The 45,035-nt window shown below is 68.8% G+C and carries 28 protein-coding genes; 2 read left to right on the top strand and 26 right to left on the bottom strand.

From position 1 onward, the window contains the following. The coding region (locus AACH06_RS28440) for a hypothetical protein (protein WP_341429198.1) at positions 1 to 638 on the top strand (638 nt) is incomplete at its 5' end. 6 nt (positions 639 to 644) lie between these two features. On the opposite strand, the gene AACH06_RS28435 is transcribed toward AACH06_RS28440, so the two are convergent. From AACH06_RS28435 to AACH06_RS28310, 26 genes are all read right to left on the bottom strand, one after another. Next, complete coding sequence (locus AACH06_RS28435; RefSeq protein ID WP_341429197.1) at positions 645 to 1,970, bottom strand: hypothetical protein; 1,326 nt, start codon at positions 1,968 to 1,970, stop codon at positions 645 to 647. Continuing rightward, a complete protein-coding gene (locus tag AACH06_RS28430; RefSeq protein ID WP_341429196.1) occupies positions 1,967 to 3,253 on the bottom strand; it encodes an MFS transporter in 1,287 nt (428 codons plus the stop codon). Before AACH06_RS28430 ends, AACH06_RS28435 begins: the two co-directional genes overlap by 4 nt. Continuing rightward, positions 3,250 to 4,329 carry an ATP-grasp domain-containing protein gene (locus AACH06_RS28425; protein ID WP_341429194.1) on the bottom strand — a complete coding sequence of 360 codons (1,080 nt, stop codon included), beginning with the start codon at positions 4,327 to 4,329 and terminating at the stop codon, positions 3,250 to 3,252. The genes AACH06_RS28430 and AACH06_RS28425 overlap by 4 nt, the downstream gene beginning before the upstream one ends. Next, positions 4,330 to 5,580, bottom strand: coding sequence for an ATP-grasp domain-containing protein (locus AACH06_RS28420; protein ID WP_341429193.1), 1,251 nt, complete (start codon positions 5,578 to 5,580; stop codon positions 4,330 to 4,332). Positions 5,581 to 5,585: 5 nt separating this feature from the next. After that, a complete protein-coding gene (locus tag AACH06_RS28415; RefSeq protein ID WP_341429192.1) occupies positions 5,586 to 6,470 on the bottom strand; it encodes an amino acid kinase family protein in 885 nt (294 codons plus the stop codon). A gap of 14 nt (positions 6,471 to 6,484) precedes the next feature. Further along, positions 6,485 to 7,606 carry a threonine aldolase family protein gene (locus AACH06_RS28410; RefSeq protein WP_341429191.1) on the bottom strand — a complete coding sequence of 374 codons (1,122 nt, stop codon included), beginning with the start codon at positions 7,604 to 7,606 and terminating at the stop codon, positions 6,485 to 6,487. Positions 7,607 to 7,683: 77 nt separating this feature from the next. Then, the gene (locus AACH06_RS28405) at positions 7,684 to 9,051 is read right to left on the bottom strand and encodes a 3-dehydroquinate synthase II domain-containing protein (RefSeq protein ID WP_341429190.1); all 1,368 of its coding nucleotides are present in this window, start codon (positions 9,049 to 9,051) and stop codon (positions 7,684 to 7,686) included. Between the two features lie 36 nt (positions 9,052 to 9,087). Further along, positions 9,088 to 9,540, bottom strand: a complete 453-nt coding sequence (locus AACH06_RS28400; RefSeq protein ID WP_341429189.1) for a cupin domain-containing protein — start codon at positions 9,538 to 9,540, stop codon at positions 9,088 to 9,090. Further along, positions 9,531 to 10,199, bottom strand: a complete 669-nt coding sequence (locus AACH06_RS28395; protein ID WP_341429188.1) for an iron-containing redox enzyme family protein — start codon at positions 10,197 to 10,199, stop codon at positions 9,531 to 9,533. The genes AACH06_RS28400 and AACH06_RS28395 overlap by 10 nt, the downstream gene beginning before the upstream one ends. Positions 10,200 to 10,216: 17 nt before the next feature. After that, positions 10,217 to 11,059, bottom strand: a complete 843-nt coding sequence (fabD, locus tag AACH06_RS28390; protein ID WP_341429187.1) for an ACP S-malonyltransferase — start codon at positions 11,057 to 11,059, stop codon at positions 10,217 to 10,219. After that, positions 11,053 to 11,910 (bottom strand): thioesterase II family protein, encoded by an 858-nt coding sequence (locus tag AACH06_RS28385; RefSeq protein ID WP_341429186.1) that lies wholly within the window; start codon positions 11,908 to 11,910, stop codon positions 11,053 to 11,055. Before AACH06_RS28385 ends, fabD begins: the two co-directional genes overlap by 7 nt. 1 nt (position 11,911) lies before the next feature. Further along, positions 11,912 to 12,685 carry a 4'-phosphopantetheinyl transferase family protein gene (locus tag AACH06_RS28380; protein WP_341429185.1) on the bottom strand — a complete coding sequence of 258 codons (774 nt, stop codon included), beginning with the start codon at positions 12,683 to 12,685 and terminating at the stop codon, positions 11,912 to 11,914. A 41-nt stretch (positions 12,686 to 12,726) separates the two neighbouring features. Next, the gene (locus AACH06_RS28375) at positions 12,727 to 13,356 is read right to left on the bottom strand and encodes a DUF6434 domain-containing protein (RefSeq protein ID WP_341429184.1); all 630 of its coding nucleotides are present in this window, start codon (positions 13,354 to 13,356) and stop codon (positions 12,727 to 12,729) included. 47 nt (positions 13,357 to 13,403) lie between these two features. Next, positions 13,404 to 13,841, bottom strand: coding sequence for a GyrI-like domain-containing protein (locus AACH06_RS28370; protein ID WP_341429183.1), 438 nt, complete (start codon positions 13,839 to 13,841; stop codon positions 13,404 to 13,406). A gap of 53 nt (positions 13,842 to 13,894) precedes the next feature. Further along, complete coding sequence (locus tag AACH06_RS28365) at positions 13,895 to 15,244, bottom strand: MATE family efflux transporter (protein ID WP_341429182.1); 1,350 nt, start codon at positions 15,242 to 15,244, stop codon at positions 13,895 to 13,897. Between the two features lie 19 nt (positions 15,245 to 15,263). After that, positions 15,264 to 16,832 carry a 4-hydroxyphenylacetate 3-hydroxylase family protein gene (locus AACH06_RS28360; RefSeq protein ID WP_341429181.1) on the bottom strand — a complete coding sequence of 523 codons (1,569 nt, stop codon included), beginning with the start codon at positions 16,830 to 16,832 and terminating at the stop codon, positions 15,264 to 15,266. A gap of 14 nt (positions 16,833 to 16,846) precedes the next feature. Then, the gene (locus AACH06_RS28355) at positions 16,847 to 23,083 is read right to left on the bottom strand and encodes an alpha/beta fold hydrolase (protein WP_341429179.1); all 6,237 of its coding nucleotides are present in this window, start codon (positions 23,081 to 23,083) and stop codon (positions 16,847 to 16,849) included. A 30-nt stretch (positions 23,084 to 23,113) separates the two neighbouring features. Next, positions 23,114 to 32,287 (bottom strand): amino acid adenylation domain-containing protein, encoded by a 9,174-nt coding sequence (locus tag AACH06_RS28350; protein WP_341429178.1) that lies wholly within the window; start codon positions 32,285 to 32,287, stop codon positions 23,114 to 23,116. Continuing rightward, positions 32,277 to 36,524, bottom strand: coding sequence for a beta-ketoacyl synthase N-terminal-like domain-containing protein (locus tag AACH06_RS28345; RefSeq protein ID WP_341429177.1), 4,248 nt, complete (start codon positions 36,522 to 36,524; stop codon positions 32,277 to 32,279). The genes AACH06_RS28350 and AACH06_RS28345 overlap by 11 nt, the downstream gene beginning before the upstream one ends. Positions 36,525 to 36,533: 9 nt before the next feature. Beyond that, complete coding sequence (locus AACH06_RS28340; RefSeq protein ID WP_341429176.1) at positions 36,534 to 36,998, bottom strand: OsmC family protein; 465 nt, start codon at positions 36,996 to 36,998, stop codon at positions 36,534 to 36,536. A gap of 33 nt (positions 36,999 to 37,031) precedes the next feature. Next, a complete protein-coding gene (locus AACH06_RS28335) occupies positions 37,032 to 38,684 on the bottom strand; it encodes a class I adenylate-forming enzyme family protein (RefSeq protein ID WP_341429175.1) in 1,653 nt (550 codons plus the stop codon). A gap of 25 nt (positions 38,685 to 38,709) precedes the next feature. Next, complete coding sequence (locus AACH06_RS28330; RefSeq protein ID WP_341429174.1) at positions 38,710 to 39,516, bottom strand: class I fructose-bisphosphate aldolase; 807 nt, start codon at positions 39,514 to 39,516, stop codon at positions 38,710 to 38,712. Beyond that, positions 39,513 to 40,076, bottom strand: a complete 564-nt coding sequence (locus AACH06_RS28325) for an acyl-homoserine-lactone synthase (protein ID WP_341429173.1) — start codon at positions 40,074 to 40,076, stop codon at positions 39,513 to 39,515. The genes AACH06_RS28330 and AACH06_RS28325 overlap by 4 nt, the downstream gene beginning before the upstream one ends. An 89-nt stretch (positions 40,077 to 40,165) precedes the next feature. Then, positions 40,166 to 40,549 (bottom strand): DUF4902 domain-containing protein, encoded by a 384-nt coding sequence (locus tag AACH06_RS28320; RefSeq protein ID WP_341429172.1) that lies wholly within the window; start codon positions 40,547 to 40,549, stop codon positions 40,166 to 40,168. Between the two features lie 59 nt (positions 40,550 to 40,608). Continuing rightward, positions 40,609 to 41,322: an autoinducer binding domain-containing protein gene (locus tag AACH06_RS28315; protein ID WP_341429171.1), complete on the bottom strand. Its 714-nt coding sequence runs from the start codon at positions 41,320 to 41,322 to the stop codon at positions 40,609 to 40,611. A gap of 504 nt (positions 41,323 to 41,826) precedes the next feature. Next, positions 41,827 to 41,973, bottom strand: a complete 147-nt coding sequence (locus AACH06_RS28310; protein ID WP_341429170.1) for a hypothetical protein — start codon at positions 41,971 to 41,973, stop codon at positions 41,827 to 41,829. Between the two features lie 77 nt (positions 41,974 to 42,050). Between AACH06_RS28310 and AACH06_RS28305 the strand changes: the two genes are divergently transcribed. Then, complete coding sequence (locus AACH06_RS28305) at positions 42,051 to 44,615, top strand: WG repeat-containing protein (RefSeq protein ID WP_341429169.1); 2,565 nt, start codon at positions 42,051 to 42,053, stop codon at positions 44,613 to 44,615. Positions 44,616 to 45,035: the final 420 nt, after the last annotated feature.

Below are 45,035 nucleotides of genomic sequence, written 5' to 3'. Positions count from 1 at the left end.
CTGCAGAGGCTGCCTACGCAACGGGCCTGCAACATCGGCGAACTGCTGCCGCACCACTGGGTGCCAGCTATCTGACCGAACGCTCCGCCTCGGTCAATATGTGTTCCCCGGCTGCTTACCGTGCGCTGGAGGTGAGGCACGACATCCTGAAGTGCGATGTCAGCCCCGCCTATTCCAACCTCAACGTGGGCGACTGGACGCGCGGGGCCGATCTGAACTACACGCGCTCGTCCGATTTCATGGCCGGCCACATCCTGGCCTTTGCTCGCTACGACTCGGCCAACAACGCGCAATGGAACAAGGTCTACGACGAGATCTCAAGGGCGGTCAATGACCAGTTCGTCCAAGGCCGTGAGCAGGCCGGCCTGGTGCCCGACTTCAAGCTGCGATCCAGCGCACGCGATTCGCCAGTGACCGGTAGGAAGCTCGAGACCAAAAGCGACGGCGACTTCGCTTACCAGCTTCGCCCCGCTCTCCTAGCGAGCGGGGCTCATTTGACTGCGCCGAAGGGACATCTTCGCCTTTCTCAACGAATTGGGACGGCAGCCGAGGCGACTCGCACTTCAACGCCAATGCGCCTCCCCAACACGAAACAGCGACGGCAAACTCCCGCCTGCTGTGCAAGAGATACTCGATAGAGTCCATTACCAGACTGACAGTCCGCACCCTTCCTCGGCGCCGTTGGCGACATTGATCACGGGCGTGTCGCCCCCTTGCACTGTCTGCCGCACCGCCAACCCGGCGTAAACGCCGCCAAACACCATCGGCCCCAGGCAGGCCACATAGCGGCGACGGCCCCCCGGCATTGCCACGTCGTGCCGCCAGTCTGATCTGACCACCGCCTGGCAGACGTATAGCTGGCAGGAGGCGTTAGCCTCGCGCAACCTCCGCTCCCACTCCTCCGGTGAGACGCTGGATCCGAATACCACCCCATTCCCGCCATACTCGTCCCCAGGTTTCAGTACCAAATCCACGCGGCGGTCCAACGCGTGCTCTACCGATTCCTGTGTCACACGAAAAGTCAAGGGCACAACCCGCTTCAGAAGACTCTGTTCAGCCTCCGTGTAGCGGTGGGCAAAGGCGGGAGAAGTGAGCAACTCCAGATTGGCCTTGTGGTCGAAGAGCGCAGTCACGGGCGCGCCTATGAAATCAACCAACCCATCCTCCTCTGCGGCCACCAAGGCCTGCACCAAAGAATAGGGCACGAAGCGCTTGAGCTCATTCCACGTGAACATCGTGTAAACAGTGTGGATGCGCTGTCCATAGACGAACACGCCGTCGGCCTTCACCGTGATCTCCGTCAAAAGGCCACTGATCACATTGAATCCGGCCCGCGCCGCGAGATTCACGAAGGCTTGGCGACTGGCATCGCGGTCGTCAGGATTCGCCAATGCCTCAAACATGATCGGTGCTTCAGTGACGCGCGCGAGTGGGCACTGCGCCATCAGCGCGTTCAGCCAAAGCTCTGAAGTCGCCGGGGTGTCGAAGCAAGCGCCCTGCTTCGCCAAATGGCGCGCAAAGCCGGTGTTGGCGAACTCGTCGACGTACGGCTCGCACGTGGCCATGCCGCCAATCGGCGTTGAAATATTGATCTCCGTGACGCGCGGCCCAGAATCTGTCGGCAGGAAGTCCGGTCGCGCAAACTCGGTGGCACGCGCCATAAGACGCGGCCGACACAGTGGCGCGAGGAACTCGACATCGGCCTGCGGCATCGCCAGGAAGCGCATCCACGCACGGTGGTCACCGCCGAAGATGCGCTCGGGGATCGAGCCGACGATCTTCACCAGCTCGACCGCGGCCTCGGCCAGCTCGTCGACGGCGCGCTTGTCGAACAGCGGCGGCGGGAACAGGATCGTCCGCTTGAGCCGGTACAGGCGCCGCTGGAACACGTCGCGCTCGGACAGCACGTCGCTGCCGCGCTCGCGCAGGTAGTCTTCCCAGGAATGAAGGTAGTTCGGGTGAAGCTTCATGACAACGATGGAGCAGATGGGTTGAGGTAGGCGGGGGAGACGAAGACCTTCTTCTTCAGCAGCAGGTAGCCGATCAGCGCCACCACGGCCATCACCACACCGCAGCAGGTGATCACGCCGGCTGGCGGCATCAGCGACAACAGCCACGGCGCACTGCCCATCATCAGCAGCATCCCGGCGTACTCGGCGACGAGCTTGACGCGATAGAGCTTGGTGACGGCGTGCCAGTCGTGCCCCGACTGCAGCATCTTCAGGAAGGCCAAGTCGGCCGGCGGTGTGCCCAGAGCGATCACCGCAGCGAACAGGCAGATGGCCGGCAACGCGCCCCCGGCCGTGGCCAGCAGGAAGTAGCCGACGGCCGCCACCGCGCGGCCCGCCACCACCAGATGCATCGGGCGACGGATCGACGCGCGCGAGGTCACGATGTTGCCGGCGATGTTGCCCAGCCCGTAGCACAGAGTGGCCACCGCAAAACCGCCCAGCCCCCCCAGGCGCGGCCCCGATGCCGGCGCCGAAGACAACACGAGGGCGGCCGAGAAGACGAAGCCCAGGTACCACGCCCCGGCGTTGAACATCTGCGAGACGAAGCAATACACCAGCGCCGGCGACCGGCCCGCAAGCCGAAAGCCGGAGAACAGGCCGCTCCAGTACGACACCCGCTCGGCGGCGGCCGGCCGGCTGACCGGCCCGGTCTGGCGATCCAGGTGCCACTGCAACAGGGCAGCGCCAGCAAAGCAGACCAGCGTCAGCATCAGGGCCAGCGTCTCGCCGCCGGTCCACGCCATCAGCGCCGCCACGCCGGGGCCGGCGATGCGCGACAGGCGTGCGGTGTTATCCACCAACGCATTGGCGCGCTGCATCGCCGCATCGTCCAGGCCAAGCGTGCTCAGGCCGCCGATCAGCGCGGCATCCAGGTGCGGCCGAGACGCCGACATGCACAGGCTGGCGAGCAGCAGCAACGGCAACATCCAGTGGCCGACGATGCAGGCGAGCGCCAGGCCGGCGGCCACCCAGCGGACCGCGTTCAGGCCCGCCGTGCAGCGGAATGGCCGCACCCGCTCGAACAGCCCGGCACCGAACACGCCGGACACCACCGCACACACCAGCATGATGACCAAGTAGTAGGCACTGTTCGCACCGAGCAGCTTCACCAAGTGCCAAACCACCGTGAGGTTGAAGAACTCGACGCCCAGGGCACCAGCCAGTTCGCTGGCCAGAAGCACGGCGAGGCGCCCGCCGATCGGCGGGCGGCCCGGTTTCTCGCCGGCCTCGGCCAGGATCACAGCGTCACTTCCATGTCGCAGGAGCGCTCGGCATTCGCTGCCGCGGAGGCTACGCGCTCGGTGCGGCGGGGTCGCAGCCGGCCCTTGGCCTCCAGCGCAGCGAACAGCAGCTCGATCGCCTCGGACGACTGATCTCGGCCGGTGGCCCGGAACGAATAGTTGAGCCCGCCAGGGTTCGCCAGGTTCAGCTCGAGCACGTAGGGGTAGGCCAGGTCGATGCCGGCGAAGTAGACGCCCTGGTCCATCAGGCTCTGGCCCAGCGCACGGCAGAAGTGGTCTTCTTCCGGCGTCAGCTGCAGGCCTTCGAAGGCGTTGCCCAGCGTCACGTTGCCGCGGTGGTCCAGCTCGTGGTGGAAACGGCGGAAACCGCAGAACGGCACGCCGCCCGACAGCATCACGCGCTTCTCGTTGTCGACTACGTTGGGCACGTAACGTTGCATCGTCACGTACTTGCGCGACAGGCCGATCGTCGGCCGGCCGTACATCTCGTAGCGGCAGATCTCGTTGCCGGTGGTCGACTGCAGCAGCGCGCGCGAATTCTTGGTCTTCAGGCTGACGATGTAGACGTCCGAGCCGCAGCCTTCGTTGCTGGGCTTGAGCACCCATGACTCGTTCTCGTCCGCCGACACCACCTCGTTCAAGGCATCAAAGCTGTTCGACACGTACGAGGTCGGCAGGTGCTCGCGGTCGACCGCCGCCGGCAACGTGATCTTGCTGTTCAGGAACAGCAGTGCGCTCGCATCGTTGACGAAAGGCACGCGCTGGTTCAACACCCACAGCAGCTGGAAGGCATCGAGCAGCAGCGTCGGGTGCGGGTTGGTGAGCACCCAGACGATGTCGAAGTCTTCCGCACTCGCGGTCTGCAGCTTCAGGTCGGGGAACGGCACGCCGTCGCGGTATTCGCGGTCCAGCGCGAACAGGTCGCAGATCACCGTGCTGTCTCGGATGCCCAGCGTCTCGATGTCGCCGACCGAGACTTGGTGGCCGGCATGCAGCAGCGCATTGGGGACGATAGAGTGGTTGTCCAGTCGGTACTCGTTGAGCCGCGAAATCAGGACCAGGACACGGTAGGACATTCAAGCCTCCTCTGTTTGGGGTGTTGAGTTGAATAGCTCGTCGAGCGCATCGAGCGATGACTGGATCGCTTGGCCCGGTGCGGTGCCGAGCAAAACGTAGCCGAGCCGGTCGTAGTTGGACCGGGCCGGCGCCTTGTGGGGATCGGCAGCCACCTTCAGCTTGTGCTGCACGACGCTCGGCAAGCCAGGCAGCAGCTCGTCGATCCGGCGCGCCTGCGCCTTCGACTGCAGCTCGGACGACAGCACGAAGCGAATCGCCGCCGAGCCGTGGCGCGGCGGCTGGTCCGGCGCGGGGCGGGCTTCGCGCAGGTGGTAGGCCAGGTAGTGCTCCACCATGTCGATGCCGGTGGTCCACAGCACGAGCTTGGTGATGAAACCGCCGGCCAGTCGCGGGTTGACCTCGATCAATGTCGGCTCACCGTCGCGCACCCGCAGCTCGATGTGCGCAGCGGCACAGCGAAGGTCCAGCGCCTTCAGCCACATCAGCACCCGCGCCTCGATCTTCTCGGCCAGCTCGTTCGGCAACTCGGCCGGGAACACATGCCCCGCCTCGACGAAGAAGGGCGGCGGCGCCAGGATCTTGCGCGTGATGCCGACGACGCTCCACTCCTCGCACCGGCGGTCCCACAGCAGCTCGCAGCTGTACTCGTCGCCGTCGACATACTCCTCGACCAGCATCGCCCGCACGGGCCGGTAGCGCCGCAGGTTCACCTGGTGCTGGCCGAACTGCGCCAGCGCCTGCTCGACGTCTGCCGGCCCGCGGCACAGGCGCACGGCCACGCTGCCGCTTTCGTCGATCGGCTTGACCACCAGCGGGTACTCCAGCGCCTGCAGGTCGGTCGACTGCAACTCGGCCTCGGTCATCACCTGCGACCGCACCGCACCGGGCAAGCCGGCCAGCCGCTGGCGCATCAGGTCTTTGTAGCGGGCGGCCATCAGCGAGTTCACGTCGGCATGCGGCAGGCCCAGCGCCATCGCGCACAGCGCGGCCACCGGCAGGTGGTAGTCGTCGAACGACACGATCGCGTCGACCGCCATGCCGCCGAGCGCGCGCAGCACCGCCACCGGGTCGTAGGTGTCGCAATCGACCACCTCGTGCGCCAGCTCGAGCGGGTTGTCGACCAGCTCGGCATAGAACGGCCGGTCCATCGTGACGAACACCAAGTGGCAGCCCCAGGCCCGGGCCTTCTGCATCGCCTCGAAGGTGGTGCCGGTCGCGTTGGCTTCGAGAAAAACAACGGTTGAACTCATGGCCTTCAGGCCTCCATCACATCGCGCACGGGTTCGCCCGTGCGGCGGGTTGCTCTTGGGTCGTGGCCGGCTTGGCCGGCAAACGCTTCGATCACGGTGCACCGGCCGGTCAGCGCGTTGCCCGAGATCGGCGCGGGCCTGACGCCCGAGGCGATCACCGAGCTGCAGCCCTGGCTGGCCGCCAGGCGAGCCGCCTCGATCTTGCTGCGCATGCCGCCGGTGCCCTTGCCTCCGGCTTCGGCCCCGCCCGCGTGCACGGTGTGCAGCGCCGCCGCGCCCAGGTGGCGCAGCAGCTGCGCGTCGGGCTTCGCCGGGTCGCGGTCGAAGACGCCATCGACGTCGGTCAAGAACACCAGCAGTTGCGCCGACCAGACCTCGGCCACCCACGCCGCGAGCTGGTCGTTGTCGGCAAAGCAGGCGCCCTCGATCCGGTGGCAGTCGTCCTCGTTGAGGATCGGCACCACGCCGCCGATGCACAGGTCGTCCAGCAAGGCGGCCAGGCGCGGCGCCGCGGCCGGATCGACCCGGTCGTCGTGCCGCACGAGGACCTGCGCGGCGCGCAGGCCTGCGGCCTCGAAGCGGTGCTGCAGCCGCGCGGTCAGGCGCATCTGGCCGACACTGGCGCAGGCGCGCCGCTCCTTCGGCGAGCGGTGGCCCACCGGGGGCCACGCCGCGCGGCCCAGCGCCACCGCGCCGGAGGCGACGACCACCACCTGCTTGCCGCGCGCATGCAGCCAGGCGATGTCGGCGGTGATCGGGCCCCAGTGGTCGGTGTCGTCGGATGAGACCGACGACCCCACCTTCACCACGATGCGCCGCGCCCGGTGGACCAGTCGCCCGGGTGTGCCCACGTCGTCGGGCGCGCCGTTGACCATCATCGGTTCATGCATGTTGTGCCCCTCGTTCACGGCGTCGACACGCCGGCCCAGTTGGCCGCGGCACCTTCGGCGGCCGCCGCGCCGGCAACACCGCCACGCGCCGCGATCCGCTCGATCAGGCTGGCGATGCGCGTCGTCGCGTTCAGGGTCTGCTTGCGCGTCGTGTTTAGGCAGAACACCGCACGGATCACCTGCCCGCGCCAGGCCAGCAACTTGACGCCCAGCCAGTCGGCCATCGACACGAAACGCCCCGGCTCGATGCCCAGGCGGCTGATGTCGAACAGCGCGATGTTGGTTTCCGGCACCACCACGTCGACACAACCGGTGTCCATCAGCCCGAGCGCGAAGTGGCGCGCGTTCTCGTGGTCATCCGCCAGCAACGGCAGGTGATGGCGAAGCGCGTACAGCGCCGCGGCCGCCACCACGCCCGACTGGTGCAGCCCGCCGCCATACCACTTGCGCCAGCGGCGCGCCTGGGTGATCACATCGCGCGAGCCGACCAATGCCGAGCCCATCGGCGCCCCCAGCCCCTTGGCGAAGCACACCGACAGGGCCGTCGCCGTCTGGCCGTATTGCGCCAGGCTCACACCGCTGGCGACCGAGGCGTTCCACACCCGGGCACCGTCCATGTAGGTGGCCAGCCCCTGCTGCGCCGTCCAGTCGCGCACCTGCTGCAGCGTGGCCAGCGGCACGACCCGCCCGCCGCGGCCGTTGACCGTGTTCTCGTGCCACACCAGCTTGGGCACGGCGTAGCTGTGGCTCCAGCGCGCGCGCGTTTCGATGGAGGACTGGATCGTCGCGACATCGAGCACGCCGTCTTGCGTCTGCACCGGGTTCAGCGAGACGCCGCTGAAATCGGCCGTCTGCGCCGCCTCGAAAAAATTGATGTGGTGGCTGGCGTCGCAAATGACTTCGTTGCCGCGATCGACCAGCACACGCAGCGCCACCTGGTTGCTCATCGTGCCGGTGGGCATCAGCAGCGCGGCCTCCTTGCCGAACAGGCCCGCCACGTGCTCTTCCAGCGCGTGGACCGTCTTGTCTTCGCCGAAGCAATCGTCCCCCGTCTCGGCCTGCGCCATCGCCTGCAGCATGGCCGGGGTGGGTCGACTGAGCGTGTCGCTGCGCAGGTCGACGATGTCGTCCTTCATCATGGCTCCCTGATTGATGTTCTGCGGCGAGCGATGCCCGGCCCCACAGGGCCGACGCAGTCGCTCGTCCCGCAGGGCTACTGCTCGATGATGTGTTCGGTGATCCGCAGGCCGGTGTGCCGCCCCGGCAGCGCCACATGCGCCAGCAGCTCGTCACCCGGTTGCACCAGCGTCGCGTGCCGCACCTTGCCGTCCGCGCCCATCAGGCGCACATGCCAGTCGTTCTGCAGAAAGGCGTTGATGTAGACGCGGTTCGGGTCTTCGAGCGCCACCGTCTCCTGGCTGGGCGTGACCGCGCGCTTGGCGGCGTTCGCCGACAGCACGGCATCGCGCAGCTCGGGCGTCACGCTGTCGAGCCCGACGCTGCAGCGGATCTTCAGCATCGGCCGCCGCTCGATCTTGGCCCGACCCACCGTCACGACACGCGAATTGCCGTGCAGGTCGACGCACAGCACCTCGGCGCCGGCCTGCATCTCGTTGAGGTACTTGACGTTGTCGTCCGGGCCCCAGATGTACGAGTGCACCGCGCCGGCATTGACGCGGAACTCGCGCAGGTTCATGTGCGGCAGGTAGTGTGTCTCGGAGCAGACGAACAGCCCCCCCCAGCCGGTCGAGCCGACGATCATCCCCTCTTCGACCGACATCATCGACGTGCAGTCGACGCAGACGCGGTGGCCCAGCCCCGTGTGCTGCACCTCTTCGACCCGTGCCTTGACCAGCTGGATGCGCGTGTCCCGGCGTTGCTCGATGCGCTGCGACAGGTTCTCGACCACCTCGGCGTGCTCGGTGCGCAGCACGACACCGATGCCGTGCTCCATCGTCGCGAAGGCGTTCAGCGACTGGTTGATGTCGTCGACCACGCCTTGCAGGCCCTTGATCGGCACGTTGCGGAAGATCTTGGTCGGCTTGCCTTCGGTCTTGGCCAGCAGCAGCTCGTACGGGATGTAGGTGGCATGCTCGATGTCGATCACGACGAAGTCGTCGCCGCGCTCGCAGACCTCGATGCAGTACGGGAACTCGCGCTCCAGGTCCATCACGTCGATGAACAGGCCCGCCTGGTGGCCGAGCGCGGCGGCCTGGCGGCGCAGCGGCTCTTCACGCGTCATCACCCAGGCGCCGGGCTCGAGGTCTTTCAGCTGCGCCGACGCATCGACGACGACGACCTTCTGCTTCGCGGTAGCGAACGCGCGGTGCTGGGCGTGGTCGACCACGATGTGGGTGCAGTTGCTCTGCTCGACGACCGGCAAGATGCGCTTGCTCGGCAGCTTGCGCGCATCGAACCACCAATGAACGCCGCCTGCCTTCAGCGGCGCGGGGTTCGGGTCAGGCAGCGCTGCAACGGCCGGCGGGGTGGCCTTCGGCGTCGCCGCAACGGGGGGTGCCACGTCCACATCGGCCACGGCGGTGTCTTGGAGCGCGGTGGCGCTCGCGGTCAGTTTTGACATGATGGGTCTCGGTTGGCGATCAATAGGTGAAGGCGCTCAGGCCTCTTCGCGCAGGGCAACGCCCAGGTTCTGCAGGTGCGGCGCGTTCTCGCAGGCGAGGTAGGTGGCCTTGTGCTGCGGGCTGAGGTTGATGTGCTGGTGCCAGGCCCAGACCGGGACGTAGAACGCGTCGCCGCGCTTCCACGCCACCTCGCGCTCGCCGATCACCGACTTGCCCTCGCCTTCGAGCACATAGATCAGCGTCTCGTAGTTGTGCCGGTGCTTGCGCGTGCTTTGCCCCGGCTCCAGGCCGCCGACGGTCATGCTGATGACCTTCGAGGGCAGGTCGACCACGTTGACCTGGTGCCGGCGCTCTTGCGAGAAGTCGCGGTCACCGACATGGGTGTTGCCGACGACGTCGGCGTGCAGCAGCCGGTCCGGCAGCGTCGCGTCGAGCGCGGCGGGGACCTTGGCGAAATCGCCCGACGAATGGGTGGCGCTCAGTGACATGCTTGCTGTGCTCCATCCAGGACACCGTTGAAGAACTCCAGGCGCGCATCGATCATGGCCTGCGCACCTTCGAGGATCAGCGCCGCGTCCTGCGGCCGCTCGGACTGCATGCGCAGCAGGATCTGCCGCATCGTCTCGGCGTGGTCGTCGTCGCACTCGACGTGGATCTCGAAGAACTTCAGCTGCTCGCGCTTGACGCCGTTGGCGAGGAAGCCCTCGATGATGTCGCTGTACAGCGGTGCCACGATGGCCTCGGCGCCCAGGCACAGCGCGCCCAGCCCGTAAGCCGGGTTGCGCTGCTTGCAGTAGTGCAGCGCGGTGTCGATCAGGTGCTCGGTCTCGGGGAAGGTCGGCACCTCGTGCTGGTGCACGCCCAGCTCGGACAGCATGCGCGCGAACAGCTTGGCGTGCGGTTCGCCGGCTTCGTCGCCGAAGCCAAGCTCCTCGGCCAGGTTCTCGGCCAGGCGCATCACGTCGTCGTTGTCGCGCAGGTTGGAGATCAGCGCGCACAGGTAGCGGGTGAAGTAGCCGCTGTACTTGGCCTGCTGGGCCAGGAAGACGTTCAGCTCGTGCCGCGTGATGGTGCCTTCGCGGCAGCGCTGGATGAACGGATGCTCGCGCAGGCGTTCGACATGGGACTGGGTGATGGTCTCGAACATTTGAGGTGGACTCCCGTTCAATGAAGAGTGAGGTTGGCTTTGGCCAGCGTGGTCAGCACCGTGCCGGGGCCGACTTCCTGGAACAGCATCGGCCCTTGCTGGCGCAGGTAGGCCAGGGTCTGGCGCCACTGCACCGGCCGGGTCAGGTGCTCGGCCAGGCGCTCGGGCCAGTCGCGCCCATCGTGCGGCCGGGCGCTCAGGTTCGAGACCACCGGCAGCCGGCCGGGCTTGAAGCTGAAGCGCGCACAGAACTGGCGGAACTCGGCCGCCGCATCGGCCATGAAGCGGGTGTGGAACGCGCCGCTGACCTTCAGCGGCACGACCTTGCCGATGTTGCCGGCGGTGATGCGCCGCGAGGCCCCCTCGACCGCGGCCACCGAGCCGGCGCAGACGAGCTGCTTGGGCGAGTTGTCGTTGGCAATGCAGAAATCGGGCGACAGCTCGTCAGCCAGCGCCTGCAGCTGCGCCAGATCGGGGTCGAGCACCGCGATCATCGTGCCCTTGCCGTTCTGCCGCGCCATCAGTTCGCCGCGCATCTTCACCAGCTGCAGGCCTGTCTCGAAATCGATCACGCCGGCACTCAGCAGCGCGTTGTACTCGCCCAGGCTGTGGCCGATCACGAAGTCCGGCTCGACGCCGGTGCGGCGCACCGACATCTCGGCCAGCGCGTTGACGGTGAACAGCGCCGGCTGCGTGAAGGCGGTGTCGTTCAGCTTCGGCCCGCTCTGCTGGCACAACGCCGGCAGGTCGTAACCGAGGATCGCGTTGGCCTGCTCCACCTGGCGCGGGAACTGCTCGAACAAAGCAGCCCCCATGCCGCGGTGCTGGGCACCCTGGCCCGGAAACATGAAGGTCAGCATGAAGTCCTCCTGGCTGTGTCTAGTACTCTCATCAAGTTCTCCATCACGGGCGCGTGCGCGCTCCTCACGAAAAAGTGGCCACCGGGAAACAGGTGCCCGACGAAGGCATCGCCGGCGAAGTCGTCCCAGCGGAAGATGCGCTCGATCGACACCTCGGGGTCGTCGGCGCCGCCCCACACATGCATCGGGCAGCGCAGCGGCTCGGGCGTCGCGCAGTGGTGCGCGTCGGCAATCGCGAAGTCCGCCTGGAAAGTGCGCATGAAGACATCCAGGAACGGCCCGTCCTGCAGCAGCACCGGGTCGGTGCCACCCAGCCGCGTCAGTTCGCGAACGATCTTTTCGCGCGAGAACGCAGCGCGGCTGACGGTGGGGCGGACGGTGCGCGGCGCGCCTCGCCCGGCCAGCACCAGGGCCAGCGGCATGCGGCGCCCTTGCCGCTGCCGGCGCAGCGCAAGCTCGAAGGCCAGGATCGCGCCCATGCTGAAACCGAACAGCACGTATGGCCTGTCGGTCAGCTCGCGCAGCCCTTCGTCCATGGCGTCGAGCAGTGGCGGCAGCTCGGTGAACGGCGGCTCGGCCAGCCGCCGGCCCCGGCCCGGCAACTGCACGGCAGTGAACTCGAGCCAGTCGAGCGACTGGAGCTCTTTCAGCCAGGGCTGGAAGAAGCTCGCGTTGCCGCCCGCATGGTGGAAGGCGATGAGCCGCAGCCGCGCGCCGGGCGCGCCGGTCTGAAGCCCGACCCACGGCGAGCGAACGGGCCGTGCGCTCACGATCGGAGCAGGCGCCGGAGCCAGGGCCGGTGCTGCGGCCGGCGTGGGCGCCGGTCTTGTCAAAGCGTCCAGGTACGACATCTCAAATCCTCCATCCTTGCCATGACCACTGCCGAACGGTGGGCGACGGCCGCACGCCGTTGGCTGGGGGCTGCGCCCAGGCCAACGCCGCCGACCAGCCAACGCCCGGCATGTCCAGCGACCACAGTTGCAGCCCTTGCATCGTCGAAGGGCCGTCCAGCAGCCGCGGGCGAAACTGCGGCCGGAACTCGACGCTGAAGGCGTCCAGCGGAAACCGCAGGCCGACGCCAGTGGCCTTCAGGCAGGCTTCCTTCAGCGTCCACCAGCGGTGAAAGCCACGCACGCGCTGTTCGTCGGGCAGGGTCCAGAAGGCATCCTTCTCCAGCGCACTGAAGTAGCGGCTGACCATCGCCATCAGGTGCGTCGGTTCGGACCAGCGCTCCAGGTCGACACCAACCTCCTGCCGCCACGACACCGCCACCAGCGCCATGCCCGCCGAGTGGGACAGGTTGAAGCGCAGCGGGCGCGGCGCGTCGGCCAGGCAGGGCTTGCCGTTGGCATCGGTGCCCAGCGCGATCGCGTGCGGTGCGCGGCCCAGCGACAGGCCGAGGATCCCGCGCAGCGCCGCATGCGCGGCCAGGTAACGCCGGCGCAGCGGCGCAAAGGCAAACCGGTCCGCCCGCGCGCGCTCGCCGGCGTCCAGCACCTGCGCGCAGTCGTCGGCGCGGGCGTGCGGGTCGTCCAGGTCGACCTGCCACACGTGCAGGCCGTCGTGGGGGGCTGAACAGGCCATGCAGCGGCCCGCCGCCCCACCGTGGTGGGCGGAATAGATCATGCTTGTGGGTCTCGGCTAGGGGTGCGCGGCTCGCGTTCGGCTCAGCTGTCCTCGGCTTCTCGTGCGGCGACGCTGCTGGCGTAATCGCGCGGGCCGCACGACTGGCGCAGCTCGTTCCAGGCGGCGGCCGCGTCCTTCAGGGTCTTGCCGTGGTTGCGCTCCTTGTCGCGCATGTAGTCCCTGACGAAGCGGTTGTATTCCCAGGTGTGCATCAGCGTGGACTTGTAGTTCTTGTCCTTGCGTCGCTCGTGCTCGGCGATCCACTCGGCTGCCAGGTCGCCGTAGGTCAGCTGGCGTTGCGTGTTGGCGCGCCGCCAGCGCTGAAGGTGCGCGGTGAAGTGGAAGTGCGGGCCGATGACAGCCTCGAAGAAGGCGCGGGTGTCGGCGTCGCACTTGTAGTCCGGGCCGATCGGCGTCTCGAGCGTGATCGTGCGCGCGCCGGCTGGTGCCCGCGCCGCCTTGGCGCGGACCGGCTCGCGCGCCGCCGCGACCGGGCCGCCGCGCAGGTGCTGGCGCACGCGCTCGATCACCTCGTGCTTGTGGCCCTGGGTCGGCAGGCCGCGCTCGCGGCAGTAGGCCACCAGCTCCTGCATGTACCAGTAGTACATGTCCAGCGCCTGCGGCGCCATGCCTGGCTCCAGCGGCGGACGATCGGGGTGGACCTTGAGCATGGTGGCTCCTCGGCTCGAAGACTGGCGTGGCACGGCCCGATGCTCCGTCACTTCAACGACACGTACACGTCGGCCCCCTGCGCGCCGATCAGCTCGAAGTCGCAGGCATAGCGGCGATCCAGGTCGGTGCGGCTCCAGATGTGCTGCCAGACGTGCCGGATGGCGTTCGGATCGTCGATGTGGAACTTGGCGTAACGGCCGGCGCCGAAGTGGCGCACGGTCAGTGCGTCAGTCATCGGCGGGGTCGACGGCGACAGGCGTGCGCCCAGCAGCAGCGTGTAGGCGCCGTTGGCATCGCTCTCGTAGTCGAAATAGGCCTCGCAGATCTCGGTGCCCGGCTCGACGCCGAGCTGCTGGTGCACACCTTGCTGGAAGAAGGTGCCCCAGTGCTGCTGGATCTTCGCGAAGCCGGTTTCGCTGTTGTCGGTGCGCAGCGTGATGCCGGCGATCGTGATGGGATCGAGGTCGATCAGTTCGTAGTCCATGAAATACCTTTTGCCAGATGTCGGGCGGCCGCGTAGCGGGCCGCCCAGGGGGATCATGATGCGGTGACCAGCGCCTTGCCCTGCCAGGTGCCCGAGCGCCAACGCAGGAAGTTGATCGTGCCGCGCAGCGTTTCGTCAACCACCAGCCCGACCCACAGGCCGGCCATGCCCAGGCCACTGTAGAGGCACAGGTAGACGGCCAGCGGCACGGCCACCAGCCAGGTCACCCCCAGCCCGACAGCCGCCGGGTAGTTGGCATCGCCCGCCGCCTTCAGCGCGAAGCTGGACAGCGTGCCGAACGAGCGCGCCGGCTCGAGCAGGATCGCCAGCACCAGCAGGTCCATGCTGATCGCGATGATCTTCGGGTCCTGGGTGAAGATGCCCACCAGCGTGCCGCCCGAGGCCCACAGCGCCACCGCGATCAGCAGGCTACCCACCACCGCGATGCGCAGGTTCGACATGAGCACCGCGTTGGCCGCCTGCGGCCGCCCGGCACCGACCAGGATCGCCACCAGCACCTGGTTGCCGATCGAGACTGCCGCGGCCCAGCAGATCGCCACCGTGGCCAGGTTCATCACGTAGACCCGTGCCGCCATCGCCTCGGTGCCCAGGTGGACGGCCGCCGCGGCGATCACCAGCATCGCCAGTTCGGCCGACACCGGCTGCACGACGGACGGCACGCCGATGCGAAGCACGTTGCGGATCGGCTCGGCCGGCGCGGCGAAGAAGGCCCGCCACTCGTGCGGCGACTTCACCTTGGTCAGCATCACGACGACATAGAACGCGATCACCGCCACCTGCGCCAGGATGGTGGCCAGTGCGACGCCTTCGATGCCCATGCCGGCGCGCTGGAAGACGATGTTCAGCGCGATGTTGACGGCGATCGCAACGACGCCGCCGAACATCGTCCACACGGTCTGGCCGCGCGACACGAAGACCGTGCCGAGCGCGTACTTCAGCCCGATGAAGACCAGCGCCGGCGCGATGGCCGCCATGAATTCGGTGGCGTGTCGATGCTCGTCACCCGCCAGCCCCAGGCCCGCGGCGATCGCCGACGCGCCCAGGCCCATCACCAGCGCGGCCAGCAGGCCCAGGCCGGCGTTGACCACCAGCGCGGCACAGTAGATCCGGCCCGCCTCCTTGGCCTGGCCGGCGCCGTTGAACTGGCCGGCGGCGTTGCTGGCGCCCTGCGCCATCATCATCGCAACCAGCACGCAGACCATGAAGATCGGGATCGTCGTGCCGACGCTCGCCGCGACGGCGTCGGAGATCCGGCTGAGGAAGAATGAATCCGAGAAGAACACCGAGAAGGTCAGCACCAACTCGATGAACACCGGGATCACGATGGCCCACACCGGGGGCAATTGTTGCGGGCCCCCAGGGGCAGCTTGTTGTTGGCTCATGGCAGGGTCGTCCTTCTTGTCATTGGAGAGAGGGTTCGGGCAGCGCGCGGACGGCCGGCGCGGCAGCAGGCGCCTTGCTGGCGCGCTCGGGCACCGGGCGGTCCTGCAGGCCGAACGACGGCGACGCGATCGCCTCCTGGATGCGCGCGGTGATCGCCGAGCGGTCCAGGGTGTTGAACAGCGCGATGCGGTTGCGCGCCAGGTCGCCGCGGTTCCACTTTTCGTAGAGCTCCTGGCGCATGCCGTAGCTGTCGCAGGTCAGGTCCCAGGCCATGCGGAACAGCCGGGCCTTGCGGTCGACGTCGATGTCCTTGCCGCACATGTAGCGTTCGAGCAGCGGGCGCAGTTCGGGCGTGGCCAGGTCGGCCTCGCTGGGCTGCATCAGCAGGCCCGAGGCACCGAGCTCGCGCAGGATCTCGCTCGCCCGCGTGCCGATCTGTGCGGCAAAGGCGTCCGGGCCGAGCGTCGAGCCCGGCGCCAGCAGCCCACCCGGTGTGCGAGCCGTCTGCTTGTCCATGCCCAGCAGCGCCAGCTTGGTCATCTCGACATAGGTCGCCAGCTCGCCGAGCTTGCCCTGGATCTCGCGGAAGCCACTGACGCCGATCGAGTCGCTGACCATCGCGGCGACCGCCAGGTGAGTCATCATGCGGTGGTAGAAGCGGATCTGCCCGACGTAGAGCGACCAGGCGTTCAAGCGCCGGAAGCCGTCGAACGCGGTCTTGGCGTCGCGCAGCAGGAAGATGCGGTTGCGCGGCACGAAGACATCTTCGAAGAACAGCATCGCGTCCTGTTCGTCGTAGCGGCCGGCGAACGGGTGGGCGAAGCTGCCCTCGGTGCGCGGCAGCGCCTCGCGGCACATCACGCGCAGGCCCGGCGTCTGCATCGGCAGCGCGCACCAGATCACGAACTCCGGCTTGTCGCGCATCGCGAAGGTCGGCGACATGTAGATCAGCACCTCGTGCGCGAACGGCGACAGCGTGGCCACCTGTTTCGCGCCGCGGATCACCACGCCGTCGGGCGTCTCGCGCACCACGCGCAGCGCCAGGTCTGGGTTGTCGCTCGGGCCGGCCGAGCGGTCGATCTGCGGGTCACCGATCGCGTGCGTGATGCTCAGGTCGTGGCGGCTGCAGTAGGCGTGGTAGTGGGCCGCGTTGTCGCCGAACTGCGGGTCGACCTTGGCCAGCGCCTCGCGGTAGTCGTACAGGCCGACCACCACGTTGGCCATGAAGTCGGGCACCCGCGGCAGCTGGCCCCAGCTGTGCTCCATCCACAGGTGCGAGTTGGCCCACTTGGCCTGCAGCTGCTCTTCGGTGTAGGGCAGCGCGTACGAGCGGCTGACGCGGTACGGCGCGCCTTCGAGCGGCTCGGACATCGCGTCGCGCAAGTCGGCGCGGTGCTGCAGGTCGTACAGGCGCGCCATCTCGTTGCGCAGCCCGGCGAACGCCGGGTGCTCGGTGACGCTGACGCGGCGGCCGTCGAGCCACAGATCGCGTGAATCGCGCAGGCTCTGGATGTAGCCCGCACCGGTCAGGCAGCCCGTGGCTTGGTCGAGCCGCATCTCGAGCTGGTAGGACAGTGAATTGCGCATGGTTGTCAGGCCCTTCAGGAAAGGACGGAGGCGTCGGTGGTGGTGGCCGGTGCGTGCGCCGCATCGACCTGGGTCACGAAGCGGGTCAGCACGTCGTCGAACTCGCCCGGGTGGGTCAGGAACGGGTAGTGGCCCGAGCCCTTGATCTCGACCAGGCCGGAGCCGGCCGTGGCGTCGTGCATCGTCTGCGAGTGGACCGGGCGGATCACCGTGTCCAGATCGCCGAACACGAAGTTCAGCGGCCGGCGGATCTCGCGCACCCAGTCCAGCGTCGACAGCGTGATCATCTCGTTCAGGTAGCGCATCGCGACCAGCGGGTTGGCGCATTGGCTGCCGATCAGCAGGCCGCCCATGCGCTCGGTCTCGAGCCGGCGCGCATCGTCGGCTGGCCACTGCGCGGCGACGGTGTCGAAGTCCAGCTTCAGCGAGCCGGAGACGGTCTGGATCATCTGCATCACCTCTTCGATCGAGAGGTTGTCGGCCGTCACCGGCGGCAGGTCGGCGCCGTCGTAGAAGCCACCCACCATGCTCAGCGACGCGACCTGTTCCGGATGGAAGCGGGCCAGGTGCGCCGCCGCGATCGAACCGAAGCACGACGACACCAGGTGTGCCGGCTGCGCACCGATCAGGCGCTGCAGCACCTCCGAGAACACGCGCGACACGCCGGCGGCGGTCGACTCGCGGATCGCCTTGCTGAGCCCGTAGCCCGGCGCGTGGATCACGATCAGGCGGTGCTGCGTGCGCAGCGACTCCAGTTGCTTCAGCCAGACCGGCGCGGTCAGCGCGACCGCCGGCATCAGCACCAGCGGCGAGCCCTCCCCGGTGACGAACACCTCGACCTGCGGGCATGAGGGCACCTCGACCAGCAGATGCAGCAGCTCGTCCGCACCGACCTCGGCCGTGCCGCTCGCTTGCGCATTGGCCAGCTGGCCTTCGCGGAAGAGGTCACCGTACGAGAACAGGAACGATTCGATCTGGTCGGCCGGGATGCGGCGCAGCACGCGGGCCCGGTCGGACAGCTCGGCCGCCGTCGGCCCGGCCGCGGTCGTCACGACCTGTACCGGCGTCTCGTCCGCCGCGACAGGCGCTGGCGCCTGCGTCTCGGTCGGTACCGCGACCGCGGCCGGAGCCGACCCGCCCAGCAGCTGGCGCGCCTGTTCGACATGGTTGTTGATCAGGAACTCGGCGACCTCGCGCACCGACTGGTAGTTGAGGAACAGCGTGGCGGGCAGCGTGCCGGCCAGCTCTTCGAGTGCGCGGTGCAGGTTGACGACGATCAGCGAATCAACGCCGAAGTCGGCCAGGTCGGCATCGAGGTCGATCTTCTCGCGCTCGATCATCAGCGTGTCGGCCACGATCGCCCGCACGCTTTGCGCCACCGCGTCGACCGTCAGCGCCGCCTCGACATGCGCCACCTTGGCCTGCTGCGAGATCTGCTCGATCACCTTGCCGGCCTCGCGGCCCGCCTCGGCGGCCTTCGACTCGACGACCTGGCGCGGCGTGGGCTTCGCCGGTGCCGGCTGGGCCGGCTTCGGCAGCTCGACACCCATGCGTTCGAGCACCGCGTCCGACACGTTCAGTGCCATCACCTGGCCCAGGCCGCTGGCCAGCAGGCGCTCGATCGCCTGGCCGCCTTGCTCGCCGTTGAGCGGGTAGATGCCCTTGGCGCGCAGCAGCTCGGGGTCGCCGCGGTCGTTGCCTTCCCAGAAGCCCCAGTTGATGACGTGGACCGGACAGCCGGTTTCTTCGCGCAGGTGCAGGCTGAAGGCGTCCTGGAAGTTGCAGGCCACCGTGTAGGCGCCCCAACCCTTGTTGCCGACAAACGCCTCGCCCGACGAGAAGAACATCAGGAAGTCGAGGTCGCGCCCTTTCAGTGCGCGGTACAGCGCGTGCGAGCCGATCGTCTTCGCATGCAGCGCGTCGTTGAACTCGGCTTCGGACAAGGTCGCCAGGCGGCCGCCCGAGAACGCCATCGCCGAATGGAACACCCCGCGCAGAGCGCCCATCTCGGCTTCGATCTTCTGAAGCGCCTTGGCCAGCTTCTTGTCGTCGCCGATGTCGGCCTGGTAGTAGCGGACGCGGCCGGCGGCCACGTCGGCGCACTGGGCCTGCATCGCGTCGTCGGCCGCCCGGCGGCCGATCCACGCGATGTTGGCGCCGCAACGCTCGGCCAGGTATTGGCTGATGCGCACGCCGACATTGCCGGCGCCACCGACGATCACGTAGACACCGTCGTCGCGCAGCGCGCTCGCCTGCGGCTGCGGCAGGCTGGCCGGCCGCAGCGTGCGGCGATAGGCCTTGCCGCCACGCAGCGCCAGCTGCTGCCCGTCGCCCACGCCGGCGATCACGCGGTCGAGGTCCTGGCCCAGTTCGGGCGTCAGCGCGGTCACCCCTTCGCCGAGCGCCAGGTCGATCCACTGAGTCGCGACATGCGGCAACTCGTTGGTCAGTGCCTTCGCGAAGCCCAGCAGGCCGGCGGTGAACGGCTGAATCACATCGTCGTCGGCGATCTTCGCGACGGCGTTGCTGACGATCCGCAGCGACCAGCGCCGGCGCGACGCGTTCTGTGCCTCGATCGCCTTCACCAGGCGCAGCAGCATCGCCGTGCTGGCCGTCTGCACGTCGCGCAGCTCCTTGGTGCTGCGCGGGTGCCAGTGCTCGATGTTGACGCCGCCGAGGAAGTAGACCGTGTCGATCGCGCCGATGTGCTGCGCGCAGGCCGGCAGCGCTGCTTCGTCCGCCAGCGCCACGCTCCACGAGCGGGCCGACAGCACCGCCGTCTTGCCGCCCAGCACGATCTCGTGCACCGGCCGGTCCAGCCGCTTCTTCAAGCCCTCGGCGACGAAGGCGGCCGCGCTCGGGTAGACCAGCACCACGGCGCCCGTGGCGTCGGCGGCCGGCTCGGCCTTCGGCAACGCCTGCTCGACCCACTCGGGGCGGTAGAACATGCGCTCCAGCACCGGGTCGCCCTGGTTCGCGCGCAGCCCGCGCGCGGTCATCCAGATGCGCCCTTCCGCGTCGAGCGCGTCGACGGCATAGCCGCCTTCGGGCAGCATCCGCAGGAACATCGAGCCCGCCGGCGCCGACACGCCCACCAGCCGGACATGCTCGACGCGCCAGGCCGACGCATCGCTACCGGCAGCGCCCGGCCAGGCGCGGGCCACCAGGCCAGCCGCCGCATCGACCAGCGCCAGCGCCGCCTGCCACGCCGGCGGCGTGCGCTGCGCGAGCTGGTAGCGCACCACCGCGGTCTGCTCGCCGGCCACGGCCTCGTCGATGCCCACGCCCGCCGCGCGGAACGCCGGCAGCGCCTGTGGACAGCGGGCCCTGATCGCGGCCAGGTCCGTCGTCGCGGCCACCACCTCGCTACCGCTCTCATCGCGCTGGCGCAGCACCGCGCCGGCCAGCGGCTGGGCCGCCGCATCCAGCAGGCGAACCGCTGGCGCTTCGGAGCCGGCCGGGCCCTGCGCAATCTCCAGCGTCAAGGGGGCGCCGGCGTCGAGCGTGGCGCCGCGCTGCCAGCGCACGTCGTTCGCGCTGCCGCGCTCACCGACGAAGTCCGCCGCCTCGCCGATCCAGCCCATGATGCGGGCCTCGGCAGCGCCATCGGCGGCGGCGTCGTCCCAACGCAGATCGAAACGCAGCGTGCCGTCCAGGCTCTGCAGTGCGTTCAACTGGGCCGCCAGGCCGCTGGCGGCGGCCACCGGCTTCGCCGTCGCGGCGGTGTTGACCCAGCAGCGTTCCTTGGCGAACGGGTACAGCGGCAGGTCGACACGACGCACCGGCCAGCCGCGGTGGCATTCGGCCCACAGCACGCTGGCGCCATGGCACCACAGGCGAGCCAGCTTGGCCCACTTGCGGCCGCGGGCCAGCGAGCGCAGGAACTCCTGGTCTTGCTCGCCATCGGCCTGCACACGGTCGCGGTTCGACGCGGGGCTGGTCGACACGCCGTCGATGTCTTGCGCACCGGCCAGGAAACGCTCGAGCCGTTCGCGCAGCTGGCCGAAGTTGTCGGCCTCGACCGCGAGCCGCTTGGCCTGCGCCTCGCGGCCCACTTGCAGCGTGTAGGCCAGGTTGGCAAAGCGCTCGGGCTCGTTCGCGCCCGTTGCGCTGCCAGCGCCACCACACAGCGCGCACAACTGCCCCACGGTGCCGGCGCGCAGCACGTCGTCGGCGGTCAGGGCCGTCTCGAAGGCTTCGTTGACGCGCCGCGCGATCCGCTCGGCGGCCCAGAAATCGATCGACAGATCGGCCCACGCGTCGTCGGCGTCCAGCAGGCGGGCCGACACGCCCAGCGCCCCGGCGACGACGCCCAGCACCTCTTCGGCGGCCGGTCCGGTCGCCACGCGCGCCGGTGCATCGGACAGCGCGCTGGCGACGAAGCGCTGCACCACCGCCTGCAGGCGCTCGTTGTTCTTCGCCGAGAAGACGAACAGCTGCGACGAGGCGGGCACCGCCGCGGTGGCCTGCGGCGGCTCGACGAACTCTTCGAGCACCACGTGGCCGTTTGCACCACCGGCGCCAAACGAGCTGACCCCCGCACGCCGCGGCACGCGAATCTCGCCGCCCTGCTCGTCCTTGATCACCGGCTGGCGCCACGGCGCCAGCGTGCGCTGCACGACGAACGGCGTCTTGTCGAAGTCGATGTTCTTGTTCAGCACCTCGGTGTGAATCGACGGCACCAGCTGCCGATGCCGCATCTGCAGCACCACCTTCGCGATACCGGCAAAGCCGGCCGCCGATTCGAGGTGACCGACGTTGGACTTGACCGAGCCGAGCGCGCAGTAGCCGACCTCGTCGGACGATTCACCAAAGACCTGCGTCAGTGCGCGCACCTCGATCGGGTCGCCCAGCGCCGTCCCGGTGCCATGGCCTTCGATGTAGCTGATCGTGCGCGGGTCGACACGGGCCGCGTCGAGCGCCTCCTTGATCAACGAGGCCTGCAGCTTCGGGTTGGGCACCGTGTAGGCGTTCGACTTGCCACCGTGGTTGATCGCCGAGCCGCGGATCAGCGCGAGGATGCGGTCGCCGTCGCGCTGGGCCGCGCTCAAGGGCTTGAGCAGCAGCGCACCGACACCGTCGCCCGGCACATAACCGTCGCCGCCTTCGCCGTAGGCACGGCACAGCCCTTCGGTCGACGCGAAGCCGGTCTTGCTGAGGAACATGTACTTGTTCGGGTGCACGGTGACATTCACGCCCCCGGCGATCGCCAGCTCGGTCTCGCCGCGGCGCAGGCTTTCGCACGCCAGGTGCACCGTGGTCAGCGACGACGAGCACATGGTGTCCAGCCCGATGCTCGGGCCGGTGAAGTTGAACCAGTACGACACCCGGTTGGCGATCGACGCGTACGACGAGCCGGCGTTCGCCGAGTCGACGCCGTAGAGCTGGTACTGGCTCCACATCGCGCCGGCATAGACGCCCACCTTGCGCCCGGCCAGCTGCTCGCGTGCATAGCCGGCGTCCTCGATCGTGTGGTAGACCGTCTCGAGGAACAGCCGCTCCTGCGGGTCCAGCGACTGGGCCTCGAGGTTCGAGATGTTGAAGAACAGCGGGTCGAACTTGTCGACGTCGTTCATGAACCCGCCCCAGCGGGTGTACGACTTGCCTTCGACGCCCTTCTCGGTGGTCCAGATCTCGCGCCAGTCCCACAGCTCGGCCGGCACCTCGGAGATGCAGTTCTTGCCGGCCACGAGGTTGGCCCAGAACTCGTCCAGGTTGTCGGCCTTCGGGAAGCGACCGCTCATGCCGATGATCGCGATCGGCTCGTCCTGCGGCTCCGGTGCCGCCGCCGGCTCGTCGGCCAGCAAGAAGGCGCAGGGCATGGCAGCGCCCGGCTCGGCCGCGTCCACGACCGGCGCGGGCGCGGCGGCCTGCACCGGCACCGGGGCGGCTGCCACGGCGACGGGCGCAGGCGCAGCCACCGCCACGATCGGCTCGGCCTTCACCACGGCCGGTGCCGGTGCCGGTGCCGGCTCGGCGGCCGGCTGCGGGTATTCGCGGGCCAGGAAGCCCGCCAGCTCGCGAATGGTCTGGAACTCGAAGAACAGTGTCTTCGCGAGCTCACCAAAGGTCTCTTCCAGGCGCCGGGTGATCGCCACCACCATCACCGACTCGATGCCGTATTCCTCGAAGGTGGTGTCGCTGGCCAGCTGATGGGCCGGCAGCTTGGTCTCCTGCATGATCGCCTGTCGAACGATCTCTTCCACGCGTTTCGGCCACGCATCCCGACCGTTCGTTTCAGTGTTGGACATGCCTTCTCCTTGTTCGTCAATGCCTGTGGTTCATGTCGCGTCGATGAGGTCGCCGGCAGTGCGGCCCAGCATCGAGCGGTCGATCTTTTCGCTGTCGCCCACTGCGAGCGCGACGGTCTCGTGCGCCCCGCCCAAAACGGCGAGCAGGCACTGCATGGCCGTGTCGGTGGCCATGTCGGTCATGCCGTGCAGCTGCGCGATGTAGTCGCGCTCGGCATCGCTCATGCGCATGCCGCCCTCGCGCCACAGCGGCCAGCCCACCGAACAGCTCGCGCCGCGGCGCAGCCCCTGGCGGACCAGCTCGTTGCGCGCCGTCACCAGGCCGTTCAGGAAGGCGTTCGCATAGGCATAGTCGGCCTGGCCCACCGGCCCCAGGTACGACGCCAGCGACGAGAACGCGATGAAGTGTTCGAGCGGGTCGCCGCGTGTGGCCTCGTCGAGCACGATCGCGCCGAGCACCTTGGCCGCGAGCACCGTGCGAGCCGTCTGGCTGTCCTTGCGCAGCAGCATGCCGTCGGCGCGCCCCCCGGCAGCGTGGAACACCGCCTGGATCGGGCCCCAGTCGCGCCGCACCTGGTCGAGCGCGTGGTGGACCTGGTCGCGTTGCGTGACATCGGCCTGCAGGTAGCGGCACCGCCGCGGGTCGGCCAGGCCGGCCGTGGTCAGCGCGGTCGCGACGGCAGCCGGGTCGGATCGACCGAGCAACGCCACGCGACAGCCTCGCGCGGTCAGGAAGCTGGCCATCAGGCGACCGATGCCCCCCGCGCCACCACTGACCACGACGACGCTGCCGGCCGCCAGCGGCCGCGCCGATGGTGCCGTGTCGGCCGCGGCCTTCGTCAGTCGTTCGGCCAGCAGCCGGCCGTCTGCGGTGCAGCGGTAATTGACCGCCCGCTGCGCGTCGCCTGGCAACGCGGCGATGGTGGCGCCGATCGCCGCCAGGTCGATCCGCCGCGGATCGGCGGCCAGCGCCAGCGCACTGACACGCAGCGCTGGCGACTCGTTGCGCACCGCGCGGCCGAACGCACCGAGCGCCTGCACCGCCGGCATCAGCAGCGAACCGGCCTGGTCGCTGTAGACGGCCACCACCGACAAAGGACGGCGCGTGCGCAGTTTCATCGCAGCGCGAGCCAGTGCGAAGGCCTCGTTGAACGGCGCGTAGACCGCCTCGTGCGCCGCGTCACCGCCGGCGACCCGCCACGTCGTGTAGTCCAACACGATCAGCTCGGGCGCTGCATCGTCCGCCAGCACGGCCGACCAGTCGGCCTCGGCACCGGCATCGATGCGCAGCGAGCGCGCCGCGGCGGCATGGTCGCTGCCGGAACGTTCCGCCCGCAGCCAGCCTGCCGGCGTGGCCCACGACGAACCGGTGCTGACCAGCATGCCGCGCACCGGCGACGGCGCCCGTGCGGCATTCACCGGCTCCCAGCGGGGCACGTAAAGGTGCGCCGCCTGCGCTTCGGTGGCAACGGCCTTCGGTGGCCGTGCCGGCGGCGCCGTCGTGCCGAGGCTCTTGCCTGCGCACGACTCGATGCGCCCGATGCGGCGCCCGGACGTATCCAGCAGATCGGCGTCGTACTTCGCCACGCGGGTCGGGCCGCCGGCCGCCGCCTGCTGCACCGCCAGCCTCACGGTCAGCTCGGTGACGCCGGTGCCGCCGACATGCCCTTGCAGGTGCACCCGCTTGACGTGGAACGGCAGGCTCGGCGCGCCATCGGGCCGCGACAGCTGGTGGTGCAGCGCGATCGCCTGCAGCGTCCCGTCCAATGCCAGCAGCCAGCACGACTCGGCGTCGCCCGCTTCGATGCGCAGGCTCGCAACGGCGCTCGCTTGGTCGAAACCCAGGCTCTGCACGCTGCGATAGGGATGTGCCAACTGCACACCGCCACGCTCGAAGGCGGCATAGCAGGCGTCGTGGGTCGCCCGGTGCGGCAGCGATGCCGACACCTGCACCGGCTCGAAGTCGATCACCGAGTGCCCGGCCGCCAGCACGTCGACCGTGCAGTGCTCGGCTGGCGCGTCGCCCGCGCCGCTGGCGAAGGTGAAGCGCTTCAGCCCCTGCCGGCTGGTGCCAGTCGTCAGCCGAAGCACCTGCGACTCGGTGGCCGAGAACGGCTGCATCCACACCGCGTCGGCCAGCGTGATGTCGCGCTGGTCCGTCACGCCGACCGCACGCCGCACCAGCGCCAGGTAGGCGGCCGCCGGCAGCACCGGGCGGCCGGCCACGGCGTGGGCCGACAGCACGGTGTCCGACGGCGACAACGCGATGCCGTCGGCCGCGCTGGCCGGCAACAGGCCGGACGGCGCCGAGGCGGCCTCGGTCGCCAGGGGCGGCAACCAGTACGGCGTGTGCGCGAACGGGTAGGTCGGCAGGTGGATGCGGCGACCCGCGGCGTTTGCGGTGCTGCGCGGCCACGCTGCATCGCCCTGCTGCCGCCAGCGCTCGGCCACGTCGTCACCGCCGGGCAGCAGCTCGCCGGCCGCACGCCGCGTCACCCCGCGCATCGGCGCGGCCTTGACGCTGCCGCGCCAGTGCAGCGCCGGTGTCTGCCGGCCTTCGGCCAGGGCAGCCAATGCGTCGATGAGTTCATCCACCGTATGCACGCGCAACAGCGCTCGCTCCTGCAGGCTGGTTCGGCCGGCCTGCAGCGTGAGCGCCACGTCGGCCAGGTCAGCGCGGTGTCCGTTCAGGTAATCAGACAGACGGCTGCACAGTGCCTGCAATTCGGGCACGCCCTGGGCCGACAGCGGGATCCAGCGGGCCTCGTCAACGCCACGCGCTGCGGGGGCCACCGCCTGGGCCAGGTGCTGCTCGACCACAACGTGCGCGTTCACGCCGCCGAAGCCGAACGAACTGACACCGGCCAGCCGGGGGCCGAGCCCGCCCCGCCCGTCGCGAGGCATCGGCCATTCCAGGCGTTCGCGCACGATGAAGAAGGGGCTGCCTTCGAGGTGGATGTTCGGGTTGAGCTGTTCCAGGTGCAGCGTCGCCGGCAGCTGGCCATGCTTGACGCACAGGATCGCCTTCAGCAGCCCGGCGATGCCGGCGGCCGATTCGAGGTGGCCGACGTTCGGCTTGACCGACGACAGCGCCACCGAGCCCGGTTGGGCGCGCGTGTGACCGCGCTCGCCTTGCAGGTGTGTGAAAACCTCTTTCAGCGCTTCGATTTCGATCGGGTCACCCAGCGCCGTGCCGGTGCCGTGGGCTTCGATGTAGCCGATGCGGCCGCTGTCGACACCCGCCGCGCGGATCGCCGCCTGGATGACCTGCACCTGCGCCGCCGGGTTCGGCGCGCTCAGCGCCGTGGCGCGGCCGCCATGGTTGACCGCGCTGCCGCGGATCACCGCATGGATCGGGTCGCCGTCGCGCAGCGCATCGGCCAGCGGCTTCAGCAGGATCAACCCGATGCCCTCGCCGCGGGCATAACCATCCGCCCGCGCATCGAAGGTCTTGCACCGGCCATCGGCCGCGAGCATGCCGATCTTGTTCAGGCAGACATGCGGCACCGGGTCGATCATCACGTTGATGCCGCCGGCGATCGCCAGCTTGCAGTCACCGTGCTGCAGCGCCCTGACCGCGTTGTGCACGGCCACCAACGAGCTGGAGCACGCGGTGTCGACCACTTCGCTCGGGCCATGCCAGTCGAACAGGTAGCTGACCCGGTTGGCGAGGATCGTGCGCGACACGCCCGACAGCGTGAAGCGGTCGATCTCGCGCCCGGGCTGCAGCGACAGCGTCGCGTACTCGTCGCCAGTGGCGCCGACGAACAGGCCGACCGACTCGCCGCGCAGGTCGCCCGGCCGCAGGGCGGCGTCTTCCAGGCACGACCACACCCCCTCCAGCAGCAGGCGCTGGCGCGGGTCCATCAGCTCGGCTTCGCGCGGCGAGATCGAGAAGAAGGCCGCGTCGAAGCCGGCCACGTCGTCCATGAACGCCGCGCGGTGCACGTTGGTGAAGTTGCCCGGGCCATGCGGGTCGCCGTCGACTGCCCGCCAGTCCCAGCGGTCGGCCGGGATCAGGCTGCTGTTGTCGGCCCCGGCCAGCAGGTTGCGCCAGAAGGCGTCGAGGTCGGCAGCCTGCGGCATCACGCCGCTCATGCCGATGATCGCGATGGCGCCCGCAGGGGCCGCCGGCGATTCGGACATCGCGGCCGGCTCGCCAGCCGGCACCGCGGAGCCCGGCACCACAGCTGCGGCCGCCGGCAACAACGCCGAAGCCAGCGCACTGGCATGCTCGCGCAGCAGGTAGTCGCGGATCTCGGCGATCGACACGTAGCGGAAGAACAGCGCCGGGTTCAGCGCCATGCCGAGCTCGTCGGCCAGGCGCGCCGCGAGCGAGGTGTAGTGCAGCGAGTTGAAGCCGAGCTGGCCGAGGTTGTCGTCCAGCTGCACGGGCGTCTCGGTCGCGCCGAGCACGGCGTTCACCGCGTCGCGCAGCCAGCGCTCCAACGCGCCCGACAGATCACTTGCGGCGGCGGCCGGCGCTGCAACCGCAGCCAACGGCGCAGCGTGGGCTGCTGCCAATGCCGCCGCCAGCGCTGCCGCCTGCTCGCGCAGCAGGTGGTCGCGGATCTCGGCCACGCTGACATAGCGGAAGAACAGTGCCGGGTTCATCGCCACGCCCAGCTCGTTGGCCAGCTTGGCGCCGAGCATCGTGTAGTGCAGCGAGCTGAAGCCCAGTTGACCGAGGTTGTCGTCCATGCCGACCGCCGGCTGCTCGGGCCCGAGGATCTCGGTCACCGCGTGCAGCAGCCACTCGGCCAGTCGCGTGTCGATCGGGCCAGCGGGCGCCGCCGTCACCACCGGCGACGGCGGCTCGACCACCACCGCGGACGCCGCGAGCGTCGCGATGCGCTCCTGCGTCAACCGCTTGCGATCGACCTTGCCGTTCGGCGTGATCGGCAAGGCCGGCAGCACGATCACCTGCGCCGGCACCATGTAGGCCGGCAGCCGGCCGCGGATCGACGCCAGGCAGGCTTCGTCGACCAGCTCGCCCGGTGGCACCGCGGCCGATGCCGCAGCGAAGCCGACGAGGCGCCGGCCGGCTTCGTCGTCGCGCACCACCGCCACCGCGCGCGGCAGGCCGGCGGCCTCGAGCGCGGCCTCGACCTCGCCGAGCTCGATGCGGTAACCACGCAGCTTGACCTGGTGGTCGATGCGGCCGAGGAACTCGATGTTGCCGTCGGCGAAGAAGCGCGCCCGGTCACCGGTCCGGTACATGATCGCGCCGGCGCGCTCGTGGAACGGGTCGCTGACGAAGCTCTGCGCGGTCAGCTCGGGCTCGTTGATGTAGCCGTCGCTCAGGCACTCGCCGCCGATGAACAGGTCACCCGCCTCGCCCACCGCCACCGGCTCGCGCTGCTCGTCGAGGATGTAGTAGCGGGCGTTCTGGATCGGGCGCCCGTACGGGATGCTGCGCCAGGCCGGATCGAGGGACTCGACCGGAAAGTAGTTCGACCACACCGCCGCTTCGGTCGCGCCACCCAGGCTGATGACCTGGGCCGAGGGCGCCACCGCCTTCATCGCATCGGGCATCGCCAGCGGGATCCAGTCGCCGCTGAGGAAGACCACGCGCATGCGCTCCAGCCGCGCGCCCGCCCGGTTGACGCCGCCTTCGAGGAACGGCAACACCATCTGCAGGTAGGCCGGGGCCGAGTTCCAGAAGGTGATCGGCTCGTCCTTCAGGAAGCCCGCCACGGCCAGTGCGTTGGTGCGGTCCGCATCGCTGACGATGCGGATGCTGGCACCGTAGGCCAGCATGCCGAACAGGTCGAAGATCGACAGGTCGAAGCTGAGCGGGTTGACGAACAGCACCCGATCGGTCGCGTTGAAGTGGAAAGTGCGCTCGGCCCACTCGATCAGGTTGACCACCGGCCGATGGCGCACGATCACGCCCTTGGGCGTGCCGGTGCTGCCGCTGGTGAAGATGATGTAGGCACGGTCCTCCGACGAGACGGCCTCACGCGGCTGGAACTGGCCAGCACGGCGGGCGATCTGCTCGGCTTCGGCGTCGAGCAACACCACGCGGCGCGCCGGGTCGTCGAAGCGGCCGTAGTGTTCGCGAGTCGAGACGACGATGTTCGCCTGGGCCTGCGCCAGCACGCGCGCCAGCCGGTCTTGCGGGTCGTCGATGTTCAGCGGGATGAACGCGCCGCCGCACTTGATGATCGCCAGCGCGGTGATGACCAGGTGGTTGGTGCGCGGCAGCATCATCGCCACCAGCGTGCCGCGGCCGACGCCGAGATCCTGCAGGTGGTTGGCCAGCCGGTTGGCACGTGCATCGAGCTCGCCGTAGGTCAGCACCTCGTCGTCGCTCAGCACGGCGATGGCGAACGGCTCGGCTCGCGCGCGGCGCTCGAACAGCGTGTGCAGGCACACCGTGCGGTCGTAGGGCACGTCGGTGGCGTTCCAACGGGCCAGTTGCGCGAGGCGGTTCGCGCGCTCGTCGGCGTTGATCCTCTCGCCGGCTGCTTCGGCCAGCGACGGGGTCTCGACCAGCGACTGGATCGCCTGGACATAGCGGTCGAAGCAGCGCTGGGCTTCGGCCAGGTCGACCTGGTCGCGGCGCACGATCCAGCTGACGGCCAGGCCGCCGGCGCTGCGTTGCACCATGTTGTCGATCGCGACGCCCGGCGTGTCCGACGCGGCATCCACTTCGGTGACACCGCTGAACGCGGGAGCCGGCACGTCGAGGCAGTTCGTCATCACGGCCGAGCGCACGACGGCGGGCTGGCCTGATGCGAGATGGGCGCGCAGCGCGTGGAACGGCTCGGCGTCGGCATGCTGGCGATCCGCCGCCAGTTCGCGATCGAATGCGGTGGCGAGGGCCAGCAGCGCGACGGACGAACGATCGGCCGGCGCCGTCGCCCAGGCGAAGCGCGTGGCATCGCCAAAGCCGATCAACGGTGAGCCGCCCGGCTGGCGCAGGCCGTAGTCGACGACACCCAGCGCGAATGGCTGCAGGTCGTTCGGCAGCGCGCGGGCATAGGCGGCGAGCAGCAGCGCTTCGAGGCTGACGCCGTGCGCCGATGCCCAAGCGTCCAGCGGCCCGATGTCGGCCCAGGTGTGGGCCCAGCGCGTCGTGGCGTGGGTGTCGGTCGCACTGGCCGAAGAAGCTCGCGGGGCGGCCAGGCGCGGGCCTGCCGGCAGATCGGCCCAGCGTGCGGCCCAGTGGCGCCGGTGGGCCTCACTGCCCCGCGCGGCGCCGCGTTGCAGCAAGAGGGGCTTCCAGCCGCTCGATTCACGCGTGCCCGCCGCACCGTGCGCGCGGCCGATCAGCTCGCGGTAGAAGCTCCATGCCGAATGCGCGTCGAACGCGGCCATGTCGAGCAGGCTGAGCAGCAGGGCCGAACCGTCCGACTGGCGCAGCAGGCGCAGGCGGAAGGCGGGCCAGCCGCGGTCGGCGACGAAGTCCAGCAGCATCGCGCGGGTCTGCGCGTCGACGTCCGACGCGTCGGCGACCGGGATCGCGTACGCCGCCACCGCGTCGGCGCATTCCAGCGTGCCGCGCGGGCTCGCATAGGCCCTCAGCATCGGGTGATCGGCCAGCAATGCATCCAGCGCCTGCTGCCAACGCGCGGGCTCAAAGGCTTCGCAGCGGAACGAACGGAAGATGTAGCCGCTGGCCTTGCGTGGCTGGCGGATGCGCTCAGCAAGGTAGCCCTGCTGCAGCAGCGTCATCGGCACGCTGGTGGCCGTGGCCGATGCATTCGGTGCCGCAGCACGGCCGCGGGCCAGCGAAGCGCGGTCCCACGACGCGGGCTCGTCGGCCAGCGCCTGCAGCGCCGACTGGAAAGCTTCGAGCAGGCGTTCGACCACGCCATCCTTGAACCACGAGGGCACCGCGTCGAAGGTGATTTCCAGCGCTCCGTGCACCGCGCGCAGCTGGCAATGCAGTGCCGTGCCCGGCGTCTGCGCCGCGCCGAAGACCGTGCGCTGCATCCAGCCGGTTTGCTCGCCCGGGCTGCCGCCGGCCGCCAACAGGCTGGTGAAGACCACGCGGTCGTTGCGCTGCGGGCGATTCGGCCCCAGGCTGCGCCAGGCTTCGATCGCGCCGACGTGCCCATGGTCCAGCGCCTCGAGCAGCTGCTCGCCATAGCGGCGTGCCCGCTCGCCCAGGGTTTCGCCGTCGACGCGGTCGGCGGCGAACATCGCGCTGGACGTGAACGGGCCCACCACGCGCTGGATGTCGGCGTGCATCGGCGGCCGGTTCTGCAGCGTCAGCACCAGGCCGAAGCGGTCGTTCGCGGTCCAGCTGCGCAGCACATCGCAGAACACCGCGAGCACACCCGCGGTGGCCGACAGCTTGCGCTGAGCGAACAGCGCCTGCAGCTTCGCCCACTGGTCTGCCGGCACACGGGCCACGTCACGCCGGCGGTTGCGCGGGTTCACTGGGGCCTTGTCGATCGCGTCCGACCACGGCAGCGCGGGGCCATCGGGCATGTCGGCCAGGCGCCGCTGCCAGTAGGCCAGGCTGCGCGCGTGGCCGTCGGACGTGCGGAACGCCTTCATGCTGTGGATGAAATCCCTGAAGCGGACGTCGGGTGCGGTCGGGGCCTGGTCCGGCTGTTCGTAGCAGGCCTGCCACTGGGCATAGATCTGCTCGGCGCTGTGCGCGTCGACGATCCACGAGTCCATACTGACGTGGATGCGCGAAGCGCCCTCGGGCAGTTGCGTCACGCGGATCTCGTACAGCGGCCAGTCGCCGGGCAGGTACAGGCGATGCGAGAGCTCTTCGCGAACCCGCTCGATGCAGCGCTGGCCCGCCGCCGCGTCGCCACGGTGGTCGGCCACGCCGAAGGCCGGCAGGGCGCGGTCGTTGACGATGCGCTGCATGCCGTTGGGCAGCACCTGCGCGCGCAGCATCGGGTGCGCCTTGGCCACCTGTGCCCAGGCCCGCTCCAGGCGCTGGGAGTCGATCCCGTCCACGTCGAACTCGAGGTAGACGTGGCAGCCGGCCGGGTCCACCTTCACCGGGTTGACCTTGGCCACCAGGTAGGCGGTCTGCAGGTCGGTGAGCGCGAACGGCGAGTCGGCCGGCGCAGTGTCCCGCACCAGGCGCGGGTGGTTCTGGCGCACCGCGGCCGGTGCCGAGGCCGCCGGTCGATCGGCGGCCGCGTCGTTGCCGTTCGTCCGCGCCTGCATCATCGCCAGCACGCGCCGCTTCTCCGGCAACGACAGGTTCTTGAAGTCGTCAACTTGCATGGCTCAGGTTCGATTCGGTAGAGGTCGACAGCTGCTGGAACAGCTTGATCAGTTCGGCGTCGGAGGCGTGCTCGATATCGGCGGGCAAGGCGTCGTCATCGCCCGCAGTGCAGGCGGCTATCGACCGGGCCGACAACGTGTGCGCGAGCACGGCAAGGTCGCGTGCGGTGTCGGCACCGACGATGTCCTGCACCGACAGGTCCACACCCAACTGCGCCTCGAACACGAAGCGCAGGTTGATGGCCTTGACCGACTCCATGCCGTAGCTGGACAGCGCGGCATCCGGGTCGATCGCGGCCGGGTCCATGCCCAGCTCCTGCGCCAGCACCGTGCGCACCGTCGCGAGGACGGCTGCGATCGCTGCGGCCGATGCCCGGTCCGGCTGCGGTGCGACCGCGGTCGGCGCCGGCACGGCCTGGGTCGGTGCGGCCACGTCGCGGCGCAACAGCCAGCAGCTTTCGGTGTCGAACGGGTAGGCCGGCAGCGCGGTGCGGCGGCGCTCGTCGCGGGCGAACCACTCCTCCCACCGCGGCTCGAAGCCGGCGGCGATCAGGCGGCCGAGATGTTCGACGGCCTGCTGATCGGGCTCGGCGTCGAGCGCGAGCCGCCAGCGCCGCGCGCCTTCGGCCAGCGCCGACGGGTCGATCGCGCGGCGCTGTTCAATCGGCGCCAACGGCCATACGCCGTCATGGGATCGGCCGGCGATCGCCGCATCCAGCTGGGCGCGGAACTGCTGCCGATCGCGGAAGGCGAAGACATGGCCGTGGGCGAAGCGGCTGCGCCCGCAGGCCAGCGTGAAGGCCACCGTGTGCAGCGCCACGTCATGGTTCTCGTCGATCCAGTCGCGCAGTTGCCGCAACCGGGCGTCCAGCGCGCGCTCGGTGCGCGCACTGACCGGTGCGAGCAGCCAGCGCGTGCGCTCCTGCGGCGCGGCGTCTCGCTGCACAAGGCCCTCGATCACGCAGTGGCCGTTGGTGCCGCCGATGCCGAACGAGTTGATCGCCGCGCGGCGCACGTCGCCCGCCGGCGCCGGCCACGGCCGGGCCACGGTGTTGACGTAGAACGGCGTGCGGTCGAAGTCGATCTTCGGGTTGGGCTCGCGGTAGTTGATCGACGGCACGAGCCGGCCGTGGTGGACACACAGCGCGGCCTTGATCACGCCGACCAGGCCGGAGGCGGCCGTCAGATGACCGACATTCGGCTTGACCGAACCGATGGCCACCGAGCGCGGCGCGAGCGGGGCCGATTCGAAGCTGCGCACCAGCGCCTGCAGCTCGACCACGTCACCCAACGCGGTGCCGGTGCCATGGGCCTCGACATAGCCGATGCTCGCGGGGTCGATACCGAGCTTGCGGTACAGCCCTGTTTGCAGCCGCGTCTGCGCCAGCCCGTTGGGTGCGGTGATGCCGTTGGAGCGGCCGTCCTGGTTCATCGCGGTGCCGCGGATCACGGCATACACCGAGTCGCCGTCGCGCTGCGCGGCGGCCAGCGGCTTGAGCACCACGAAGGCCACGCCTTCGCCGTGGACGAAGCCGTCGGCCGCGGCGTCGAACGCGCGGCAATGGCCGGTCGGCGAGAAGATGCCGAGCTTGCTGCTGGCCACGTAGAACGACGGGTCCAGCGTCAGGCAAACGCCGCCGACCAGCGCGATCTCGGCGTCGCCCTGCCGCAGGCCCGTGCAGGCCAGGTGCAAGGCGGTCATCGACGACGAGCAGGCGGTGTCGACCACGACGCTCGGGCCGTCGATGTTGAGGAAGTAGGACAAGCGCGCCGCGATCAGCGACATGTCGCCTCCCAGCATCAGGCCGGCGTTCGCCTGCTGCCCCTGGCGCGCGGCCAGCACTGGGTACTCGGGCTCGCGGGCACCGATGTAGACGCCGACCGGCCGACCGGCGAGGCTGTCGGGCGCATAACCCGCATCTTCCAGCGCGCGCCATGATTCCATCAGGCACAGGCGCTGCTGCGGGTCCATGGCCGCCGCGTCCTTCGGCGACAGGTGGAAGAACAGCGGCTCGAACTGGTCGACGTCGCGCAGGAAGCCGCCCCACTTGCTGTTGGACTTGCCGGGGGTGGAGATGTCGGCGTCGTACCAGGCCTCGGCGTTCCAGCGCTCAGGGGGGATCTCGCCGACGCTCTCGACGCCACCTTCAAGGTTGCGCCAGAACGCATCCCGGTCGGCAGCCCCCGGCACACGCAGGCTGATGCCGATGATGGCGATGCCGTCTTGTGACGCCGGCAGCACGGGCGCCGCCGGCACGCGGTGGCCAGCGGCCAGCTGGCCCGGGCCGAGGTGGCGGGCGAGCAGCTCGATGCTCGGGTGGTCGAAGCAGCTCGCCACCTGCAGCTCGATGCCGGTGCGCGCCGAGACGGCCTCGGCAAAGCTCATCAGCAACGCCGAGTCGAAGCCCTGGTTGGCAAACTCGACCTGCGGGTCGATGCGGTCCACCGCGACACCCAGCACGCCAGCCGCCACCTCGCGCAGCAACGGCACGCCGATGATCGGCGCAGTCACGACCGCGACCTGAGGTGCCGTGTCCACCGCCTGCTGCTTGAGCAGCATCCGGTCGACCTTGCCGTTGGGGCGACGCGGCAACGCCGACTGCAGCTGGAAGTGGCCGGGCACCATGTGGGCGGGCAGCCGCTCGGCGAGGAACTGCTGCAACACCGCGGCGTTCGCCGGCTGGCCCTCACGCGCGACCCAGAAGGCGGTCAGCCGTGTGTGCAGCTCGGACGTGGCGTGGGCCACGACCGCACATTCGGAAACCGCCGGGTGGTCGCCCAGCACCAGCTCGACATGCTCCAGCTCGACCCGCAACCCGTTGACCTTGGCCTGGTGGTCGAAGCGGCCGGTCATGCGCAGCGTGCCGTTGGGCTGCAGCACCGCCATTTCGCCGGTGCGAAACAGATGCCCTTCGACCCGGCACCCCGGCGGCCCGCCGGCGATGAAGCGCTCGGCGCTCAGCTCGGGCCGCCCCAGGTAGCCCAGCGCCAGGCTCGGGCCGTGGATATAGACCTCGCCCTCGACGCCGGGCGCCACCGGCGCGCCCTGCTCGTCGAGCAGGTGGATGGTGGTATTGGCGATCGGGCGGTAGCCGCCCATGCCGTCGGCCGCGCCGGGCACGATGGGCCTCGCGTCGTGCAGGTAGGTGTTGGTCTCGGTGCAGCCGAAGTCGTGCAGCAGCTTCACGCCCGACAGCTCGGCGTGGAAACGCTCCTGCAAGGCCGCGCTCATCGGCCCGCCGTTGATCACCCGGCGCAAGCGCGACGGGTGTTGCGCGCCGCGGCGCTTCAGGTCGAGCAGCAGCTTGATCAGCGGCGGCGTCAGCGTCAGCTGGCTCACGCCCTGGTCGGCGAACCATGCGAACAGCGCGCTCGGCTCGCGCAGCACACGGTCGGGCGCCAGCGCCGTCGGCACGCCGGCGAGCACACCGCCGAGCAGCTCCCACATCGACGGCATCACGTTCATCGGGGACCGCTGCCCCTGCACGTCGCCGGGCTCGTAGGGGTAGTCCTCCCACATCCAGTGCAGCCGGTTGATCAGTTGGCGCTGGCTGTGCACGACCCCCTTGGGCTGCCCTGTCGAGCCGGAGGTGAACATGACCAGCGACGGCGCATCGGGCGAGACCTGCGCAAACGGCTCGAGGCCAGCGCCGCCCGCAGCGGCCGCCGCATCGAAGTCGATCGACGCCAGGTCCAGCCGCGGGACACCGGCAGCGACCAGCTCGGCAGCTTCGCCGCCGTGCGTCAGCACCAGGCTCGGCCGGGCGATCTCGCACAGCGAGGCCAGGTAGGCGGGCGGGAACGCGCGGTCCAGCGGCAGGTAGACCGCCCCGACCAGCCAGGTCGCGAGGATGACGACCACCAGCTCGCTCGTGCGCTCGACGTGGGCCGCCACGGTCTGCTGCGGTTGCACACCCGCGGCGCGCAGCCGATGGGCCAGCACCAGCACCCGGTGGCCGAGCTCACGGTGGCTGAGTTCACGGCGAACGCCCGGTGCCGGCGAGTCGATCAGCGCCACCCGGTCCAGCCATGCCGTGCTGTGGGCGAAGTACAGCCGCTCCAGGCGCTGGTCGAACGGGTAGAGCCGCTCCGGGCCGCGCACGCACGAGGCGGCCGTGGCCACCTGGGTCTGCGGCGGCCGGGGCGTCACGTTCGAGGCGCCGATCGTGGCCATGGGCGCCGCAGGCGGGCGCAGCCGAGCCGCTGCGGTCTGCAGCCAGTCTGTCAGTCTGGTCATGGCCGGGTCCTAGGCGGTCTCGAGCGCGGCTTCGACGCGCCCTTGCACCTTCACCGTGACGTTGCCCGCCATCGTCTTGGCCACCATGCAGGCCGTCTCGGCCTGCAGCATGCAGCTTTGCACCGTGCCGCCGAAGAGCATGCGCGCATCGGGCGCCATCCGCACGACGGGCGCGTGCTGCAAGGCGACCAGCACCGGGCCCTGCGGCGTGCTGTCGAAGATGGCGCTGGTGCGGTTGGACAGCTCGGTGTAGCTGACGCCCTCGGCGCCCAGCAGTGCCGCCAAGGTCATCAGGTAGCAGGTGTGGGCCGCGGCGACGAGCAGCTCTTCGGGGTTGGTCCCCACGCCCGGGCCCGTCATCTCGCGCGGGACCGAAAACTCACCCTGGAGCGTACCGGCCCGGAACTGGCCGTTGCCGCGCATCAGCGCGCCGTTCCATTGACCTTCGCATTCGAAAACGTGTTGCTTTGCCATCGCCGTGAATCCTTCGTTGTCGCCTGATCGGGATCAGGCGGTCTCGGCCATGCGCTGGCGCATCGCCTGCTTGGTGACCTTGCCGGTGACACCCACCAGGATGTCGGCCGCATCGACCTGCTTCAGCCGCACCAGCGCGGGGCGGCCCAGCCGCTGCTGCTCGGTGTTGATGCGCTCCAGCAGCGCCGCCTCGTCAACCGAGCCACCGGGGTACGGGTAGCCGTAGACGACCGGCTCGAAGTGCTCGCCGACCGGGTGGCCCAGCACCGTGCAGTCGAGCAGTTCCGGGCAGATCTTCAGGATCAGCTCCTCGGTCTGCAGGCTGTACAGCGTGCCTTGCTCGGTGCGGATCGGGTCGGTCGTCCGGTCGACGTGGAAGAAGCAGCCCATCCGGTCCTTGTAGACCAGGTCACCGGTGAGCCAGTAGCCGGCAAGCTGGCTGCGGTGGGTGAGCAGCGAGTCGTTCCAGTAGCCGCTGGTCACGCTGGGCGACTTGATGCCCAGCCGGCCGACCTGGCCCACCGGCAGCTCGCGGCCGTCCTCGCCCAGCACCTTGGCGTCGACCCATTCCTGCGGCAGGCCGACGCAGCGATCGAAGTTCTGGTCGGCCGAGGTGTAGACCACCCGGAAGCTCGAGTGACCCATCTCCGACGAGCCGAGGCCGTCGATGAACTGCGAGCCCTTCACCCGCTGCGCGCCCCGGTAATGGTGGCCATGGCGCACCAGCTGGCGGATGTGGGCCTCGTGCGCCGCGTCGCCGCTGTTGATCCAGTTGTTGACCGAATCCAGCGCGCGGCCCTCGAGGCCGCTGGCCACCATCGCCACGTAGTTCGACGGGAACGAGACCACCGTCGACGGCTTGAAGCGCTCGATGCTGTCGAGCAGCACGTCCGCCCGCTGTTGGGACACGATCATCAGCGCGGCGCCGCACAGGATGGCATGCATCGCATAGGCGATCGCCGCGTTGTGCGACACCGGCAGGCACGACAGGTAGCGCTCGGCGCCCTGCGCCGCGGGCAGTCCGAGCAGGTGACGCAGGCCATGGAACCACTTGCCGTGCTGCAGCAGGACCGGCTTGGGCACCCCGGTCGTGCCGGAGCTGTGGGTGATCATCACCGGGTCCAGGTCGTCATGGACGAAAGGGTAGGGCTGCGGCAGCACCACCTCGTCACCGGGCGGCACGATCTGGTCCATGCGGGCCAGGAACTTGAACTCGCCCGCGGTCGCGATCTCGGCCAGCGCCTCGTGCTGCGCCGGGTCGGCCACCACACCCACCGCACCGACGCGACGCATGTGCGCCAGCGCCGTGGCCCGCGGCATCGCCCCGTTGGTGAGCACCGGGATCGCTCCCAGCGCGGTCAGCGCCACGTAGTGCAGCAGGTAGTGCAGCCCGTTGCTGCCGTACACACCCACCGGGTCCTTGGCACGCACGCCGTGGCTCACGTACCAGCGGGCCAGTGCATCGGCGCCTGCCTTCAGCCGGTTCAGCGACAGCGGGCCGGCCACCATCTGCCCGCCGAAATTGAACGGCTCGTCGGTCCACACCAGCGGCGCGTCCGCCTCGGCGTTCAGGCCGTGGGCGACATGCAGGAAGTTGCCCGCGCCTAGCGCGGGATTCAGTTTCAGCCAATAGCGCTGAGCGTCGCTGAGGACGGACGTGGGCTGGTGATCGCTATGCAGGTTCATGGCATTACGTTCGTTCGACGAATCATCAGTCCGCAGTGGCCAAGGCCGGGCTCTCCTCGGACTGCCGCGCAGCGCGCAGGCCCAGCGCCGTCAAGAACTTCTCTGGATGGACGTTCTGGAACACATTTCGCCCGACACACAATCCTTTGGCACCGGAGTTCAGCCCCAGCGTCAACAGGCGAGCAATCTCCTCGTCACTGCTGCGTGGCCCGCCAGCGAAAAAGACGTGGATGTCGTCGGCCAACCCATCCAGCAGCAGTGGGATGTCGCTGATCGAGTCGGGTTTCTGCAACTTGACCGCATCACCACCGAGTTCCCAAACCGATCGAACCACTCGACGCAAGCGTGGAATCGCCAAGTCGCCGGCAGCCTGCGCGCCGAGGCACTTGACCATCACGAGAACCGGAAGCCCATAGGCTGACGCCTCGTCCGCCACGGCGCCAAGCAGCTTCAGGTTGTGGCTGTCCTGCTCGCCATCGAAGACCAGATCGAGGCTCACCGCATCAGCACCCATTCGCAGCGCGGCATCAATAGACGCAACCATCTCCTTGCGATGCGGTTGGGCAGCGCTTGAGATCATGCCGTTCAGCTGAAGGATGACGCCTTTCCCCAGGAGACACCCCGTTTCGTTCAAGCGGGCCACCATGCCTTTGTGCGCCACCACTGCTGTGATGGCAGGGTGATTCAGCCAGCGTGCCGGTGTCGCGGAATTGCGAAGGCCCTCTATCGCACCCGAGGTCAGGCCATGGTCAATCGGGATAAGCAGGCCGCGACCCGTCTGCGGGTTGACGACACGTGACCAGCGCGTCAGTTTTGATCCATTCATCTTCATTCCTCGATGTCTTCACAATCGATCTTCAAAGCCACGATAGGAACGCCGCAACACATCGTGGGCGCGCCCGCTCGCATCGAACTGAATCCACTGGCGCGCAGCAGGCGTTCCATGCCGATCGGCGAAACAGTGATCAGCGTCTTGGCGCCCTGCCTCCGCGCAAGAGATACCGCTTTCCTGAAGAGATCTCGCGCATGACCGGCTGACGCCTGCACTTCCGACGAAGCACTGGACCGGAAATCCACGGCTGCGAAACGAGACAACTCCCAAACCGTGTGGCAATCAGGTAACTCATTACCTCCCCACAAATTTCTGAAGGCCTTTTGAAGTAGATAAGGGCGCGTGGTGGGTAGCAGGCGTGCAGTCCCCGTCACGACGCCTTCGGGGTCTTGAGCAACCACGTAAACCGTGTCTTCACGATCGAATTCGTCGTACTCCAGGTCGCCGTCGCACTGCAGCGGCCAACCGAGTTTTCCCACGAACACCCGATACCGATATCGCCCCATATCCGCGAGTAACGCAGGCGGCAGGACATGAGGCGTGCCCGCAAAATATTGCATGTCACTTCCGATCTGTTGCCCAGGAGAATGGGCTCAGTATGGGCGAAGCGAAGGCCGCCGTAACCTACCAACTTTGGTAGGTGCCTACGTCACACGCGTGTCTCACAAACGCATTGCGCCACGGACTTCACCCATGGAAGTGAGTCCACCACCGTTGATAGGTAGCTCAGGCTACGTCCCCAATCCAGGTCACGCCCGCGCGAGTCCACCAACAAGACGTTGGTTCGAGGCACATCGATGCGGCGCCAACGGATGCCGCCGTCGTGCACGTCGAGCTGCCAGTCCCATCCGAACGACAACGAAGGAGCAGCTGAGCTGGTCCACTCGGTGTAGCCTGAAATGGTGGCGATGCGGCCGCAGCCGCTCACCGAATCGGCGCACGCTTCATCCACGCCCGAGAAGCAATGTCTCAGCGGGATCGAGAGTAGTTCGTCAATGCAGAGGCGGATCAAACCTTCGCCGGACACTCGCATGTCGCGAGTATCCGTGAATGAGCATTGCAGCAGAAATGACCTCGATCAAATCAGGCGCTTCAGTTCAAATAGCCGAGGATCGCAGCGCGAACAACCGCCGCGGTCTTGTTGGCAGCCTGGAGCTTGCTCACGGCATTGCGGACATGAAAGTCCACAGTGTTCTTTGAAACCGTCAGGATGTCCGCGATGTCCTGAGATGACTTGCCGTCCGCGGTCCATTTCAGGATCTCAAGCTCCCGACTCGTCAGGCCCTGCATCAGCTTGCCGGGCTGCTTAGCTCGAAACACGCGAGCCAGTGCAAGGTGAGCCACGTGGACCAGCCAGCGCATCTTTTGTTCGTTCGCAGACAGTTCCGCGGAAGACAAAGGCTCAGCGGACCTACAAAGGGTCAGCATGCCACCGATACCCAAGCCGTCGAGACTTGACTGAGCCCATCCAACACGCAGGCCTGCAGCACGCGCCTCCTCCCAAAGAGCGGGTGAATCGCCAAACACCGCGTCACTCCAGACCATCGGTGCCTGCGATCTGCGGCCGTGCTGGACGGTTGGGTCGACTTCAAGGTACCCCGCCCTGGAGTAGCGCTCTGACCAATCGACCGGGTAGTTGTTCAGCAATGCGATGCGCGGGTTGCTCACTGGCAGCGGTGATCGGTAGCCATATGCGCAAAAGTCGAAGCCGAGCGCCCGAGCCGCCACCTCAATGCTGGCGAAGATGGCCCTCTCACAGTCCCCCTGCTCAGTGATTGTCAGCAGGTCTTCTTGCCAAGTTTTCAAGCATCCCCCCCACCAGCAAGCCCGTGCAAGGCGTAGCCCCAGCGGGGGGCACGCAAAGCGTGGTCCTTCATTGATGTCCTTCGTGGATCTCTCGTCGCAACTCGCGTTCTGTCGACGGATGCTGCGAATTGAGGTGCGCTGTACAGTCCCGAGTCCCTCAAAGGCCGCCGCGCACCTGCAGTAAAGCGTAAGGCGAAAACGTTTCCCGGAACCGAGCAAACGTTCCCCGTACCGCAAAAGAGTATCAGCGAGCAAAGAGAAGCATTCAAGGTGACATCCCTAGGCCGAATGACCAACTTCGGACGGCACAGCCGTCCATGTCGGGCACCGAGTTCCGCCGTCGTGGGCGTCACGTGCCAAAGGTCACCGCCGCTCATCGTCTCCTCTTTGGGCAGGAGAGCATTGCCCTACTCGTCAAGGCAAGCGCGTCGGAAACAAACGCGCGGTGCCGTGACCTCTCGGCCACCGTCCTCCGCACCGCCACGAGCCAAAATCGGCGCCACGTCAAGGAAGGGCGAGGCGCAAGCGTTGGCATACCGAGAAGAAGACCACGGGTTTCATCAGGCCGGGCCGTGTCCCCATCGCCTCGCGCTTGTAGAAGTAGAAGTGCCAGCCACGGGGCGCGAGGATGACCGCTCGGTAGCGTTCCACGATGGGGCGGCGGCCCCGTGCCGAGGCGCATGCGGCCCCCGCTCCCAGCGGCCGCACGAAGACTCTGGCGGGCGCGCATGACGGCGACGCTGGCAGCGTTGTTGCTGCCCCTTTGCCTGGGCGGCCCCGGCGGCCAATGCGGCTTGGTGGACCTGCAAGGGCGCTGGGCCGTGCCGCCGCGCTACGCCAAAGTGGAACCCCACGGCCTTGGTTTCAGCATCGAGCTGGACGGCGGGCTCGCCGGCCTGTTGGATGCGGCGGGCCAGCCGCTCGGTACACCGGCCTTGTTGGACATCGGCCCCCTCAGCGAAGGGTTGGCTTCCGCTTCGCGCGCCGGGGAGCGTGGTCTCCAAGGTTACGTGGATGCTGCTGGACAGTGGGTGATCGAGCCGCAGTTCAGCATGGCGCGCGCGTTCAGCGACGGCCTGGCCGTGGTAATGCTCGCCAGCTCGGGTGGCAACAACGTGTACATGCGGTACATCCGCCGCGACGGGCGTTTTGCGTTCCCTCAAACCTTTCGCGACGCAGAGCCGTTCCAGAACGGGCTGGCCGTGGCCGCCTTGAGCGACGCCGGTGGGCAAGGCGTGCTGGACGTGCAGGGTCGGTGGGTGGTCCCGCCCCGTCCGGGACAGCGAGCCCAGATTCGCGAGCTCACGCCGGCTGAACGCCAGGACCGAACCGAGCCCCTGATCGTGCTCATGGACGATGACCGACAGCGCCTGCTGGACCGACGCGGCCGGCTGCTGTACGAAGTGAAGGGCCCCGACGCCAGCATTCAGCCGGCCGGCGCCGGGCGCGCCTTCATCTACCGCGACGAGGACCACACGGCCCTGCTGGACACGCGCACCGGCAAGCTGGTGCAGGCGTGGCAGGCGCAGTGGTTCTCGAACGATCGCTTTTCCGAAGGTCGGGCTCCGGCGCGCCAGACGCAGGGCCCGGGCACCGGGTACATCGATATCCACGGCCGCTGGGCGCTGCCACCGCGCTGGCGCTATGTCCACCCGTTCGACGACGGCCTGGCCGTCGTGATGGCGGTCAGCCCGACGGCCGCGGCGGCGGCCGGCAGCTCGCCCAACCCACCGACCGAGCGCGTGCTGCAAGGCGTGATCGACCACAGTGGCCGATGGGTGCTGCCCCCCACGTGGGAGCGCATCCGAACTCGGCTGGATGGCGCCGTGAATGGTGAGCTGCAGTTGCCACGCGGCGTGTTCGAGGCGTTTCATGCCGACGCGCCGCCGGCGGCCGAGCCACCGAGCAATGCGGCCGAAGCGCTTCGCGCCGCCGCCACAGGATGGGCTCAGTGGCCGCTGCAGCGCACCTACTTTCATCAAGCGGCGCCGGGCGGTGCACCGCGCGTCGTGGCCAGCGTTCGCTCGCACCCCTGCGGGTTTCAAGTGCTGATGGACGCCGCCGGTCAGCCGCAGCCCCCCGCCAATGTGGTGGGGAAATGCCTGCTGACCGCGCGCCTGGACAGCGCCGCACAGGCCGCGCTGCCCGCCAGCGCCGCGCAGGCGCTGGCGGCCGCTCGCCAAGCCGAAGCCCTGCAGCGAGCGCAATGGCTGCGCACCGTGGACCGGCGCGACGGCCCCTTGGGCAGCGTGGGAGACATGGCCGTGCAGCGCCTGCATCCGGCGTTGGCCGAACGGCAACGGGCCAGCCTGGAGATCATCGAGCATGCCGAGTGGCTGACAGGCCCGGCTGACGTGGTGCTGGACGGGGCCCTGGGCATCCACTTCCATGTGCCCGCGGGCGTGCAGGTGCTGCGACCACAGGATGCGCGCCCAGTGCGAGAAGCACTGCGCGAACTTCGCTCGCGCCCCCTGCCCGAGCCCGCGGCCTTGAAGCAGCTCGACGAGGCACTGGCGGCGCGGCAGATCACCGCGGACGAGCACGCCAAGCAGCGGCAGTCGGTGCTGAAACTGTTTCCGCCAGAAGCCGCGGGCAGCGCCGCGCTGTCTGCCGAGGATCAAGACTTCGCGCGCAAACTGGCCGAGATGGACATGGGCTTGCTTCGTCCGGTTGAAGGCGGCTGGGTGGCCAGCCTGTCAATTCAGCGCACCGGCGCCGTGTCGCTGAGGCCAGACGCACTCGACGACCCTGCCGAGTTGCTGGAGACGCTGAAGGTGTACAGCAACGCGCGGCAGGGCGACGGCCTGGGGGTGGTGGACCCAGTGAAGTACAGCTCGTACCGCTGGGTGCTGCCACCTCGACTCGATCCCACGGCAGCTCAGTTCGAGTTCGCCTTCGGGCACGCAAGCCTGGGGGGCGAGGCCCAGGTCGTCTACAACGCGCTCGCGTTTGGCCGCAGCCATGCGGTGGTCATTCAAGCCAGCCTGGCCGGCCCCTTCCGCGACGAACTCACGCAAGCCTACCTGCCCGACCTGCGTCAGTTGGTTCAGCAGGTTCAGTTCATGCCGGGACAAGGCCATGCCGACATCCACGATAGCGACGCACGGGCCAGCCTGCGCCTGAGTGAGTTGGTCACCGGGCCGAGGCCGGCATCCTTGCAGCGCCTCGGCCAGGCCGTGCAACGCATCGAGCAGCGCCAGCAGCAGCGTGCGCAGGGCCTGATGTGGCAGCTGGGCCTGGTGGCGTTGGTTCTGGTGCTGGCGGTGATGGGGGTCGCCCGCAAGCGCGGCTGAGCCCAAATCGCCGCCGCTGAAATCCGCCTCGATCACCCACCGACCCAATCGGCCAACAATCGATCTTGTCGTCCGTAACCTTTGGCACCGGAGGTTCTCGTCCGGCATAGGGGGCAGACAGGTACGACAGCATGCATCGGCACGAGGCTGCCGCCCCTCTGGTCGCAAAGGACCCTTGCTAAGGCTTCGATGGCGTGGAGCGATCGCCCTGCCCAGCGGCGTCAGGAAGGCCCTCGGCCATCACCCGCTTCATCGCCTCTTCAGCCTCCCTTTGCCGCCGCGCCAGATCGGCGCCGGGATCCACTGTAAGCAGCCAGGGAACACATGTTGATCTGACAGCGCCCTGGTAGTGAACATCTGTCCGCTTAGAAGGAGTCGGACACGTGAACACTTATGGGGTCGATCTGATGGGCCGGCGGC

The organism is Ideonella lacteola (assembly GCF_038066555.1).
GTDB classification, from domain to species: Bacteria; Pseudomonadota; Gammaproteobacteria; order Burkholderiales; family Burkholderiaceae_C; genus Ideonella; species Ideonella lacteola.
The sequence above is the reverse complement of the archived record's forward strand: the minus strand, read 5'-3'. Positions and strand labels throughout refer to the sequence as shown.

Bases quoted from the DNA above. Each gene is read 5' to 3' on its own strand.
- AACH06_RS28435 (WP_341429197.1), bottom strand. From the start codon at position 1,970: ATGAAGCTTCACCCGAACTACCTTCATTCCTGGGAAGACTACCTGCGC.
- AACH06_RS28425 (WP_341429194.1), bottom strand. From the start codon at position 4,329: ATGTCCTACCGTGTCCTGGTCCTGATTTCGCGGCTCAACGAGTACCGA.
- AACH06_RS28420 (WP_341429193.1), bottom strand. From the start codon at position 5,580: ATGAGTTCAACCGTTGTTTTTCTCGAAGCCAACGCGACCGGCACCACC.
- AACH06_RS28415 (WP_341429192.1), bottom strand. From the start codon at position 6,470: ATGCATGAACCGATGATGGTCAACGGCGCGCCCGACGACGTGGGCACA.
- AACH06_RS28410 (WP_341429191.1), bottom strand. From the start codon at position 7,606: ATGAAGGACGACATCGTCGACCTGCGCAGCGACACGCTCAGTCGACCC.
- AACH06_RS28405 (WP_341429190.1), bottom strand. From the start codon at position 9,051: ATGTCAAAACTGACCGCGAGCGCCACCGCGCTCCAAGACACCGCCGTG.
- AACH06_RS28400 (WP_341429189.1), bottom strand. From the start codon at position 9,540: ATGTCACTGAGCGCCACCCATTCGTCGGGCGATTTCGCCAAGGTCCCC.
- AACH06_RS28395 (WP_341429188.1), bottom strand. From the start codon at position 10,199: ATGTTCGAGACCATCACCCAGTCCCATGTCGAACGCCTGCGCGAGCAT.
- fabD (WP_341429187.1), bottom strand. From the start codon at position 11,059: ATGCTGACCTTCATGTTTCCGGGCCAGGGTGCCCAGCACCGCGGCATG.
- AACH06_RS28385 (WP_341429186.1), bottom strand. From the start codon at position 11,910: ATGTCGTACCTGGACGCTTTGACAAGACCGGCGCCCACGCCGGCCGCA.
- AACH06_RS28380 (WP_341429185.1), bottom strand. From the start codon at position 12,685: ATGATCTATTCCGCCCACCACGGTGGGGCGGCGGGCCGCTGCATGGCC.
- AACH06_RS28375 (WP_341429184.1), bottom strand. From the start codon at position 13,356: ATGCTCAAGGTCCACCCCGATCGTCCGCCGCTGGAGCCAGGCATGGCG.
- AACH06_RS28370 (WP_341429183.1), bottom strand. From the start codon at position 13,841: ATGGACTACGAACTGATCGACCTCGATCCCATCACGATCGCCGGCATC.
- AACH06_RS28365 (WP_341429182.1), bottom strand. From the start codon at position 15,244: ATGAGCCAACAACAAGCTGCCCCTGGGGGCCCGCAACAATTGCCCCCG.
- AACH06_RS28360 (WP_341429181.1), bottom strand. From the start codon at position 16,832: ATGCGCAATTCACTGTCCTACCAGCTCGAGATGCGGCTCGACCAAGCC.
- AACH06_RS28355 (WP_341429179.1), bottom strand. From the start codon at position 23,083: ATGTCCAACACTGAAACGAACGGTCGGGATGCGTGGCCGAAACGCGTG.
- AACH06_RS28350 (WP_341429178.1), bottom strand. From the start codon at position 32,287: ATGCAAGTTGACGACTTCAAGAACCTGTCGTTGCCGGAGAAGCGGCGC.
- AACH06_RS28345 (WP_341429177.1), bottom strand. From the start codon at position 36,524: ATGACCAGACTGACAGACTGGCTGCAGACCGCAGCGGCTCGGCTGCGC.
- AACH06_RS28340 (WP_341429176.1), bottom strand. From the start codon at position 36,998: ATGGCAAAGCAACACGTTTTCGAATGCGAAGGTCAATGGAACGGCGCG.
- AACH06_RS28335 (WP_341429175.1), bottom strand. From the start codon at position 38,684: ATGAACCTGCATAGCGATCACCAGCCCACGTCCGTCCTCAGCGACGCT.
- AACH06_RS28330 (WP_341429174.1), bottom strand. From the start codon at position 39,516: ATGAAGATGAATGGATCAAAACTGACGCGCTGGTCACGTGTCGTCAAC.
- AACH06_RS28325 (WP_341429173.1), bottom strand. From the start codon at position 40,076: ATGCAATATTTTGCGGGCACGCCTCATGTCCTGCCGCCTGCGTTACTC.
- AACH06_RS28320 (WP_341429172.1), bottom strand. From the start codon at position 40,549: ATGCGAGTGTCCGGCGAAGGTTTGATCCGCCTCTGCATTGACGAACTA.
- AACH06_RS28305 (WP_341429169.1), top strand. From the start codon at position 42,051: ATGACGGCGACGCTGGCAGCGTTGTTGCTGCCCCTTTGCCTGGGCGGC.